Source organism: Rhizobium sp. CNPSo 3670 (assembly GCF_057784555.1).
This window is the reverse complement of record NZ_JBXSOL010000004.1, coordinates 55043-109755: the sequence shown is the minus strand read 5'-3', so window position 1 is coordinate 109755 and position 54713 is coordinate 55043. Positions and strand designations below refer to the sequence as shown.

58 protein-coding genes, 1 tRNA gene, 2 pseudogenes and 2 riboswitches (1 of these 63 cut by a window edge) are annotated in these 54713 nt (G+C 61.0%); of the genes and pseudogenes, 30 read left to right on the top strand and 31 right to left on the bottom strand.

Going from position 1 to position 54713, the window contains the following annotated elements; translation table 11 throughout:
- A protein-coding gene (gene tyrS, locus AC13QO_RS05275; RefSeq protein ID WP_488540072.1) for a tyrosine--tRNA ligase crosses the window boundary here: on the bottom strand, window positions 1-731 show its 5' portion. It extends 526 nt beyond the left edge of the window; 731 of the gene's 1257 nt are visible here — the first part of the coding sequence; it begins with the start codon at window positions 729-731; the stop codon falls past the left edge of the window.
- A 131-nt stretch (window positions 732-862) separates the two neighbouring features.
- Between tyrS and AC13QO_RS05270 the strand changes: the two genes are divergently transcribed.
- Window positions 863-1975: an anhydro-N-acetylmuramic acid kinase gene (locus tag AC13QO_RS05270; protein ID WP_488540071.1), complete on the top strand. Its 1113-nt coding sequence runs from the start codon at window positions 863-865 to the stop codon at window positions 1973-1975.
- 59 nt (window positions 1976-2034) lie between these two features.
- Here AC13QO_RS05270 and AC13QO_RS05265 read toward each other — a convergent pair whose 3' ends face one another.
- On the bottom strand, window positions 2035-2712 hold the full coding sequence (locus AC13QO_RS05265; protein WP_064705075.1) for an alpha/beta hydrolase: 678 nt from the start codon (window positions 2710-2712) through the stop codon (window positions 2035-2037).
- A gap of 217 nt (window positions 2713-2929) precedes the next feature.
- On the opposite strand from AC13QO_RS05265, the gene AC13QO_RS05260 reads away from it, so the two are divergent.
- From AC13QO_RS05260 to sufA, 8 genes are all read left to right on the top strand, one after another.
- Entirely contained in the window at window positions 2930-4096 is a 1167-nt protein-coding gene (locus AC13QO_RS05260) for a cysteine desulfurase family protein (protein WP_488540070.1), read from the top strand.
- Window positions 4097-4256: 160 nt separating this feature from the next.
- Window positions 4257-5726, top strand: coding sequence for a Fe-S cluster assembly protein SufB (sufB, locus tag AC13QO_RS05255; RefSeq protein ID WP_064802824.1), 1470 nt, complete (start codon window positions 4257-4259; stop codon window positions 5724-5726).
- A 60-nt stretch (window positions 5727-5786) separates the two neighbouring features.
- Window positions 5787-6128, top strand: coding sequence for a GIY-YIG nuclease family protein (locus AC13QO_RS05250; RefSeq protein ID WP_488540069.1), 342 nt, complete (start codon window positions 5787-5789; stop codon window positions 6126-6128).
- 317 nt (window positions 6129-6445) lie between these two features.
- On the top strand, window positions 6446-7204 hold the full coding sequence (gene sufC, locus AC13QO_RS05245; protein ID WP_064691723.1) for a Fe-S cluster assembly ATPase SufC: 759 nt from the start codon (window positions 6446-6448) through the stop codon (window positions 7202-7204).
- Window positions 7205-7228: 24 nt separating this feature from the next.
- A complete protein-coding gene (gene sufD, locus AC13QO_RS05240; RefSeq protein WP_488540068.1) occupies window positions 7229-8503 on the top strand; it encodes a Fe-S cluster assembly protein SufD in 1275 nt (424 codons plus the stop codon).
- Window positions 8504-8516: 13 nt separating this feature from the next.
- Window positions 8517-9758 carry a cysteine desulfurase gene (locus AC13QO_RS05235; RefSeq protein WP_488540067.1) on the top strand — a complete coding sequence of 414 codons (1242 nt, stop codon included), beginning with the start codon at window positions 8517-8519 and terminating at the stop codon, window positions 9756-9758.
- A gap of 12 nt (window positions 9759-9770) precedes the next feature.
- Window positions 9771-10151 (top strand): SUF system Fe-S cluster assembly protein, encoded by a 381-nt coding sequence (locus AC13QO_RS05230; protein WP_064705069.1) that lies wholly within the window; start codon window positions 9771-9773, stop codon window positions 10149-10151.
- A 112-nt stretch (window positions 10152-10263) separates the two neighbouring features.
- Window positions 10264-10656, top strand: a complete 393-nt coding sequence (gene sufA, locus AC13QO_RS05225; RefSeq protein ID WP_285193743.1) for a Fe-S cluster assembly scaffold SufA — start codon at window positions 10264-10266, stop codon at window positions 10654-10656.
- A gap of 58 nt (window positions 10657-10714) precedes the next feature.
- On the opposite strand, the gene AC13QO_RS05220 is transcribed toward sufA, so the two are convergent.
- The 5 genes from AC13QO_RS05220 to AC13QO_RS05200 all read right to left on the bottom strand — a co-directional run bounded on the left by AC13QO_RS05220 (window position 10715) and on the right by AC13QO_RS05200 (window position 14232).
- The gene (locus AC13QO_RS05220) at window positions 10715-11020 is read right to left on the bottom strand and encodes a flagellar basal body rod C-terminal domain-containing protein (RefSeq protein ID WP_488540066.1); all 306 of its coding nucleotides are present in this window, start codon (window positions 11018-11020) and stop codon (window positions 10715-10717) included.
- A gap of 193 nt (window positions 11021-11213) precedes the next feature.
- A complete protein-coding gene (locus tag AC13QO_RS05215; protein ID WP_488540065.1) occupies window positions 11214-12005 on the bottom strand; it encodes an amino acid ABC transporter ATP-binding protein in 792 nt (263 codons plus the stop codon).
- Window positions 12002-12670 carry an amino acid ABC transporter permease gene (locus AC13QO_RS05210; RefSeq protein ID WP_488540064.1) on the bottom strand — a complete coding sequence of 223 codons (669 nt, stop codon included), beginning with the start codon at window positions 12668-12670 and terminating at the stop codon, window positions 12002-12004. Before AC13QO_RS05210 ends, AC13QO_RS05215 begins: the two co-directional genes overlap by 4 nt.
- Window positions 12667-13308, bottom strand: coding sequence for an amino acid ABC transporter permease (locus AC13QO_RS05205; protein ID WP_097599286.1), 642 nt, complete (start codon window positions 13306-13308; stop codon window positions 12667-12669). The genes AC13QO_RS05210 and AC13QO_RS05205 overlap by 4 nt, the downstream gene beginning before the upstream one ends.
- Before the next feature lie 96 nt (window positions 13309-13404).
- Window positions 13405-14232 carry a transporter substrate-binding domain-containing protein gene (locus AC13QO_RS05200; RefSeq protein ID WP_488540063.1) on the bottom strand — a complete coding sequence of 276 codons (828 nt, stop codon included), beginning with the start codon at window positions 14230-14232 and terminating at the stop codon, window positions 13405-13407.
- Window positions 14233-14458: 226 nt separating this feature from the next.
- On the opposite strand from AC13QO_RS05200, the gene hutC reads away from it, so the two are divergent.
- The 4 genes and pseudogenes from hutC to AC13QO_RS05180 all read left to right on the top strand — a co-directional run bounded on the left by hutC (window position 14459) and on the right by AC13QO_RS05180 (window position 18128).
- Window positions 14459-15166, top strand: coding sequence for a histidine utilization transcriptional repressor HutC (gene hutC, locus AC13QO_RS05195; protein ID WP_488540062.1), 708 nt, complete (start codon window positions 14459-14461; stop codon window positions 15164-15166).
- A gap of 29 nt (window positions 15167-15195) precedes the next feature.
- A complete protein-coding gene (locus tag AC13QO_RS05190; RefSeq protein ID WP_488540061.1) occupies window positions 15196-16188 on the top strand; it encodes a LysR family transcriptional regulator in 993 nt (330 codons plus the stop codon).
- A gap of 49 nt (window positions 16189-16237) precedes the next feature.
- Window positions 16238-17593 (top strand): LLM class flavin-dependent oxidoreductase, encoded by a 1356-nt coding sequence (locus tag AC13QO_RS05185; RefSeq protein ID WP_488540060.1) that lies wholly within the window; start codon window positions 16238-16240, stop codon window positions 17591-17593.
- Window positions 17590-18128 (top strand): annotated as a pseudogene (locus AC13QO_RS05180) (flavin reductase family protein). The gene AC13QO_RS05185 and the pseudogene AC13QO_RS05180 overlap by 4 nt, the downstream one beginning before the upstream one ends.
- Here the strand turns inward: AC13QO_RS05180 and AC13QO_RS05175 are convergent.
- Entirely contained in the window at window positions 18105-19268 is a 1164-nt protein-coding gene (locus tag AC13QO_RS05175; RefSeq protein ID WP_488540059.1) for an aminotransferase, read from the bottom strand. The pseudogene AC13QO_RS05180 and the gene AC13QO_RS05175 sit on opposite strands and share 24 nt — an antisense overlap.
- Window positions 19269-19363: 95 nt before the next feature.
- Between AC13QO_RS05175 and AC13QO_RS05170 the strand changes: the two are divergent.
- A pseudogene (locus tag AC13QO_RS05170) lies at window positions 19364-19525 on the top strand (agmatinase); the annotation flags it as partial.
- Window positions 19526-19598: 73 nt separating this feature from the next.
- Here AC13QO_RS05170 and AC13QO_RS05165 read toward each other — a convergent pair.
- The 4 genes from AC13QO_RS05165 to gcvT form a co-directional block, all read right to left on the bottom strand.
- Entirely contained in the window at window positions 19599-20639 is a 1041-nt protein-coding gene (locus tag AC13QO_RS05165; protein WP_183700347.1) for a glycoside hydrolase family 25 protein, read from the bottom strand.
- A gap of 211 nt (window positions 20640-20850) precedes the next feature.
- Window positions 20851-23715: an aminomethyl-transferring glycine dehydrogenase gene (gene gcvP, locus AC13QO_RS05160; RefSeq protein ID WP_488540058.1), complete on the bottom strand. Its 2865-nt coding sequence runs from the start codon at window positions 23713-23715 to the stop codon at window positions 20851-20853.
- The gene (gene gcvH / locus AC13QO_RS05155; RefSeq protein WP_488540057.1) at window positions 23715-24077 is read right to left on the bottom strand and encodes a glycine cleavage system protein GcvH; all 363 of its coding nucleotides are present in this window, start codon (window positions 24075-24077) and stop codon (window positions 23715-23717) included. The genes gcvP and gcvH overlap by 1 nt, the downstream gene beginning before the upstream one ends.
- Before the next feature lie 27 nt (window positions 24078-24104).
- On the bottom strand, window positions 24105-25241 hold the full coding sequence (gene gcvT, locus AC13QO_RS05150) for a glycine cleavage system aminomethyltransferase GcvT (RefSeq protein WP_488540056.1): 1137 nt from the start codon (window positions 25239-25241) through the stop codon (window positions 24105-24107).
- A gap of 75 nt (window positions 25242-25316) precedes the next feature.
- A riboswitch (glycine riboswitch) is annotated at window positions 25317-25397 on the bottom strand.
- A riboswitch (glycine riboswitch) is annotated at window positions 25398-25490 on the bottom strand.
- Between the two features lie 158 nt (window positions 25491-25648).
- Here gcvT and AC13QO_RS05145 point away from each other — a divergent pair.
- Both AC13QO_RS05145 and AC13QO_RS05140 read left to right on the top strand, forming a co-directional pair.
- Window positions 25649-26029, top strand: coding sequence for a hypothetical protein (locus AC13QO_RS05145; RefSeq protein WP_488540055.1), 381 nt, complete (start codon window positions 25649-25651; stop codon window positions 26027-26029).
- Between the two features lie 72 nt (window positions 26030-26101).
- Window positions 26102-27106, top strand: a complete 1005-nt coding sequence (locus AC13QO_RS05140) for a DUF1775 domain-containing protein (protein ID WP_488540054.1) — start codon at window positions 26102-26104, stop codon at window positions 27104-27106.
- A gap of 74 nt (window positions 27107-27180) precedes the next feature.
- On the opposite strand, the gene AC13QO_RS05135 is transcribed toward AC13QO_RS05140, so the two are convergent.
- A complete protein-coding gene (locus AC13QO_RS05135; RefSeq protein WP_488540053.1) occupies window positions 27181-27447 on the bottom strand; it encodes a hypothetical protein in 267 nt (88 codons plus the stop codon).
- A 120-nt stretch (window positions 27448-27567) separates the two neighbouring features.
- On the opposite strand from AC13QO_RS05135, the gene crcB reads away from it, so the two are divergent.
- From crcB to AC13QO_RS05100, 7 genes are all read left to right on the top strand, one after another.
- Window positions 27568-27945, top strand: a complete 378-nt coding sequence (gene crcB / locus AC13QO_RS05130) for a fluoride efflux transporter CrcB (RefSeq protein WP_097599297.1) — start codon at window positions 27568-27570, stop codon at window positions 27943-27945.
- An 87-nt stretch (window positions 27946-28032) separates the two neighbouring features.
- The gene (locus AC13QO_RS05125) at window positions 28033-29031 is read left to right on the top strand and encodes an RluA family pseudouridine synthase (protein WP_285193729.1); all 999 of its coding nucleotides are present in this window, start codon (window positions 28033-28035) and stop codon (window positions 29029-29031) included.
- Complete coding sequence (locus tag AC13QO_RS05120; RefSeq protein ID WP_434713216.1) at window positions 29028-29681, top strand: HAD-IA family hydrolase; 654 nt, start codon at window positions 29028-29030, stop codon at window positions 29679-29681. Before AC13QO_RS05125 ends, AC13QO_RS05120 begins: the two co-directional genes overlap by 4 nt.
- Window positions 29682-29690: 9 nt before the next feature.
- Window positions 29691-30476 (top strand): ATP12 family chaperone protein, encoded by a 786-nt coding sequence (locus AC13QO_RS05115; protein ID WP_488540052.1) that lies wholly within the window; start codon window positions 29691-29693, stop codon window positions 30474-30476.
- A 67-nt stretch (window positions 30477-30543) separates the two neighbouring features.
- Window positions 30544-31002, top strand: coding sequence for a hypothetical protein (locus AC13QO_RS05110; protein ID WP_488540051.1), 459 nt, complete (start codon window positions 30544-30546; stop codon window positions 31000-31002).
- 36 nt (window positions 31003-31038) lie between these two features.
- Window positions 31039-32571 carry an acyl-CoA carboxylase subunit beta gene (locus AC13QO_RS05105; protein WP_085778264.1) on the top strand — a complete coding sequence of 511 codons (1533 nt, stop codon included), beginning with the start codon at window positions 31039-31041 and terminating at the stop codon, window positions 32569-32571.
- Between the two features lie 115 nt (window positions 32572-32686).
- Window positions 32687-33079 carry a DoxX family protein gene (locus AC13QO_RS05100; RefSeq protein WP_488540050.1) on the top strand — a complete coding sequence of 131 codons (393 nt, stop codon included), beginning with the start codon at window positions 32687-32689 and terminating at the stop codon, window positions 33077-33079.
- A gap of 41 nt (window positions 33080-33120) precedes the next feature.
- On the opposite strand, the gene AC13QO_RS05095 is transcribed toward AC13QO_RS05100, so the two are convergent.
- The 8 genes from AC13QO_RS05095 to lipB form a co-directional block, all read right to left on the bottom strand.
- Window positions 33121-33435 (bottom strand): DMT family transporter, encoded by a 315-nt coding sequence (locus tag AC13QO_RS05095; protein ID WP_183700365.1) that lies wholly within the window; start codon window positions 33433-33435, stop codon window positions 33121-33123.
- A gap of 165 nt (window positions 33436-33600) precedes the next feature.
- Complete coding sequence (locus AC13QO_RS05090) at window positions 33601-34068, bottom strand: YaiI/YqxD family protein (RefSeq protein WP_285193724.1); 468 nt, start codon at window positions 34066-34068, stop codon at window positions 33601-33603.
- A gap of 10 nt (window positions 34069-34078) precedes the next feature.
- The gene (locus AC13QO_RS05085) at window positions 34079-34552 is read right to left on the bottom strand and encodes a GNAT family N-acetyltransferase (protein WP_488540049.1); all 474 of its coding nucleotides are present in this window, start codon (window positions 34550-34552) and stop codon (window positions 34079-34081) included.
- Window positions 34552-35679 carry an S-(hydroxymethyl)glutathione dehydrogenase/class III alcohol dehydrogenase gene (locus AC13QO_RS05080; RefSeq protein WP_488540048.1) on the bottom strand — a complete coding sequence of 376 codons (1128 nt, stop codon included), beginning with the start codon at window positions 35677-35679 and terminating at the stop codon, window positions 34552-34554. The genes AC13QO_RS05085 and AC13QO_RS05080 overlap by 1 nt, the downstream gene beginning before the upstream one ends.
- A gap of 73 nt (window positions 35680-35752) precedes the next feature.
- On the bottom strand, window positions 35753-37762 hold the full coding sequence (locus AC13QO_RS05075) for an acetyl-CoA carboxylase biotin carboxylase subunit (RefSeq protein ID WP_488540047.1): 2010 nt from the start codon (window positions 37760-37762) through the stop codon (window positions 35753-35755).
- Between the two features lie 108 nt (window positions 37763-37870).
- A complete protein-coding gene (locus AC13QO_RS05070; protein ID WP_488540046.1) occupies window positions 37871-38575 on the bottom strand; it encodes a hypothetical protein in 705 nt (234 codons plus the stop codon).
- Window positions 38576-38672: 97 nt separating this feature from the next.
- Complete coding sequence (locus tag AC13QO_RS05065) at window positions 38673-39593, bottom strand: DMT family transporter (protein ID WP_097599307.1); 921 nt, start codon at window positions 39591-39593, stop codon at window positions 38673-38675.
- An 80-nt stretch (window positions 39594-39673) separates the two neighbouring features.
- Window positions 39674-40393: a lipoyl(octanoyl) transferase LipB gene (gene lipB, locus AC13QO_RS05060; RefSeq protein WP_097599308.1), complete on the bottom strand. Its 720-nt coding sequence runs from the start codon at window positions 40391-40393 to the stop codon at window positions 39674-39676.
- Window positions 40394-40446: 53 nt separating this feature from the next.
- Here lipB and AC13QO_RS05055 point away from each other — a divergent pair, with 53 nt between their 5' ends.
- From AC13QO_RS05055 to AC13QO_RS05045, 3 genes are all read left to right on the top strand, one after another.
- Entirely contained in the window at window positions 40447-40611 is a 165-nt protein-coding gene (locus AC13QO_RS05055; protein WP_488540045.1) for a hypothetical protein, read from the top strand.
- Window positions 40576-40660, top strand: a tRNA-Leu gene (locus AC13QO_RS05050). The genes AC13QO_RS05055 and AC13QO_RS05050 overlap by 36 nt, the downstream gene beginning before the upstream one ends.
- A gap of 249 nt (window positions 40661-40909) precedes the next feature.
- Window positions 40910-41554, top strand: a complete 645-nt coding sequence (locus AC13QO_RS05045) for a methyltransferase family protein (protein ID WP_285193850.1) — start codon at window positions 40910-40912, stop codon at window positions 41552-41554.
- A 60-nt stretch (window positions 41555-41614) separates the two neighbouring features.
- Here AC13QO_RS05045 and AC13QO_RS05040 read toward each other — a convergent pair whose 3' ends face one another.
- From AC13QO_RS05040 to AC13QO_RS05030, 3 genes are all read right to left on the bottom strand, one after another.
- Window positions 41615-41983, bottom strand: coding sequence for a hypothetical protein (locus tag AC13QO_RS05040; protein WP_097599309.1), 369 nt, complete (start codon window positions 41981-41983; stop codon window positions 41615-41617).
- A 316-nt stretch (window positions 41984-42299) separates the two neighbouring features.
- Entirely contained in the window at window positions 42300-42812 is a 513-nt protein-coding gene (locus tag AC13QO_RS05035) for a BON domain-containing protein (protein WP_085778253.1), read from the bottom strand.
- 70 nt (window positions 42813-42882) lie between these two features.
- Complete coding sequence (locus AC13QO_RS05030; protein WP_488540044.1) at window positions 42883-43377, bottom strand: peptide deformylase; 495 nt, start codon at window positions 43375-43377, stop codon at window positions 42883-42885.
- A 240-nt stretch (window positions 43378-43617) separates the two neighbouring features.
- Between AC13QO_RS05030 and mgtE the strand changes: the two genes are divergently transcribed.
- Window positions 43618-45030 carry a magnesium transporter gene (gene mgtE, locus AC13QO_RS05025; RefSeq protein WP_085778252.1) on the top strand — a complete coding sequence of 471 codons (1413 nt, stop codon included), beginning with the start codon at window positions 43618-43620 and terminating at the stop codon, window positions 45028-45030.
- 65 nt (window positions 45031-45095) lie between these two features.
- Window positions 45096-45488: a MerR family transcriptional regulator gene (locus AC13QO_RS05020; protein WP_011425479.1), complete on the top strand. Its 393-nt coding sequence runs from the start codon at window positions 45096-45098 to the stop codon at window positions 45486-45488.
- Window positions 45489-45515: 27 nt separating this feature from the next.
- Here AC13QO_RS05020 and AC13QO_RS05015 read toward each other — a convergent pair whose 3' ends face one another.
- Entirely contained in the window at window positions 45516-46505 is a 990-nt protein-coding gene (locus AC13QO_RS05015) for a heparan-alpha-glucosaminide N-acetyltransferase (protein WP_488540043.1), read from the bottom strand.
- Window positions 46505-47269, bottom strand: coding sequence for a DUF599 domain-containing protein (locus tag AC13QO_RS05010; protein WP_285193716.1), 765 nt, complete (start codon window positions 47267-47269; stop codon window positions 46505-46507). The genes AC13QO_RS05015 and AC13QO_RS05010 overlap by 1 nt, the downstream gene beginning before the upstream one ends.
- A gap of 229 nt (window positions 47270-47498) precedes the next feature.
- Between AC13QO_RS05010 and AC13QO_RS05005 the strand changes: the two genes are divergently transcribed.
- Together AC13QO_RS05005 and AC13QO_RS05000 are read left to right on the top strand one after the other, a co-directional pair.
- On the top strand, window positions 47499-48902 hold the full coding sequence (locus AC13QO_RS05005; protein ID WP_488540042.1) for an L-serine ammonia-lyase: 1404 nt from the start codon (window positions 47499-47501) through the stop codon (window positions 48900-48902).
- A gap of 60 nt (window positions 48903-48962) precedes the next feature.
- Window positions 48963-49400, top strand: a complete 438-nt coding sequence (locus AC13QO_RS05000) for a DUF1489 family protein (protein ID WP_488540041.1) — start codon at window positions 48963-48965, stop codon at window positions 49398-49400.
- 44 nt (window positions 49401-49444) lie between these two features.
- Here AC13QO_RS05000 and AC13QO_RS04995 read toward each other — a convergent pair whose 3' ends face one another.
- The 5 genes from AC13QO_RS04995 to pip form a co-directional block, all read right to left on the bottom strand.
- Complete coding sequence (locus AC13QO_RS04995; protein ID WP_488540040.1) at window positions 49445-49720, bottom strand: hypothetical protein; 276 nt, start codon at window positions 49718-49720, stop codon at window positions 49445-49447.
- Window positions 49721-49833: 113 nt separating this feature from the next.
- The gene (locus AC13QO_RS04990) at window positions 49834-51372 is read right to left on the bottom strand and encodes a serine hydrolase (protein WP_488540039.1); all 1539 of its coding nucleotides are present in this window, start codon (window positions 51370-51372) and stop codon (window positions 49834-49836) included.
- A 140-nt stretch (window positions 51373-51512) separates the two neighbouring features.
- Window positions 51513-52298, bottom strand: a complete 786-nt coding sequence (locus AC13QO_RS04985; RefSeq protein WP_488540038.1) for a hypothetical protein — start codon at window positions 52296-52298, stop codon at window positions 51513-51515.
- Between the two features lie 219 nt (window positions 52299-52517).
- Window positions 52518-53123 carry a transglutaminase-like cysteine peptidase gene (locus AC13QO_RS04980; protein WP_285193710.1) on the bottom strand — a complete coding sequence of 202 codons (606 nt, stop codon included), beginning with the start codon at window positions 53121-53123 and terminating at the stop codon, window positions 52518-52520.
- Between the two features lie 352 nt (window positions 53124-53475).
- Window positions 53476-54447, bottom strand: a complete 972-nt coding sequence (gene pip, locus AC13QO_RS04975; RefSeq protein ID WP_488540037.1) for a prolyl aminopeptidase — start codon at window positions 54445-54447, stop codon at window positions 53476-53478.
- Window positions 54448-54713: the final 266 nt, after the last annotated feature.

Here is a 54713-nt window from a genome sequence, read left to right as displayed (position 1 = left end):
GCGCCGGAGGCGGTCTTGCCCATCTTGGCGCCCGAGCTCGTGGTCAGAAGCGGCGTCGTCAGCGCGTAAAGCTGCGGCGTCCCCATGCGGTGACCGAGATCGACGCCGTTGATGATGTTGCCCCACTGATCCGAACCGCCCATCTGCAGGCGGCAGCCGTAGCGGCGGTTGAGCTCGACGAAGTCGTAGCCCTGCATGATCATGTAGTTGAATTCGAGGAAGGAGAGCGACTGCTCGCGATCGAGGCGCAGCTTGACGCTGTCGAAGGAGAGCATGCGGTTGACCGAGAAATGCCGGCCGACATCGCGCAGGAATTCGATATAGTTGAGCTTCAGCAGCCAGTCGGCATTATTGACCATGAGGGCATCGGTCGGGCCGTCTCCGAAGCGCAGGATGCGCGAGAAGATCTTTTTGATGCCTTCGATGTTGGTCGAGATCGCCTCCGGCGTCAGAAGCTTGCGCTGCTCGTCACGGAAGGAGGGGTCGCCGACCATCGAGGTGCCGCCGCCCATCAGCGCGATCGGCCGGTGGCCGGTCTCCTGCAGCCAGTAAAGCATGGTGGCGGAGATCAAATTGCCGATATGCAGGCTCGTCGCCGTTGCGTCGTAGCCGACATAGGCCGTCACGACCTCCTTCGCGAACAGGTCGTCGAGGCCGCGTTCATCGGAAACCTGATGAATGAAGCCGCGCTCTTTCAGCGTGCGGAGGAAATCGGACTTGAACTCGGACATGGCTTTCGTCTCTTCGTGCCTGCGCTGCGCCCACCGGGCTTCGCGCAACTTCGTTGTTGTTGATCTGTGGCGGCGCGTTTAGCACTGTTTTTGCAAAAGTGCATCCGGGAATCGCATGGGAGGCAAGCCTCATGGATGTGGTCAGAACAGCGATCGGCCTGATGAGCGGCACGTCGATGGACGGAATCGATGTCGCGCTGATCAGAACCGACGGCCGCGGCTTCATCGAGCGCGGGCCGTTCCTGGGCGTGCCGTATGATGCCGAGTTTCGTGCGCGTCTCAAACGGGCGCTGGAACTGGCACGGCCGCTTCGCGACAGGAACGAACGGCCGGGGGAACTTCGCGAGATCGAGGACGAATTCACCCTACGGCATGCAACTGCCGTTACGGCATTCCTCGAGCGTTTCGGGTTCACGCCCAATGGCATCGACGTTGTCGGTTTCCATGGCCAGACGGTGCTTCACCGGCCGGACGAGGGACTGACGATCCAGATCGGTGACGGCGGGGAACTGGCGCGCCGAACGGGCCTGCCGGTGGTTTACGACATGCGTGCCAACGACATGGTGCATGGCGGGCAAGGTGCGCCACTGGTGCCGGTCTATCACGCTGCCCTTGCGGGAAAATTCCAGCAGGCGGGAGAGGCGGTGTGCTTCGTCAATATCGGCGGCATCTCCAACCTCACCTATGTCGGCGCTGACGGCCGGATTGCCGCCTTCGACAGCGGCCCTGGCAATACGCTGATCGACCAATGGATAGAGATGCAGACCGGCAAAACCTATGATCCCGGCGGCCAGATCGGCGGGCGCGGCAAGATCGTCCCGGCTCTGGCGGAGCGGTATCTGGACAGCCCGTTCTTCCGCGGCAATGTCCGCCGTTCGCTCGATCGCGGCGATTTCGCACCACTTCGGCCTGGCGATGCGAGCCTCGAAGACGGCGCCCGGACGCTTGCGCATGTCGCCGCCGCATCGATCGTCAAATCCGCCGGGTTCCTGCCCGAACGTCCCTCCGCCTATATCGTCTGCGGCGGCGGACGGCTGAACGGCACCTTGATGGCCGAACTCTCGGCGATGGCCGAGGGATCGAAAGTGTTGAGCGCCGAGGCCGCGGGCTTCGACGGCGATGCGATGGAGGCCGAGGCCTGGGCCTATCTTGCCGTACGCTCGCTGGACGGGCTGCCGCTGACCTTTCCCGGCACGACGGGAGTTGCGGCTCCCGTCAGCGGCGGCGTGCTGGCAACGCCATGATGAACGAAGAACCCAGCGCGTCGTGAGGATGCCGGTGGGCAGACGGCGGCGCCATGCGGTCAGCGGATCCGCTTGGCAGCCGGCTCGGGCACGAGCTCGCCGTTGAGGCGACGGTCGAGATAATCCTCGCATTCGCTCATCAGCGTCTCCACCTGACCATTGAAGAAATGGTTGGCGTTGGCGACGGTGCGATGGGTGATGAGGATGCCTTTCTGGGTTTTCAGTTTCTCCACAAGGCCGTTGACATCCTTTTCCGGCGCCACCTTGTCGGCCTCGCCGTTGATGATCAGGCCGGACGAGGGGCAGGGCGCCAGGAAGGAGAAGTCGTAAGTATTCGGCTGCGGGGCGATCGACATGAAGCCCTCGATCTCCGGCCGGCGCATCAGAAGCTGCATGCCGATCCAGGCGCCGAAGGAATAACCGGCGACCCAGCAGGTTTTGGAATCAGGGTGCAGGCTCTGAACCCAGTCGAGCGCGGAGGCCGCATCCGAGAGTTCACCGGCGCCGTGATCGAATTCGCCCTGGCTGCGGCCGATGCCCCGGAAATTAAAGCGCAGCGTCGTGAACCCGCGCTTCTGGAACATGTAGAAGAGCTGATAGACGATTTGATTGTTCATCGTGCCGCCGAACTGCGGATGCGGATGCAGGATGAGCGCGATGGGCGCGCTTTTTTCTTTGGAGGGCTGGTAGCGGCCTTCAAGACGGCCGGCTGGGCCGTTGAAAATAACTTCGGGCATTGGTACTCCGGGTTTTATTTCGTGTTCGCGCTGCGTTGGATGACAACATGACTTGACTAATGTTGTCAGCTTTTCTAAAACGCAGTTTAGAACAATTCGAAACTTGCATGGCGATCCACGCGTCGTGGAACGTGTCATAAGGCAAGCCCGGCGGAAATTTCAAGAAAAATGCACCGCGGCCGCTGAAGCAAGCTCGTCAAGCGCAGGACTGAGGATCATGGCGCCGTCACGCCTTTATCTCGACTGGAACGCCACATCGCCGCTGCACCCCGCAGCGCGGGATGCGATCATGCGCGCCATCGACATATTCGGGAATCCGAACAGCGTACATGGAGAGGGCCGTGCCGCCCGCGCCGCCATTGAGGGAGCGCGGCGCAAGGTGGCCGCCCTTGCCGGCACCGATCCGGGCAACGTGATCTTCACCAGCGGCGCGACGGAAGCTGCCAATCTGGTACTGACGCCGGATTTTCGTATGGGCCGCACGCCGCTTCAACTCGGCCACCTCTATTTTTCCGCCGTTGAGCACCTGGCTGTACGAGAGGGAGGTCGGTTCCCGAAGGATCGCACGACCGAGATTCCGGTAACGAATGCCGGTATCGTCGATCTGAACGAGCTGGCCGCGCTTCTCGATGCCCATGACAAATCGACGGGCCTTCCGATAGTGGCGATCATGTTCGTCAACAACGAGACGGGCATCGTCCAGCCGGTCGAAGAGGCGGCCAAGATTGTGCGGGCGCACGGTGGTCTCTTTGTCGTCGACGCCGTGCAGGCGGCCGGCCGTCTGCCGATCGAGATCGAGCGCATCGGCGCGGATTTCATCATCGTCTCCTCTCACAAGATCGGTGGACCGAAGGGGGCGGGTGCACTGATCGCGCGCGGCGAGGCGCTGATGCCGAAGGCGCTTATCCGCGGCGGCGGGCAGGAAAAAGGTCACCGCTCGGGGACACAGAATTCGCTGGCGCTGATCGGCTTCGGAGCTGCGGCGGAAACCGTGCTTCAGGATCTTGAGGAACGGAACGCTGCGATTGCTGCGCTTCGCGACAGGCTGGAAGCCGGCATGCGCGCTGCCGCGCCCGATGTTATCATCCACGGTACCGGTGGTCCGCGGGTTGCCAACACAATTTTCTTCACGCTCCCTTGCCTGAAGGCGGAGACCGGGCAGATCGCTTTCGATCTTGAAGGCGTTGCCCTTTCGGCGGGCTCTGCTTGCTCATCCGGCAAGGTTGGCGAAAGCCATGTGCTGACGGCGATGGGGCGCGACGCCAAGCTCGGTGCGCTGCGCATCTCGCTCGGCTTTTCGACCACTGAAGAGGATATCGACAGGGCGATCGCCGCCTTCGCGAAGATCGCCTGCCGGCGCAAGTCGGCGAGCGAGGCGGCTTGACCGCCTCATAAACTTGCGGAAACACAAATTTCCGCTTGCCAATCGGGCTGAAAAGTTCCTTTTGGCCTCCTACATCAGGGCAAAGAATTTGCCGGGGCAAGTCAATTGCCCATACGCTACAAGCTGCCGGACCTTGTATCCGGCGAGATTGGAGAACGAAATGGCTGCCGTGCAGGAAACGATCGACCAGGTCCGCCTGATCGATGTGGACCAGTACAAATACGGTTTCGAGACCGTCATCGAAATGGATAAGGCGCCGAAGGGCCTGTCCGAGGATATCATCCGCTTCATTTCGGCCAAGAAGCAGGAGCCGGAGTGGATGCTGGAATGGCGTCTCGAGGCCTATCGGCGGTGGCTGACGCTGGAAGAACCGACCTGGGCGCGCGTCAACTATCCGAAGATCGATTTCAACGACATCCACTATTACGCCGCGCCGAAGAGCGCGCCAGGTCCGAAGTCGCTCGACGAGGTCGATCCGGAGCTCTTGAAGGTCTATGAGAAGCTTGGCATCCCGCTGCGCGAGCAGGAGATCCTGGCCGGGGTCGAGAAGCCGAAGATCGCCGTCGACGCCGTTTTCGACAGCGTCTCGGTCGTCACCACCTTCAAGGCGGAGCTGAAGAAGGCCGGCGTGATCTTCATGTCGATCTCCGAAGCCATTCGCGAGCATCCCGATCTGGTTCGCAAATATCTCGGCTCCGTGGTGCCGACCTCGGACAACTATTACGCGACGCTGAATTCGGCTGTTTTCACCGACGGCTCCTTCGTTTTCGTGCCGAAGGGCGTTCGCTGCCCGATGGAGCTTTCCACTTATTTCCGCATCAACGAGAAGGGCACCGGCCAGTTCGAGCGCACGCTGATCATCGCGGAAGAGGGCGCTTACGTCTCCTATCTCGAAGGCTGCACGGCGCCGCAGCGCGATGAAAACCAGCTGCATGCGGCCGTGGTCGAGCTCGTGGCTCTCGACGATGCCGAGATCAAATATTCCACCGTCCAGAACTGGTATCCGGGCGACAAGGAAGGCAAGGGCGGCATCTACAACTTCGTCACCAAGCGCGGCGATTGCCGCGGTCACCGATCGAAAATCTCCTGGACGCAGGTCGAAACCGGCTCGGCGATCACCTGGAAGTACCCGTCCTGCATCCTGCGCGGCGACGACAGCCGCGGTGAATTCTACTCGATCGCCGTCTCCAACGGCCATCAGCAGATCGACAGCGGCACCAAGATGATCCATCTCGGCAAGAACACGTCGAGCCGAATCGTCTCCAAGGGCATCGCCGCCGGCGTTTCCAACAACACCTATCGCGGCCAGGTCTCGGCTCACCGCAAGGCGTCGAACGCGCGCAATTTCACCCAGTGCGATTCGCTGCTGATCGGTGACAAGTGCGGCGCTCACACCGTGCCTTATATCGAGGCGAAGAACTCGACGGCGCAGTTCGAGCACGAAGCGACGACCTCGAAGATTTCCGAGGACCAGCTGTTCTACTGCCTGCAGCGCGGCATCCCCACCGAAGCGGCGATCGCGCTGATCGTCAACGGCTTCGTCAAGGAAGTCCTGCAGGAACTGCCGATGGAATTCGCGGTCGAGGCGCAGAAGCTGATCAGCATTTCGCTTGAAGGGAGTGTTGGCTAAGCGGTTTTCCGTCATCCTCGGGCTTGTCCCGAGGATCTAAGCACAACTGCGGAGGATCAGGTGAGCGGGTTTGTCTACATGATGTCCGACAAACCAAGAGGTGTAATCTATGCCGGCGTCACCAGCGATCTGCAAGGGCGCGTATGGGAACACCGCAACAAAATCCATAAGGGTTTTACGGAGAAATACAGAGCGAAAAACCTCGTCTGGTTTGAAAGCCACCCGAACATTGTGCTGGCGATCCAGCGAGAGAAATCTCTAAAACGCTACCTGCGTGAATGGAAAATCAAGCTCGTCGAGGAGCTCAACCCGACCTGGATGGACCTTTACGAGCGCATCGACGAAATCGAGAATGTCTATCGGCCGCATGAGAATACGCGGCAGTGGAGCGATTACAATTGAAGGCTTAGATCCTCGGGACAAGCCCGAGGATGACGATCGAGACCGGTGAAAACGGTCAATTGGGCGGCCCTTGAAGCCGCTCTATGAATAGGAAGAATGGTATGCTTGAAATCCGAAGCCTGCACACCCTTAGTGACGTCATCCTCGGGCTTGTCCCGAGGATCTACGCACGTAAGCGGAAAGTCTCGTCGGAGCAGTAGAGCGATTACAATTGAAGGCTTAGATCCTCGGGACAAGCCCGAGGATGACGGATCGAGGCCGGTGCGAACGGTCAATCAGGCGGCACTTGAACCCGCTTTATGAACAGGAAGAACGAAATGCTTGAAATCAAGAACCTTCATGCCCGTATCGCCGAAGATGGCACCGAGATCATCCGTGGCCTGAACCTCACGGTGAAGGCCGGCGAGGTGGCGGCGATCATGGGGCCGAACGGCTCCGGCAAGTCGACACTCTCCTACGTGCTGTCGGGCCGCGAAGACTATGAGGTGACCGAGGGCGACATCCTATATAACGGCGAGAGCATTCTCGAGCTCGATCCGTCCGAACGCGCCGCCAAGGGCATCTTCCTCGCCTTCCAGTATCCGGTCGAAATCCCCGGTGTCGCCACCATGCAGTTCCTGAAGGTGGCGATGAACGAACAGCGCAAAGCGCGTGGCGAGGACGAGCTGACGACGCCGGATTTCATGCGCCGTGTCAAGGAAGCAGCGGCCAAGCTGCAGATCAATACCGAAATGCTGAAGCGGCCGCTCAATGTCGGTTTCTCCGGCGGCGAGAAGAAGCGGGCCGAAATTCTGCAGATGGCGCTGCTGGAGCCGAAGCTCTGCGTGCTCGACGAAACCGATTCCGGCCTCGACATCGACGCGCTGAAGATCGTTGCAGACGGCGTCAACGCGCTGCGTTCGCCCGACCGCGCCGTCGTCGTCATCACCCACTACCAGCGCCTGCTCGACTATATCGTGCCTGACACCGTCCACGTCCTTTACAAGGGCCAGGTGGTCAAGTCCGGCGACAAGACCCTGGCGCATGAGCTGGAAGCCAATGGTTACGCCGACATCATCGGCGCAGCAGCGGCCTGAGTTCGGGTGGAAAGGACAACGTCCATGAACATGCAGACGACGAGCCGTCTCACCGCGGCCGAAACGGCGCTGATCGAGGCCTTCAACCATCAGATCGGTGACCTGCCCGGCAATGGTGCAGTGACGGCGCTGCGTGACCGGCTTATCGACGATCTCAAGAAAGCCGGCTTGCCGACGCGCCGAATCGAAGCCTGGCACTATACCGACCTCAAGAATCTGCTGCGCGCCGTACCGGCGCAAGTGGGTGATGCCGGCTCCAACGCACTCGAGCCGGTCGTTGCCGGTTCCTCGGTGCTGGCGGTCATCCAAGGCCATGCCAATCAGAAGGCTACCATCGATGGACTTGGGCTTTCGGCCTATTCCGAACGGCTGATCGACGGTTCGGCTGTCGAAAGGCTCGATGCATTGGGCAGCGACGATGCGGTCGGCCGGATCAATGGCAGCTTCGTGCGCGACGGCTATGTCGTCGATGTGCCCGATGAAAGCGAGCTTGAAAATCCGCTGGAAATCCAGTTCATCCATGCCGGCGGGCAGACGCATACGCGTCTCCCGGTTTCCTTCGGCGCCGGCGTCAAGGGAACGGTCATCGAGCGTCACCGTGCGGTGACGGGCGATGCGGCCTTCGTGTCCCACGTCAGTGACATCGCGGTTGGCGAGGGCACGGAGTTGACCTGGATCATCCTGCAGCAGCAGGGCGTCGACGACACGCATCTCGGCCAGATCCGCGTCGATCTCGGTGCCGATGCCAAACTTCGCCTGTTCGTCATCAATGCCGGCGGCAAGCTGGTGCGCCAGGAACTGAATATCAAGGTGACGGGCGAGGGCGCCGATCTGACGCTGCGCGGCATCAACCTGCTTGGCGCCGAGAGCCATACCGATGTGACGATGGTGCTCGGCCACGATGTGCCACATACCGGTTCGACCGAAGTGATCCGCAACGTGGTCTTCGACCGCGCCAAGGGCGTCTTCCAGGGCATGATCCGGGTTGCGCCCGATGCGCAGAAGACCGATGCAAAGATGGCCTGTAACACGCTGCTGATGTCCGACGACGCCGAGTTTTCGGTCAAGCCCGAACTCGAAATCTTCGCCGACGACGTTCAGTGCGGTCACGGCGCGACGGTGACCGATATCGACGCCAACCACCTCTATTACCTGATGGCGCGCGGCATTCCGGAGAACAAGGCGCGGGCGATGCTCGTCAACGCCTTCGTCGCCGAGATCGTCGAGGAACTGGAAGACGAGGCCCTAGTCGAAGCGCTGGAAGGCGTGATCTCGGCCTGGCTCGAAAAGCACGCCTGATCGGATAAATGCCATGGACAAGATAGTTCCGGCCACTGAGTACGACGTCGAAGTCATCCGCCGGGATTTTCCGATCCTGGCGGAGAAGGTGCACGGCAAGCCGCTGGTCTATCTCGACAACGGCGCGTCGGCGCAGAAGCCGCAGGCGGTGATCGACGCCATCTCGCATGCTTACGCCCACGAATATGCGAATGTGCATCGCGGGCTGCATTACCTGTCCAATGCCGCGACGGATGCCTATGAGGCAGCCCGCGAGAAGGTCCGCCGCTTCCTCAACGCGCCTGATGTCAACGACATCGTCTTCACCAAGAATTCGACCGAAGCGATCAATACTGTCGCCTATGGCTGGGGCATGCCTAAGATCGGCGAAGGCGACGAGATCGTCCTGACGATCATGGAGCACCATTCCAATATCGTGCCCTGGCACTTCATCCGCGAGCGCCAGGGCGCCAAGCTGGTCTGGGTGCCGGTCGATGACGAAGGCGCCTTCCATATCGAGGATTTCGAGAAGAGCCTGACGGAGCGGACCAAGCTTGTCGCCATTACCCATATGTCGAATGCGCTCGGCACGATTGTTCCGGTCAAGGAGGTCTGCCGCATTGCCCATGAACGCGGCATCCCGGTGCTGATCGACGGCAGCCAGGGCGCCGTGCACCTGCCGGTCGACGTGCAGGATATCGACTGCGACTGGTATGTCATGACAGGCCACAAGCTCTACGGCCCGTCGGGAATCGGCATTCTCTACGGCAAGAAGGAGCGGCTCTCGCAGATGCGCCCCTTCCAGGGCGGCGGCGAGATGATCTTCGAAGTCGCCGAGGACTCGGTCACGTACAACGATCCGCCACATCGCTTCGAAGCCGGCACGCCGCCGATCGTGCAGGCGATCGGGCTCGGTTACGCCCTCGACTATATGGAGAAGGTCGGCCGCAAGGCAATCGCCCGGCATGAGGCCGATCTCGCAGCTTACGCGACCGAGCGCCTCCGGTCGGTCAATTCGCTGCGGATGTTCGGGACAGCAGCCGGCAAGGGGAGCATTTTTTCCTTCGAACTGGCAGGCATTCACGCCCATGACGTCTCGATGGTAATCGACCGGCAGGGCATTGCCGTGCGGGCCGGCACCCATTGTGCCATGCCGCTCTTGAAACGCTTCGGCGTCACCTCCACATGCCGTGCATCGTTCGGCATGTACAATACCCGCGCCGAGGTCGATGCCCTGGCCGATGCGCTTGACTATGCGCGCAAGTTCTTTGCCTGAGGAGTGTCCGTGATGAGCCTGGACGAAAGCGAACAGAAGATCGATGTGCGCGAAGGCATCGTGCATTCCAGCATCCCGGCCGATGAACTGGCGCGGCTCAGCGATGACGTCATCGCCGCGCTGAAGACCGTCTACGACCCGGAAATCCCCGCCGACATCTTCGAACTCGGCCTGGTCTACAAGATCGACATCGAGGACGACCGGATGGTGAAGATCATGATGACGCTGACCGCCCCCGGCTGCCCGGTCGCCGGCGAGATGCCGGGCTGGGTGGAGAATGCCGTCGGCGCCGTCGAAGGTGTGTCGGGCGTCGAGGTCGAAATGACCTTCGATCCGCCATGGACGCCGGACCGCATGTCCGAGGAGGCGCAGGTCGCCGTCGGCTGGTACTGAGCTGCGCTAGTACGCAGTACGGCGCGCGGTATTGATCCGTTTACCTCGGGCGACTACATTTGATTCACGAAGCACCGGATCTTGACCCCGGTTGTGGAAGGAGATGAAGCCGATGGGCTTTGCTGTGATGACCATGACGGACGGGGCTGCCGCCCGCGTCAAGGCGATTGTCGAGAATTCCGGGCCGGAGGCCAAGGGTGTCCGCGTGGGCATCAAGAAGGGCGGCTGCGCCGGGATGGAATATACGATTGACCTGGTGACCGAGCCGAATGCCAAGGACGATCTGATCGAGCGCGACGGCGCCAAGGTCTGGATCGAACCCTCGGCCGTGCTTTACCTGCTCGGCACCGAAATGGGCTTCGAACAGACGACGCTGCGCTCCGGCTTCACCTTCACCAATCCCAACCAGACATCGGCCTGCGGCTGCGGTGAATCCGTCGAGCTGAAACCTGCCGATCTCGCGGCCCTTGCCGCACAGCGTCAGAGTGAGCCGGCGCATTCCTGAAATTCACTCAGACTGACGGAATTTCAGCGCCAGCCAATTGTCTACAGTATCGGCGTGCTCAGTCGCGCTTGATGCTCATCAGCATTTCCCACATGTCGGCGCCGGTCTCGAAGACAGCGGCGTTCGCCTTGTAGTTCTGCTCGGCTTCGATCAGGTCCGTGAGTTCCGTGGCAGGATCGACATCGGATGCTGTCGGGCTGACGATGGCCTGAACGCCGCCTGATCTGACAGAGGTGAGGCTGGTGTTCAGCCTGCCATAGTCCGATGTGCTGCTGTTTGCGACGTTGTTGGCAATCGCGCCGATCCGTGTCGTCTGTGCTTGCATTCCCGAGAGAGCAGTGTTTGCGATACCCGATATGCTCATCAGCCGTTTCCCCGGAACTGGATAGTCGTCTTTTACTCGCAAGGCTTTAGGGAATGCTGAAGGCGCTGCGTTAGCAAAAGATCTATCGGCGCGTGGTCATGCCATCAGATTTGCTCCGAAACGGCACGGCGCCATACGCGTGATCGACACTTGCGTGAGACTTTGCCCGCTCCCGGATACGGAAAGAGCAGCATCACAGCAGCATCGAGGCTCCGCGATCTATGTAGGTATCAAGAAACTGTTCGAGGCGGGGATTTCGCGGTCGCTTGAAAACTTCCTGCGGCGGACCGGTGAACAGCACCTTGCCGTGATCGAGAAAGATGATCTGCTGGCCGACCGTTGCGGCAAATCCGATCTCGTGGGAAACGACGACCATTGTCATGCCTTCGGCGGCGAGGTCGCGCATGACGTTCAGCACCTCGCCGGTCAGTTCGGGATCGAGTGATGAGGTTGGTTCGTCAAAGAGCATGATCTTCGGGTTGAGAGCCAGGGCCCGCGCGATAGCAACACGCTGCTGCTGTCCTCCCGAGAGCTGTGACGGATAGTGGTTTGCCCGACCCTCGAGACCGACCTTTGCGAGGTGAGCCATTGCCCGTTCCTCTGCCTCCTTGCGGTTCTTTTTGTGAACCGTCTTCAGCGCCTCGCTGACGTTGCCGAGCGCCGTCATGTGTGGCCAGAGATTGAACTGCTGAAAAACCATGCCGATCTGGGCGCGAATCCGGCAATTGGTGGGAGCCGGCAGCCGCTCCCTTACGCCATTCGCATTTTCCGCAAAGCCGAGCACCTCGCCATTGACGGCAATGGTCCCCTTTGTCGATTCTTCCAGAAACGCCATGCAGCGCAGCAGCGTGCTCTTGCCTGATCCCGACGGACCGATCACGCAGGAAACCTGTCCCTGGGCAATATCAAGATCGATACCGTTCAGCACGGTGGAATCGCCAAACGTCTTGACAAGATTTTTGACTGCAATCGCGGGAACGCTCATATGTGGAAAAACCTGAATCTTGTGAGTTTCGTTTCGGCGAGACGGCCAAGCCAACCGGTGATTTCGACCAGCCCCCAGTAGAAGAGGGCGAGGACGAAAAGCGCTTCGACGAAAGCATATTGCTGCGATCCGATGGCGCTCAGTGTTGCCGTCAGTTCCGGCACGGTGATGATCGACAACACGGCCGTCTCCTTCATGAGGATGATCGTCATGTTGAGCGAAGGTGGCAGCACCAGCATGGTCATCTCAGGCAGTAATATGCGCCTGACGATCTGCGTGTGTGTCAGGCCAACGCATAGACCCGCTTCGATATGCCCCTTCGGGACGGCGGCAAAGCCCGAGCGGAATATCTCGCTGAAATAGGCCGCGCCGTAGATGGACAGGCCGACGACGCCTGCCGGGATCGGATCGAGCGACAATCCGACGAAGGGGCCGCCATAGTAGACGAGGAATATCTGAATGAGGAAGGGCGTGCCGCGCAGCACTGCGATGGCAATGCCGAACGCCCTGTCCAAGAGCACCCCGCCAAAACGCCGCGCGACAGCGACAAGGAAACCCAGAACGGCAGCGGCAAGAGCGGCGACGATCCAGATGACGATTGTCACGAAGGCACCGCTGGCGATCTCCGGCAAATGGCTGAAAATCACATTGATATCGAACGTCATCGCGGCACTCCCGGGAGGGAGCGTTCGATCAGGCCGCCGGCAAGCGCTACGATCCAATTGATGGCGAGGTAGATCAGACCGGCGGAAGCGAAGATTTCGAGCGGCAGAAAGGTGCTGCCGGCAAGGTCCTGGGCCATGCGCGTCAGCTCGACGATCCCGACAACTGAGACCAGCGAAGAAGCCTTCAAAATAAGGATCGCTTCGTTGACGAGCGCCGGAAAGGTCAGCCGCAGAGCGATCGGCGCCTTGATCCGGCGGAAGATCTGCATGGGCGTGAGGCCGACCATCTCGGCAGACTCGACAAGGCCCGACGGAACGCTGGCAAACCCGCCGCGTAGATTTTCAGCCTGATAGGCAGCCGTGCACAGCGAAAGGCCAACGATCGCCGCAACGATACTCGGCACGTTGATGCCGATCACCGGCAGAAGGTTATAGATCAGCAACAGCTGCACCAGCAGCGGCACGCCGCGAAAGAAGCTGATGAAAATCTTCCCCGGCAACACGAAAAGCCTTTGCCGCGAAAGGAGCATGGCGGAAACAATGATCGCGATCGCAAAGCCGATCAGAATCGAAACTACGCTGATCGTAACGGTGTAGATCGAAGCTTGCAGAAGAAGCTCGAAAAGTTTGGTGGACATGGGCGGTGCTTGCCTGCGTGCTGCGGCCGTGACGTCTGTTCCACGGCAAATTGCGCCCCGACCGATGGCGGGGCGCGGGCATTTCACCGGCAATGATCAGAATGCCGGATCTTTGACAGCGTCAGGCGTGTCGAAAGACGCACCGAACCACTTCTTTTGCAGCTCCGCCATACGCCCGTCTGCCTTTATCTTGAGCATCGCGGCATCGATCGCGTCCATCAGCGGGGCGTGATCGGCGTCCTTGAGACCGATGAAGCCGAAATAGGACTTCTTTCCGAAAGGCGGCAGGACGACTTCGAAAGTGCCCTTTCGCTGGCTGGCGACAAAGGCGATGTTCGGGAGCGAATTGGCAACGCCGGCAATACGGCCGGCTGCGAGATCGGCGTAGGTCTCAGTGAAGGCAGGATATTCGCGTACATCGACTTTGGTCGGCAGCGTGTCGGAGAATTCCTTCAGCTGGTCGAGCTGGGCAGTTGCCTTGCCGACACCAATCGTCTTGCCGGCAATGTCTTCCGGCTTGCTGATCGTCGTGTCGCCGGCCTTCTTGAGGATGGCAATCGTCGCTTCGGCGATCGGCGGCGTGAAGCGATAGCGCTCCATGCGCTTCTTAGTGATCGTTGCTGGACCTGCGACGACATCGAACTTGCCGGCCTCAAGCGCGGGGAAGACGCCGTCCCACGGAAGTGCCACCCACTCGATCTTCACGCCAAGTTCCTTGCCGATCTCGGCAAAAAGGTCGACGTTCAGGCCCGTATGTTCACCAGCATCGATATAGTCGAACGGTGCGAAAGCCGTTTCTGTGCCAACCTTGAGCGTGCCGGCTGCCTTGACGGCCGCCAGCGTATCGGCTGCGTGGGAGTAAACGGCTGCTCCTAATAGGAACGCAGCGCCAACCAGACCCTTCAGCAGTGAATTTGCCTTCATGATCATCTCTCCAGTTTTATTCCCCCGGCGGAGGAGTTTTGTTCCCGATCTTGATTTCAATGCGCGGATTTTTATGCTCCGCTTTTGACTATACAAATAGATATAGGCTGGCCTAGAGTGTCAATGTGAAAGTCGAGGAACGCAAAATTTGTGCCGGGTGGCGATCTTTGCCGATGTGACGCGACCGCTCCGGCACTTTGATCGTGGCGCCGAACGAGGTGTGGACTTGTTGTCGACTTATCAGCGTATTTTCAGAGATATCGAGGCGAAGATCATCAGCGGCGATTGGCGGCCTGGCGACCGTATTCCCGTAGAGCATGAACTGGTGGCGGAATATCAATGCTCGCGCATGACTGTCAGCAAGGCACTGTCGGCTCTGGTCGAGCGCGGCATGATCGTCAGAAGGCGCAAGACCGGTTCGTTTGTTGCATCGCCCCAGATCGACCGCACGGTAATGGATATTCAGGATATCAGCACCGAAGCGGAACTGGCCGGGCACGAACACCGCTTCGAGCTTCTCACACGTAAAGTCGAACGCCTTGGAGAAACGGACGCACAACAGCTGTCGGAAGCCCCCGATGCGGAGATACTTAGGCTTCAATGCCTACATATGGTGGACGGCAAACCCTATGCCATCGAACGGCGGATCATCATGCTCGACGCCGTCCCCCGTGCGCGTGACGAGAGCTTCGCCTCGATCCCGCCCGGCAAATGGCTGCTTGCAGAAGTTCCCTGGTCCAAGGCCAAACACGTCATCCGCGCCGTCTCGGCCGATCCGGCGACGGCGCGAATGCTGGAGACAGTAAGAGGCCAGGCGTGCCTTAGCCTAATCCGGCAGACCTGGCAGAACGGCCGGACGGTGACATATGTCGAGATTACCCATCCAGGCGACCGGTTCCAGTTCGCAGGGACGTTTCATCCGATGGCAAATTGAGTTGGCGCACCCGACGGGAGGTTCTGCAAGTGATCGATGAGCGCTTCAAGACGATCCCGCTCAAGGGTCTGCAAGCCTTCGAGGCGGTGGGGCGTTGCGGCGGCGTGACGGCTGCGGCACTGGAGCTCAAGGTCTCGCCGGGGGCAATCAGCCAGCAAATTCACAAGATCGAAAGTTTTCTTGGAGTTTCGCTACTGGAGCGGAGCGGGCGAACCGTTGAGCTGACCGCCTGGGGCCGGCTTTATCATCAGGAGATTTCGAAGGGATTTGAGCAATTTGCATTCGCTCAGCAGTTGTTGGAAAGGGCACGCAACGAAACGCCGCTGGTCCTTAGCGCGCTTTCTTCCGTCGTCAACAGATGGATCGGCAGGCGAATCTTCGACTGGCAGGCGCTTCACCCCGATGTTCAAGTGAGAATTATTGGACGGGACAAGGAGCCCAGGATCGGTTTCGACGATGTCGATTTCCGCGTAAGCTACGGGTCGGACGTCCTGCAGCACGACCATTATACGGAACTGTTTCGCGATTGGGTCGTGCCTGTCTGCTCGCCGTCGCTGATGCAGGATCGCGCGCACGCGGCCCGGCATCTCTTCGAGCAGCCGCTTCTGCATGTCGAGTGGGAAAGGCACTTCACGCCTTACCCAAGCTGGGCGGAGTTTGCGGCCAAGGCCGGTATACCGTTCGACGCGTCGACGCTAGGCCTCTCCTTTACCCTGTCGAGCAGCGCGATCGATGCAGCCGTCAACAAGCGCGGCGTCGTCCTCGCGCAGATGTCGATGATATCAGATGAGCTCGAGGCGCAGACGCTCGTCATTCCTGTCGACATGCGGATGCCGCTGCGCGAAAGCTACTTTCTCGCCTGGGACCGAGCGGCACTGCAAAAGCCGCGCGGCCGCGAATTCCGCGACTGGCTCGTCGCCATTTCCCGCCAGCAGGCTTGGTGTCAGCCCCCAAGTGAACGTTTTAGAAAATCTAAAACGGACCTTAGCGCCGCGATGTTGATGAAAATTTACGCCTGGTGATAATTTGCGTGGCCACCTTCAATCGGCGGCATGCATAAGGGAGAGCTCGATGGCGCGAACTGACAAGATGAAACTTGGGACCTTCGTCTACACTTTCGGCTTTCATCCGGCCTCATGGCTGCATCCGGCCAGCGATGTCGGCGGCGCCAATGACTTCGCCCATCTGCTCGATGTCGCCAAACGATCCGAGGCGGCCAAGTTCGATTTCATGTTCATGGCGGATTCTCCGGCTGCCGCCGTCGGTGATCCTAATGCGCTTGCCCGTATTCCGACCAAGATGAATCGCTTCGAACCCCTCTCACTGCTATCAGCATTGGCGGTCACGACCAGCAATCTCGGTCTCGTTGCGACGGTGTCGACAAGTTATTACGAGCCATACAATGTCGCCCGCCTGTTCGCCTCGATCGACCACCTGAGCAACGGGCGCGTCTGCTGGAACGTCGTCACCTCCGACCATGACGAAACCGGCTACAACTTCAATCGCGAGGGACTTGATCCGCACGCGCTACGCTATGAGCGCGGCAACGAATTCGTCGATGTCGTTTTCGGCCTTTGGGACAGCTTCGAGGAAGGTGCTCTGCTTCTCGACCGCGAAAACGGTGTCTATTATGACAAGGACAAGCACCACACGCTCAATCATAAAGGCAAGCATTTCCAGGTCCGCGGACCCCTTAACATTGCGCGAACGCCCCAGGGCCGTCCCGTCATCGCCCAGGCCGGCGGTTCGGAACCCGGAATGGACATGGCGGCGCGCACTGCCGAGATCGTTTTCAGCCTCGCGTCGAATATCGAGCGGAACAGGGCCTTCTACGAAAACGTCAAAAGCCGCATGCCGGCCTATGGGCGCAATGCCGACGACCTGAAGATCATGCCGGGCATCGTTCTCAACGTCGGTGAAACGGAAGCCGAGGCAAAGGCGAAGGTCGATTATTTGATCGACAAGATGCATCCTGATGTCGGCCGGTTGATGCTTTCCGAATTCCTGGAAGCGGACTTGCGCGACGTGCCGCTCGATAAGCCCTTCCCCATGGATCGACTTCCGGCGGCGCCGAAGGGTTCACGCGCCTTGTTCGACGAATTGGTCGGTTTCGTCAGGAGCGGCCACACCGTCGGCGAGCTCATCCGGCACTATGCCGAGAAGCATACCGGAAATGGCATTACAGGCACGCCCACCCAGATCGCCGACTTTATGGAGGAATGGTTCGAGACGCGGGCCGCCGATGGCTTTATCCTGATGTTCCCGACCCTGCCGTCCAGCCTCGACGATTTCGTGAGGTTCGTCCTGCCCGAGCTTCGCCGCCGCGGTCTGTTCCGCGAGGAATATGAGGGAAGGACCCTGCGCGAAAACCTCGGTCTTTCAATGCCGGCAAATCGTTTTGCCGAAACGCGGACGCCGGCCCGATGAGTGCCGCGGCTTTGATCAGCGAAGCAGATTTCAAGCTTTCGATGCGTAATCTGGCGGGTGCAGTCAGCGTGGTCATGGTCGGCGACGGAAAAAACCACACCGGCTTCACCGCAACGTCGGTCTCTTCATTTTCGGCGGAGGTGCCCTCGGTCATCGTCAGTGTCAACCGCGCATCTTCCTCGTGGCCGGTGTTGCAGCGGTACGGCTGTTTCTGTGTCAACGTGCTCGCGGCCGACCAGCAGCAGGTGGCGCAATCCTTTGCAGGTTTCGACGGACGCAAGGGCATCGAAGGCTTCGGAAATGCCGGATGGTATCGCCTCAGGACTGGCGCGCCCGTTCTCGAAAACGCTCTTACCGTGCTGGACTGCAGGCTCGAAACGGCATTCCACCATCATTCCCATGCGATTCTGATCGGACATATTTGCGCCATCCAAGTCCGACAAGGCATAGGGCCGCTCATCTATTGGCGCGGCGGCTATCGTGAACTCCGGCGGAGGTCGATTGCCGCGTTCTAGCGGAGCCGCTCCGACAATAGCCCTATCGAGGCAACATCCGCATTGGCAAAGGCAAGTCTGAGGTAATGCTCTTGTCTCTCGCCGAAATAGGCGCCCGGCAAACAGACGATGCCCGATTCCCTGGCGAGTCTTTCGGCGACCTCTGAAGATGATCGATCGGCGAAAGGGTGGCGTACGAAGGCGAAATAGGCGCCGATCGCTCCTATTTCCCAATCATGCAAGCTGGAAAAGACCAGCTTTAACGCATCCGCCCGGCGCGCGATTTCCAGCCGGTTGCCGGCCCGCCAATCGGCAAGCGCGGGGATAGCCGATGCAACGGCAATCTGAGCCGAGCGCGGTGCGCAGATCTGCATATTGTCCATCACCTTGGCGATCTCGGCGACGAGCTTGGGTCCTGCCGTGATGGCACCCAGCCTGTGGCCGGGGATGCAAAAGGATTTCGAAAAACTGTAAAGAAGGACGACCGTGTCCTCCCAACCCGGCTCAGACAGGAGTGAGTGCGGCCGGCCGCAATCCTCGCCCAGGAAATCGCGATAGGTTTCATCAAGGATCAGCCAGGTGCCATACTTCCGGCAAAGAACAAAAAGCTCGTGCAGCAGGCTTGGCGGATATACCGCTCCGGTGGGATTGTTGGGTGAGACGACCGCCAGCACCTTGGCGCCGGCCGCAAGTGCTGCTTCGGTCGAACTCGGATTAGGCAGAAAACCGCTGCCAGGATCGCACTCAACCAATCGACGTCCGATCCCCAGCATCGACAGCGTCGTATCGTGATTGAAATAGAAGGGATTGGTGAGAGCCACCGTATCGCCCGCGCCAGCAAGGGCGATCGCCGCGCACATGAACGCCTGATTGCAGCCGGCGGTGATGTGGATATTCCCTTCGGAAAGGTCGGCGCCGTAAAGCGCGGCGAGATGTGCTGCATAGGCCTTGCGTAACAGGGGCTCGCCTTCGATCGGACCGTAGCCTGTCATCGCCTGCTGTCCGGCCGCCTCGGCAAGCAGGCGAAGCATCTCCGGATGGGCGGGATAGCCGGGTACGGCTTGCGATAGATCGATGAGCGGCCCCTTGTTTCCTTTATATTCGCGGCTCCAGGCGATGACGGAAGGAATGGGCGGGGCCGAGAGTCGGGAAACACGTAAATTGGGTTTTGCAGCGATCATGTCGATTTCTCTTTGATGGCAATTGCTACAACGATACCAATTACCTTCTCAACCCCTTTGTCGGCTGACGGAACCGAAGCGGAGACATAATGCGCATGGTGTGGGACAAAAACCGACTCGAACAGTTGCGCGCAGATTTCGCGGACGCCAATGGTGGTGAGATATTCGATGAGAAGTTTCGGAAAGTGGCGGAGAAGATCATCTCCAAGAACGGCACGAGACTGAATCGCAGATTGCCTGGTGGGGGTTCGCCATCGCAATGCCTTGAGGTGCTTGGCACAGTTATAGGTTGTGACGAAGGCAAGGACATGGGCTTTCAGGCTTTCGAGATTAACGCGACGCTACCCAGTCGTGCCAATCGCTTTCGCTGCCGTTGAACACATTGAGGTCGATCTTGCCGTCGACGCCGTCGGAGAGGCCGGAGCCGGAATACTGCCAGAACACCCACTTGCGGCCGGGATAGACCTTGGAGGGGTGAGCGGCTACCGAGCGCAGCCAGAAGGGATAGTCAAGCATCTGGCCCTTCAGATTGTCGCGATAGAAGTCCGGCGCCGTGTAGATGATCGGGCGCTGGCCGTAATGCCGCTCGAGCTTGTCCATGAAGACCTGCATCTTTTCTCGGACCCGAGCCGGGGAGATGCGGCGCTTGCAGCTCGACTCACCGTTCCACTCGACATCGATGACGGGCGGGAGCGCGTTGGCTTCCTTCGGAACGTTGCGGATGAACCAGTCGGCCTGTTCGCCGGCTGTCCGGCACCAGTAGAAGAAGTGATAGGCGCCATGTTTCAGCCCGGCTTCCTTGGCGCGGCGCCAATTCTTCTTGAACATCGGGTCGAGGTGATCGCCGCCGTCCGTCGCCTTGATGTAGACGAAGTTGGCGCCCTGCTGGCGCAAAGTCTCCCAGTCGATCTCGCCCTGCCAGCGCGACACGTCGACGCCATGCACGGCAAGCTTTCTCGGCGAAGTTCTGCCGAAGTTGATCGGTTTGGCATCGCGGAAGCGGTGGCTATAGATTCGCGAGCGTTTGGGGGATTTCGGGCCGGCGTCAGGATCGACATCCGGGGCATCGGGCATCAGCATCGCGACAGGCCTTTCCGTCGGCATCGGCATGCCGACCGGCCTGTCGGCTGGCGCGAGCGCTTGCGGCTCCGGAACGGGCCCTGTCCAGCTCAGCGCCTGCTGCGGGGGGCTTGCCTGTGGCGCAGGGTCGCCGACAGCAGCAGCCGGTATCGGGCCGTTCGGCTTGCTGATGGCATTGGTGGTTTCCACCGACGGCACAGGGGTGAGCACATCTTCGGCGCCGGAGCTTGCGGCGCATCCCGACAGGATCAGGGTGGCGAGGAGAATTGCTGGCACAGCCGATGGACGCATGAGAACCCGCACGCAAAACAGAGGTCGGCGGCAACATCCATCACAGGTGGAAACCGCCCATTTCGAATTGCTAACAGAGACTTGCTAAGAAAGGTTAAATTTGAACCCTGTGCCTCGCAGGGCTGTGTCAGGGATGGCACGAGCGGTGCATGGAAGGCCGAAGTGTCGGCAGCCCCTCCCGAATTCGTCGGGAAGGGCTTACCAAGTCATGTCATTCCGCCGCTTCGGCGTAGCTTTCCACCGGCGGGCAGGTGCAGATGAGGTTGCGGTCGCCATAGACGTTGTCGACGCGGTTGACAGGCGACCAGTATTTGTCGACGCGGAAGGCGCCGGGTGGGAAGCAGGCCTGCTCCCGGCTGTAGGGGCGATCCCATTCGCCAACGAGGTCTTCGACGGTGTGCGGCGCGTTTTTCAGCGGGTTATTGGCCTTGTCCATGCGTCCTTCCTCGATGGCGCGGGCTTCCTCGCGGATCGCCAGCATCGCCTCGCAGAAGCGGTCGAGCTCGGCCTTGGTCTCGCTTTCCGTCGGCTCGATCATCAGCGTGCCTGATACCGGCCAGCTCATGGTCGGTGCGTGGAAGCCGCAGTCGATCAGGCGCTTGGCGACGTCGTCGACGGTCACGCCTGCGCTGTCGACCAGTGGACGCGTGTCGATGATGCATTCATGCGCGACGCGCCCGGTCTTCGACTTATAGAGCACGTCATAAGCGCCCTTCAGCCGGGTGGCGATGTAGTTGGCGTTGAGGATCGCCACCTTGGTCGCCTGGGTCAGGCCTTCGCCGCCCATCATCAGGCAGTAGCTCCAGGAGATCGGCAGGATCGAGGCCGAGCCGAAGGCCGCCGCCGATACGGCACCCGGCCGCCCATCGGTTTCCGGATGACCCGGGAGGTAGGGCGCCAGGTGCGCCTTGACGCCGATCGGGCCCATGCCGGGGCCGCCGCCGCCATGCGGGATGCAGAAGGTCTTGTGCAGGTTGAGGTGCGACACGTCCGAGCCGATGTCGCCGGGGCGGGACAGGCCGACCATGGCGTTCATGTTGGCGCCGTCGAGATAGACCTGGCCACCATGCTGATGCACGAGATCGCAGATTTCCTTGACCGTCTCCTCGAACACGCCGTGCGTCGAGGGATAGGTGATCATGCAGCAGGAGAGGTTTGCTGCGTGCTCTTCAGCCTTGGCGCGGAAGTCGTCCATGTCGATGTCGCCGTTCTCACGGACCTTGACGACGACAACCTTCATGCCGACCATCTGGGCGGAAGCGGGGTTGGTGCCGTGTGCCGATGTCGGAATCAGGCAGACGTCGCGATGACCGTCGCCATTGGCGATATGATAGTTGCGGATCGTCAGCAGGCCGGCATATTCGCCTTGCGCGCCGGAATTCGGCTGCATCGAGAAGGCATCGTAGCCGGTGACGGCGCAGAGCTTTCCCGTGAGGTCATCCAGCATCTCGCGATAGCCGAGCGCCTGGTCCGATGGCACGAAGGGATGGATATCTGAAAATTCCGGCCAGGTGATCGGCAGCATTTCCGCCGTCGCATTGAGCTTCATCGTGCAGGAGCCGAGCGGGATCATCGCGCGGTCGAGTGCGAGGTCACGGTCGGAGAGCCGGCGGATGTACCGCGTCATCTCGCTTTCAGCCCGGTTCATGTGGAAGATCGGGTGGGTGAGATAATCGCTGGTCCTGAGGAGGTCTTTCGGCAGGCGATAGGAAGGCTCGAAATCCGCGACGGCGAAATTGCCGCCGAAGGCGCGCCATACCGCTTCGAGTGTCGCGGGCCGCGTGCGCTCGTCGAGGCTCATGCCGATCTTCGTTTCGCCGACCTTGCGCAGATTGACGCCTTCGGCGACGGCAGCGCGCAGGATCAGGCCCTGCATATGGCCGACATCGACAGTGATCGTATCGAAGAATCTTTCCGGCTCGACCTTGTAGCCGAGTTTCTCCAGGCCCTTGGCCATCAGCACGGCCTTCTGGTGCACCTGCTGGGCGATCGCCTTGATGCCCTTCGGGCCGTGGAAGACCGCATACATCGAGGCCATGACAGCAAGCAGCACCTGGGCGGTGCAGATGTTGGAAGTCGCTTTCTCCCGGCGGATGTGCTGTTCGCGGGTCTGCAGCGACAGTCGATAGGCGCGATTGCCGCGAGCATCGACGGAAACGCCGACGAGGCGGCCAGGCATGGAGCGTTTGATGGCGTCCTTGACCGCCATATAGGCGGCGTGCGGACCGCCGTAGCCGACCGGAACGCCAAAACGCTGGGAAGAGCCGACGGCTATATCGGCGCCCATCTCGCCCGGCGATTTCAGCAGCGTCAGCGCGAGAATATCGGCGGCAACGATTGCGATGGCGCCAGCCTGGTGCAGGCGCGCAATCAGGCCGGTGAAGTCATGCAGGTGACCGTGCGTGCCGGGATATTGGAAGATCGCGCCAAAGACGTCGACGGGATCGAGATCGGTGAAGGGATTGCCGACGATGACCTGCCAGCCAAGCGGCTCGGCACGGGTGCGAATGAGGGCGATGGTCTGCGGATGGCAATCGGCATCGACGAAGAAGGCTTTCGACTTCGACTTCGAAACGCGCTCGGCCATCGCCATGCCTTCGGCGGCGGCGGTCGCCTCGTCAAGCAGCGAGGCGTTGGCGACGTCGAGGCCGGTCAAGTCGCAGATCATCGTCTGATAGTTGAGCAGCGCTTCGAGACGGCCTTGGCTGATCTCAGGCTGATAGGGCGTATAGGCCGTGTACCAGGCGGGGTTTTCCAGAATGTTGCGCTGAATGACCGGCGGCGTGATCGTGCCGTAGTAGCCCTGGCCGATCAACGAGACCAGCACCTTGTTCTTGTTTGCCGTCTCGCGCAGTTTGTCGAGCGCTTCGCGCTCGGTCATCGGCGCGCCCCAGACGAGCGGCGCCTTCTGACGGATGGCGGGCGGCAGCGTCGCGTCGATTAGGCTGTCGAGGCTGTTATAGCCGATCACCTTCAGCATCTCGGTCATCTCGGTCGGCGAGGGGCCGATGTGACGGCGATTGGCGAAATCGTAGGGCTGATAATCGGTGAACTGGAATTCGGTCGGCGTCGTCATTACGCGGTGAGCTCCTTGTAGGCGGCCTCATCGAGCAGACCATCGGCATCGGCGGGGTTCTTGAGCTTCAGCTTAAAGAACCAGCCGGCGCCTTGAGGGTCGGAGTTGATGAGCGAGGGGTCGGTGACGATCGCCTCGTTGACCGCGGTGATCTCGCCATCGAGCGGACAATAGACCTCGGAGGCCGCCTTGACGGATTCAACGGTTGCGGCGTCGTCGTTCTTGGCGAAGCTCTTGCCCACTTCAGGCAGTTCGACGAAGACAAGATCGCCCAACTGTTCGACGGCATAGGTGGTGATGCCGACGGTTGCGACATCGCCGTCAAGTTCGAGCCATTCATGTTCAGCGGTAAATTTCAGCATGGAAATATCCTCTCGGGAAACAGGGGTTCAGCGTTTGTAAGTCGGCGTGACGAAGGGCAGGGCGGAGACGGTGACGGGCAGGAACTTGCCACGCACCTCGGCGTAGACCTGGGTGCCTACCGCCGCATGGGAGATCGGCAGATAACCCATGGCGACGGGACCTTCGACGCTGGGGCCGAAGCCGCCCGATGTGACTTCGCCGATTTCAGTCTTGCCTTCGGCATCGGCGTAAAGCTTGGCATGGCCGCGCACCGGCGCCTTGCCTTCCGGCTTGAGGCCGACACGGCGGCGGGCGGCGCCGTTTTCGAGTTCGGAGAGGATGCGGCCGGAGCCCGGAAAGCCGCCGGCGCGTGCGCCGCCGGTGCGGCGTGCTTTCTGCATCGCCCATTCGAGCGCTGCCTCGACCGGCGAGGTGGTGGTGTCGATATCGTTGCCGTAAAGGCAGAGGCCGGCTTCCAGACGCAGGGAGTCACGGGCGCCGAGGCCGATCGCCTGGACGTCCGGATGTTCGAGCAACCGCATAGCGACATCTTCGGCCTTGTCGGCCGGGACGGAAATTTCGAAGCCGTCCTCGCCACTATAGCCGGAGCGCGAAACCAGGCAGGAAACGTCGTGCAGCCGGCAGTGGCGCAGATCCATGAATTTCATCGCCGCGACGTCGGCCCAGAGCTCGGCGAGAACTTCGACCGCGCGCGGTCCCTGCAGCGCGATCAGGGCGCGGTTCAGAAGCGTGATGTCGCACTGGTCGCCGATGTGGGTCTGCAGATGGGCCAGATCGGCCTCCTTGCAGGCGGCGTTGACGACGACGAAAAGGTGGTCGTCGACATGGGTGATCATCAGATCGTCGAGGATGCCGCCGGTGTCGTCGGTAAAGAAGCCGTAACGCTGGCGGCCGGCCGGGAGCCCGAGAATATCGACCGGCACCAGGCTTTCCAGCGCCAGCGCCGCATCCTCATAGCTGCCCGACTTCGCCTTCACGATGACCTGGCCCATGTGGGAGACATCGAAGAGGCCAGCCTCGGCGCGGGTATGAAGATGTTCCTTCATGACGCCCGCCGGATATTGCACTGGCATGTCGTAACCAGCAAACGGCACCATGCGGGCGCCGAGCGAAAGATGCAGGGCATGCAGCGGGGTTTTCTTGAGGGCAGCAGTATCGTCCAAACGACGCCTCCGGGGTTTGCGCCTCTTATTAGGGCGCGGGCTCAAATCTGAAGGCGCGGCTGCGCGCTTCTCTCCTGAGCCCCCTCTGTCCCTTTGCCTGAGATTGTTATCCCTTCGGCGAGCGTTTCGAAAACGCTTCTCTCCAGAGTTCCGTCTGCCCCCTTGCTGGTCCTTTGGCCTGAGAGTTTCCGGGGCGGTTGCTCCTTCGGCACCGGTGGCAGAAGCACCGGATTCTCCCAACAGGGTTGGCCGCAATTATCCGGCGGGCGCAGCGCTTGGCAAGGCCAAATGTCGTGACCTGACAAATTTTTGTCGCCAAAGTCAGGGAAGGGCGCGATCTGCGGCAAATCTGCTTTTGCATTCGGCTGGGAAAACGGCTATCGCGACATGCTGTTGAAGGGGATCTCATGCGGCAGACAGGACTGAAAGCGACGCTCTTCCTGCGCATGCTTTGCGCCTTTGGCTTGCTTTTGCTCGGATTCGCCCATCAAGCGCCGCAGGCTGTCGCTTCCGATGGTTATGATGCCGCGGCCTACGTGCTGCCCGACGGCAGCTTTGCCTCGCTCTGCGTCACCGTGAAGGAGGCCGAAGGCAAGACTGTCGGCTTCAAGCCGAATTGCGAAGCCTGCCGGCTGTCTGCATCGGTGATCCTGCCGACGCCGGATGCGGGTTGGTGGCTCGAGCGCAAGCTCGCCTCGCTGATCAACCCACCGATCGGGACTGCAGCCGTTGCCGCTGTTAGTACTGTAGACCGGCCGAATTCGCGCGGGCCTCCGGCCCTCATCTGATCTGCCTCCGCAACCTATGACGCAAAATGCCGGTTCGCCCGAAGAGGGCCGCGGCCGGCGAGGAGATATCCGATGAAAACAATCAAGACTATCGCGCTTGCCGCGCTTCTTTCCGCAACTGCCTTCGCAGGCGCCGAGGCGCATGTCACCTTCCTCGACAAGGAGGCGAAGCTCGACAGCACCATTCTTGCGACGCTGCAGGTGCCGCACGGCTGCGATGGCAAGGCGACCACGGAAGTGCGGGTCAAACTGCCGGAAGGCTTCGTCTTCGCCAAGCCGCAGCCGAAGGCCGGCTGGGAACTCGAGGTGATCAAGGGCGACTACCAGAAGAGCTACGACAATCACGGCGACAAGGTGAAGACGGGCGCCATCGAGATCCGCTGGACGAACGGCAATCTTCCCGATGATTTCTACGATACCTTCGTCATCCAGGGCAAGGTGTCGGGCGTCGAAGCCGGCAGCTCGCTTGCCTTTCCGGTGACGCAGCTGTGCGGCGATAAGGTCACGGCCTGGGATCAGGTGGCTGGAGAAGGCGGCGATCCGCACGCGCTTAAAAGCCCGGCGCCGCTCCTGAAGGTCGTTGCCGGTGATGATCATGGCCACGACCATGACGATATGGCCGGGATGAACATGTCCGGAATGTCCCCCATGCCCGGCATGGACATGTCGGCAGCAATGCCAGCCGGCGACACAGTCAAGGCCGGCGACCTCGAAATCTCCGGCGCCTTCGCCAAAGCGATGCTGCCCGGCCAGCCGGTCGGCGGCGGCTTTTTCATGGTGAAGAACAACGGCAAGACGGATGATCGCCTGCTCTCTATCAGCTCGCCCGCGGCGGGCGAGGTTCAGATCCACGAGATGGCTACCAAGGACAATGTCATGCGGATGCGCCAGCTGAAGGATGGCATCGCCATTGCCGCGGGCGAAACGGTCAAGCTCGAGCCCGGCGGCCTGCATCTGATGTTTCAGAAGGTGAAGACGCCATTTAAACAGGGTGACACGGTGCCAGTGACGCTGAGCTTCGAGAAAGCCGGCAAGGTCGATCTGGTGCTGCAGGTGCTGTCGGCCCAGGGCAAGTAGGGCCGGCCGATTCACACAGAGAGCCTGCGGTTGCGATCACAGTCGCGGGCTTTCTATTGGAAGCGGCTTGTCTGTTAGACATCCTCGTAGGATTGCAGCGCCTGCCGCAGGCCTATCTGTGGTTGCTGGTTGCCCTTTGCCATCAGGTCGAGCGCCACCTCCGTCGACTGGATGATGCTGGAGGGCTCCTCGGCCTGATCGGACGCCCCGCCGTTCAATTGCCGGTCAGCGATGCGCTTTGCATCACGCGCCGCCGTGCTCGTAGCGACGCGCTGGGGTATCCTCAGCGATTCGAAGGCAATGGCGGCGGTGTTGGCCGATATGGACAGGAGCTGCGTCATGCCGTCACGATATTCGCATGGTCTTGGTGCTATCGTAACAAAATCATTGGCATTTTACCGAGTGGCAAGAATTCGCGCGGTTCCATTGGAGTCGTCGCCGAACTGAGGTAAATCCGGCTTATGATTCAGGCTCTCCTTGTCGCGCTGGGCGGCGCAATCGGTTCCGTCCTCAGATATTATGTCGGCCAATGGGCGCTAAAGCTCATGGGGCCGGCCTTTCCCTGGGGCACTCTTGCCGTCAATGTCGTCGGCTGCTTCGTCATCGGTGTCTTCGCCGAACTGGTCGCGCGGAAGTTCAACGCATCGATGGAACTGCGCCTGCTGCTGATCACCGGCTTTCTCGGCGGCTTCACCACCTTCTCTGCTTTCTCGCTCGATGCCATCTCGCTCTTCGAGCGCGGCGAGGCTGTCGCCGGCGGCCTCTACATAGCAGCCAGCGTCGGCCTTTCGATGGCGGCCGTGTTCGCGGGCCTAGCCATCATGCGCGCTTTGGTCTGATTCCGGTTTCCGTTTTGCATGAAAATGCTCTAAGGCTGCGGCAAGAACGCCGGCTTGGCCCGCGCTGCAATTTCCGAAAGACTATTCATGGCTGGCATAGAACATATCAAGGTTGAAGCCGACGAGGCGGGCATGCGGCTCGATCGCTGGTTCAAGGTGCATTTTCCCGGGCTGGGCTTCGGGCCGCTGCAGAAGCTGCTGCGCTCCGGCCAAATACGTGTGGACGGCGGACGGGTGAAATCGGATGCACGCGTGCAGCCCGGCCAGACGGTACGCGTGCCGCCGCTCGATGTCGACGCCAAGCTGAAAACCGGGCCGATCGCCGGCAAGGATCTCAAACATTCCACGGATTTCGACCTCCTGTCACGCATGGTGCTGCACGAGGACGAAAAGGTAATTGTCCTCAACAAACCGCCCGGCCTTGCCGTCCAGGGCGGCTCCGGCGTCGCCAGGCATATCGACCAGATGCTGGAGGCCTGGATCAGCCCGAAGGGCGAGAAGCCGCGGCTCGTCCACCGCCTCGACCGCGATACGTCAGGCGTGCTCGTCATCGCCCGCACCCGGGGTGCGGCACAGAAGCTGACCGCCGCCTTCCGCGAGCGCGATACGAAGAAGACCTATTGGTCTCTGGTCAAAGGCGTGCCGCGCAAGCGTGAGGACAAGATTTCGACCTGGCTCGTCAAAGAGCCGACGGCTGATGGCGACCGCATGCGCATCGCCAAGCATGGCGAAGACGGCGCCGATCATGCCGTGTCCTACTACCGCATCATTGAGACGGCGGCGCAGCGTCTCGCCTGGCTCGAGATGGAGCCCTATACGGGGCGCACGCACCAGCTTCGTGTTCACGCTTTGCACATCGGCCATCCCATCATCGGCGATCCCAAATATTTCGACGACGATCCGAACTGGGATTTTCCCGGCGGTATCCAGAAGCGGCTGCACCTGCACGCCCGCCATATCGACATCCCGCATCCCTCAGGGGGGCGCCTGCGCGTCACCGCGCCTCTGCCGCCGCATATGGTGCAGAGTTGGAACCTGCTCGGCTTCGATGAAAATTCGGCTCCCATCCTGGACGACCAAGAATGAAACTTGCGCTTTTTGATTGCGACGGCACCTTGGTCGACAGTGCCGGGCTTATCCATGAAACCATGCGGCGCACCTTCGAGAAGTTCGGCAAGGCTGAGCCGCGATTTGAGGACACCAAGGCCATTATCGGCCTGTCGCTGGATATCGCCATAGCCCGCATGCAGGGCAAGCCGCACGTCGAGCAGGAAGACGTCGAGATGACGGCGCATTACAAATCGCTGTTTACCATCGTGCGTCAGGATCTCGACTACCGGGAGCCGCTGTTTGCCGGAATCCGCGAGATGATCGATGCGATCAGCGGCCGCGAGGATCTGCTGATCGGGGCGGTGACGGGTAAATCCCGCCGCGGTTTGAAGCTCGTAATGGACACGCACGGCTTCGACAGGCATTTCGTCGTTGCGCGCACCGCCGACGACTGCCCCTCCAAGCCGCATCCGGCCATGGTGACGGAATGTTGCGACGAAACCGGGATGAATGCCGCCGATACCATTGTCATTGGCGATGCGGTTTACGATATGCAAATGGCAAAGGCTGCCGGCGCAAAAGCGATCGGTGTTGCCTGGGGCTATGCCAGCGTGGATGAATTGATCGCCAACGGCGCCGATGCGATCGCCTATCATCCGAACGAGATATTGCGCCATTTTTCTTGAGGTGAGCCCATGCGCGATCTGCTGAACGATCTTTCCGAGGGTCTGAGCCATCCCGATCCCATCCGTCGGGCGCAGATCCAGATGAAGATGCCGCTGCCGAAGTGTTTCTATACCGACGTGGCGGTCGCCGAGCACGAGGGCAGCTTCGCGATCACGCTCGACGGCAAGTCGGTGCGCACGCCGGCACGGCAGGTTCTTGCCGTTCCCACAGAGGCGCTCGCACAGCTTGTCGCCGCCGAATGGCGTGGGCAGGGCGAGGAAATCGATCCGGTCACCATGCCGGTGACCCGGCTGGTCAACACCGCGCTCGATGGCGTGGCAACCAATACGCAGGCCATCTTCGAAGACATTCTCCGCTTTTCCTCGAGCGACCTCATCTGCTACCGCGCCGACACGCCGGAGCTGTTGGTCGAGCGCCAGAGGGAGCGTTGGGACCCGGTAATCGACTGGGCGGCCCACGATCTCGGCGCCCGTTTCATCCTCGTCGAAGGGGTGATGCCTCACGAACAGCCGCGAGAGGCCACCGCGGCCTTCGCCGTGACACTGGCGCGGCATCAGAGTCCCATGGCGCTCGCTGCCCTCCATACGGTCACGACGCTGACCGGCTCGGCGATCCTGGCGCTCGCGTTTGCCGAGGGCCGGCTGACGGCGGAGGAGGCGTGGTCGCTTGCTCATCTCGACGAAGACTGGACGATCGAGCATTGGGGGCGGGACGAGGAAGCCGAAGAGCGAAGAGCCAAGCGCTTTGCCGAGTTCAAGGCAGCAGCGGATGTTTTTTTCGCCCTAAGCGCCTGAAACATATTGCCTTCTCAGTCATTATGGCGAAATCTGCGACTCCAATGGGGTGGTGCGGGATTTTGCGATGGATTGGCTGAGGTCGAGTTTTTGCCGGACCGTGCTCGTCTGTATTGCGCTGACGGCCTGCGGCAGCCTCTCGGCCAACAAGCCGAAGGCACCGCTCTATGATGTGCGCAGCGCTGTCGTTCTCTCCGGCCCGAACATCCCTGCCGAGCTGCTTGCCGGGATCAACGACCGCGTCAATGCCGCCATCAATGCAACGATGCGCGACACCGTGCTGCCGCGGGTGGTGCTGACAATTCGCGTGGTTTCGATTGAGAAGGGACTCGGTTTCCAAAAGGACCGCAACGTCGCCAAAATCAGGGTTGACGCGTCTTCGGTCGACGACGGCTCGGTGATTGCCGTCAGCGCTTTCGACGTAACCAGTATGGCCGCCGACCCGAAACTTGCCGACGACATCATGGCCGAGGACGTCGCTGCACGGATCCGCTCGGTTTTCTCGCTCAGCGGACGCAGCCGCTAGCGCATATCGACCGCGAGAGCGGCGAGGGGAGATCGCATGAAGGAAATTCTCGAAGAACTGGAACGCCGCCGCGGCATCGCGCGTCTCGGCGGTGGCAAGGAGCGGATCGATGCTCAGCACAAGCGCGGCAAGCTGACGGCGCGCGAGCGCATCGACCTCTTCCTCGACGAGGGCACTTTCGAAGAGTTCGACATGTTTGTGGAGCACCGCTCCACCGATTTCGGCATGGATAAGAGCCGTATCGCCGGCGACGGCGTCGTCAGCGGGTGGGGCACGGTCAACGGCCGCACGGTCTTCGTCTTCGCCAAGGACTTCACCGTCTTCGGTGGCTCGCTTTCGGAAGCGCATGCCGAGAAGATCATGAAGGTGCAGGACATGGCGCTGAAGAACCGCGCGCCGATCGTCGGCATCTACGATGCCGGCGGCGCCCGCATCCAGGAAGGGGTCGCCGCGCTTGGCGGTTATGCCGAAGTCTTCCAGCGCAATGTGCTTGCCTCGGGCGTCATTCCGCAGATCTCGGTGATCATGGGCCCCTGCGCCGGCGGCGACGTCTATTCGCCTGCGATGACCGATTTCATCTTCATGGTGCGCGACACCTCCTACATGTTCGTCACCGGTCCCGATGTGGTGAAGACCGTGACCAACGAGACGGTGACAGCTGAGGAGCTTGGCGGCGCTACGGTGCACACGACACGCTCATCGATCGCCGACGGCGCCTATGAGAATGATGTCGATACGCTGTTGCAGGTGCGCCGGCTGATCGATTTCCTGCCGCTTTCGAACACGTCGCCGTTGCCGGAGATCGAATGTTACCAATCGGTGACCGAGACCGATGCGTCGCTCGATACGCTGGTGCCGGCGAGCGCCAACAAGCCTTACGATATCAAGGAGCTGATCCGGAAGGTGGCGGATGAGGGGGATTTCTTCGAGATTCAGGAGAGCTTCGCCAAAAACATCGTCTGCGGCTTCGGCCGCGTCGAGGGCTCCACCGTCGGTTTCGTCGCCAACCAGCCGATGGTGCTGGCCGGCGTGCTCGACAGCGACGCCTCGCGCAAGGCGGCGCGCTTCGTGCGCTTCTGCGACTGCTTCAACATTCCGATCGTCACTTTCGTCGACGTGCCAGGCTTTCTGCCGGGCACGGCGCAGGAATATGGGGGCCTGATCAAGCACGGCGCCAAGCTGCTCTTCGCCTATGCCGAGGCGACGGTGCCGAAGCTCACCGTGATTACCCGCAAGGCCTTTGGCGGCGCCTACGACGTGATGGCGTCAAAACATTTGCGGGGTGATTTGAATTATGCGTGGCCGACGGCGCAGATCGCCGTGATGGGCGCCAAGGGTGCCGTCGAGATCATCTTCCGCAAGGATATCGCCGATCCGGAGAAGATCGCAGCCCATACGAAAATGTACGAGGACAGGTTCCTGTCGCCCTTCGTCGCTGCCGAGCGCGGTTATGTCGACGAGGTGATCATGCCGCATTCGACCCGGCGGCGGCTGGCGCGCGGCCTGAAGATGCTGCGCAACAAGGATCTCGCCAATCCCTGGAAAAAACACGACAACATCCCGCTCTGATATCTGGCCGCGTTGCCTGCTGTCGAAAAAGTGAACGGCCGTCAGCGATCCGTGTGTTCAATCGCGGCCGGAGACGGGCTAACGCTCGGCTGCAATTTCTTTAATGGAGAGGTTAATGTCAACTTTCGAGCGTCTTTCCGCTTATCGCCCCTATGGGCTAGCCGCTCTCAGAATCATCACCGCGCTGCTGTTTATCGAGCACGGCACCATGAAGCTTTTCGCCTTCCCGGCTGAGCAGATGCCGGGCTCGCTGCCGCCGTTGATTCTTTTCGCGGCTCTTCTGGAGCTTGTTGGCGGACTTCTTATTCTCGTCGGCCTGCTGACGCGGCCCGTGGCCTTCTTGCTGGCCGGCGAAATGGCGGTCGCCTATTTCATGGCGCATGCGCCGAAAAGCTTCTTCCCGGCCCTCAACCAGGGCGACGCGGCGATTCTGTTCTGCTTTGTCTTCCTCTACCTGTTCTTCTCGGGTGCCGGCGCTTTCTCCGTCGACAACCGTAAGGCAGCGTGAGCGATTGCTGAGGGGCGTCGGTGACGCCCCTCAAGCTTATTTCAGGCTGTCAGCTTGAGACCGGCGATGCCGCCGACGATTAGCATGATGCAGGCAAGGCGGGAGACGCTTGCCTGATCGCCGAGCAGCCAAATGCCGAGGAGCACGGTGCCGACCGTGCCGATGCCGGTCCACACCGCATAAGCGGTGCCGATCGGCAGGTACTTCACCGCCAGGCCGAGCAGGACGACGCTCACCACCATGGAAATGACGGTCAGCGCCGTCGGCAGCGGCCGCGTGAAACCCTCGGTGTATTTAAGGCCGATCGCCCAGCCACATTCGAAAAGGCCAGCGAGAAAAAGCAGAAACCAGGCCATACGCCTTCTCCTTGTTCAAGAGCGAGGCCGTCCCCGCGACGGTTGCATCCTCAGGGCGCCGCAGTCGTCTGCGATTGTGCCTATATCAGTGAGGGAACGGCTGTCTTCAAGGTAGGAATCGGCATGGCTGCCATGCCACCCGTTTCTTGCCGGCCGCCAAAGAGGTCATGACTGGCCGCCGGCCTCGGCGGAAAGGCTCTTGGCACGGCGGCAGAGGCGATCGAAAGTTTCGAGGAATCGCGAGCGGTCTTTCGGGCTGAAGGCGGCGTTGTAACCTTTGCTTTCCCCGGTTTCGCGCAAATGCGCACCGAGATCGCGCATGGCGCTCGCCATGCCGATATTAGTCTCGTCGAAGACACGCCCGGTCGGACCGCTGACGAAGGCGCCGGCGGCGACGCAGCGCACTGCAAGCGGCACGTCGGCGGTAACGACGACGTCGCCGGCGCCGGCGCGCTCGGCGATCCAGTTATCGGCGGCATCGAAGGCATTGGAGACGATGACGTTGTGGACCATCGGGTCGCGGGACGGGCGCAGGCCGGAATTGGCGACGAAGGTGACTTCGAGGCCGTGGCGTTCGGCAACCTTCAGGATCTCCGGCTTCACCGGGCAGGCATCGGCGTCGACATAGATCATGGCGGTGTCCTCATGCCATCTGAATGGCCGGCCGTCTGACCATATCGATATGGGGAATGCCGTCTTCCAGATATTCCTGCGACGTCCCGACAAAGCCGAAGGATTCGTAGAAGCGGCGCAGATGGGCCTGCGCTGACAAGGCAATCGGATTTGCCGGATAACGCCGCTCACAGGCGGTGATCGATTCACGCATCAATGCGTCGCCCAGACGTTTGCCGCGATGGGCAGGCGAGACGACGACGCGGCCGATCTTGGACGGGTCCTGCGGCTCATGCGGTTTGAGGATCCGCGCCGCCGCCAGGAGGTCACCGCCCTCCAGCAGTCTGAGATGCAGGGCATCGATGTCCTTGCCGTCAAGTTCCGGATAGGGACAGTTCTGCTCGACGACGAAGACATCGACCCGCATTCGCAGGAGGTCGTAGAGCTCCCGCGCGGGGAGCTCATCGAGAGTCCTCATATCGACCCGGTAGCTTGCTGCAGGCATCAATAGACCACCACGCCGCGGATGCTTTCACCCTTGTGCATCAGGTCGAAGCCCTTGTTGATGTCTTCGAGCGGCATGGTGTGGGTGATCATCGGATCGATCTGGATCTTGCCCTGCATGTACCAGTCGACGATCTTCGGCACGTCGGTGCGGCCGCGCGCGCCGCCGAAGGCGGTGCCCATCCAGTTGCGGCCGGTCACCAGCTGGAACGGACGTGTCGAGATTTCCTGGCCGGCGCCGGCCACGCCGATGATGACCGATTTGCCCCAGCCGCGATGGCTGGCCTCCAGCGCCTGGCGCATCACCTTCGTGTTGCCGGTGCAGTCGAAGGTGTAGTCGGCGCCGCCGATCAGGTCGCCGCCCCGCTTGGTCATGTTGACCAGATAGGGCACGATGTCGTCGCCGACCTCCTTCGGATTGACGAAATGCGTCATGCCGAACTTCTCGCCCCAGGCCTTGCGATCCGGGTTGATATCGACGCCGATGATCATGTCGGCGCCGGCAAGCCGCAGGCCCTGAATGACGTTCAGGCCGATGCCGCCAAGCCCGAAGACGATCGCCGTCGATCCGACCTCGACCTTGGCGGTGTTGATGACGGCGCCGATGCCGGTGGTGACGCCGCAGCCGATGTAGCAAATCTTGTCGAAGGGCGCGTCGGGATTGATCTTGGCGAGCGCGATCTCCGGCAGCACCGTGTAATTGGCAAAGGTCGAGCAGCCCATATAGTGATGGATCTTGTCCTTGCCGATCGAGAAGCGCGAGGTGCCGTCCGGCATCACGCCCTGGCCTTGGGTGGCGCGGATGGCGGTGCAGAGATTGGTTTTGCGCGATGTGCAGGAATAACACTCGCGGCATTCCGGCGTATAAAGCGGAATGACATGGTCGCCCTTCTTGACCGAGGTCACACCCGGGCCGACATCGACGACGATGCCGGCGCCCTCATGGCCGAGGATGGCGGGGAACAGGCCTTCCGGATCGGCGCCCGACAGGGTGAAATCGTCGGTATGGCAGATGCCCGTCGCCTTGACCTCCACCAGCACTTCGCCAGCCTTCGGCCCCTCCAGCTGCACGGTCATCACTTCAAGCGGTTTTCCAGCCTGAACGGCTACGGCGGCGCGAACGTCCATCTTCCTATCCTGCTAATTTGTCGGTTCCCAACTGCTTGCATCGGCCAAGCTTGACATGGCTGGCGAGCAGGGCTCAAGCGAATTCCATGATGACGGCGTCGACGGCCAGGCTTTCGCCGGCGGCGGCATTGATCTTCGAGACGACGAGATCGCGCTCGGCGCGCAAGACGTTTTCCATCTTCATCGCCTCGACGATCGCAAGCGTCTCACCGGCCTTGACCTCCTGACCCTCGGCGACCGCGATGGACACGACCAGGCCGGGCATCGGGCAGAGCAGGAGCCTAGAGGTATCCGGCGGCAGCTTCACCGGCATCAGCCTGTCGAGTTCCGCATGGCGCGGCGAAAAGACCTTGGCGATCACCGACAGTCCCTGCCAGTCGATGCGCAGGCCGTTGAGGACGGGGCGGATCTGCGCCGCAATATCCTGGTCGCCGACCCTGCCGCTCCAGACCGGATCGCCCGGTCTCCAATCGGTGACAACGCTCCGGCTTTCGCCCTCGATCTCCATCTCCATATCGAAAGGAATAGTGACGAGGCCATCGAGCAATCTGACAGCGACGTAGCTGTCTCCTGTTTTGACCACCCAATGCTCCCGCAGTGTGGCCGATGCGGCGCGCAGGCGATCGGCGAAACGTTCGCGGCGGTTCGCTTCGATGAGCGAGGCAGACAGCGCGATTGCGGAAAGCATGGCTTCCTCCTGCCGGTCCGGCTTCATCGGCGCGAAACCGTCAGGATATTCCTCGGCAATGAAGCCAGTGGAAAGCCGGCCCTCGCGCCAGCGCGGATGTTTCATCAGCGCCGACAGGAAGGGAACATTGTGCTCGATGCCGTCGACGACGAAGCCGTCCAGCGCCCGGCCCATGGCCTCGATCGCTTCGCTACGCGTCGGCGCCCAGGTGCAGAGCTTGGCGATCATCGGATCGTAATACATCGAGATCTCGGCGCCCTCGAAGACGCCGGTATCGTTGCGGACAACAATGTTGCCGGCCCTGCCTTCCGCCGGCGGGCGGTAGCGCGTCAGGCGGCCGATCGAAGGCAGGAAGTTGCGATATGGATCTTCGGCATAGAGCCGGCTTTCGATCGCCCAGCCATCCAGTCTGACATCCTCCTGGCTGAAGCTGAGCGGCTCTCCCGCGGCGATGCGGATCATCTGTTCGACGAGATCGATGCCGGTGATGAGTTCGGTCACCGGATGCTCGACCTGCAGGCGGGTGTTCATTTCGAGGAAATAGAAATTGCGGTCGCGGTCGACGATGAATTCGACGGTGCCGGCGCTCTGGTAGTCGACGGCCTTCGCCAGCGCCACCGATTGTTCGCCCATAGCCTGGCGCGTTTTTTCGTCGAGGAAAGGCGAGGGCGCCTCTTCCGCCACCTTCTGGTTCCGCCGCTGGATCGAGCATTCCCGCTCGCCGAGATAGACGACCTTGCCATGCGCATCAGCCAGCACCTGGATCTCGATATGGCGCGGCTCGACGACGAACTTCTCGATGAAGACGCGGTCGTCCCCGAAGGAGCTCTTCGCCTCGGAGCGGGCGCGCTCGAAGCCGTCGCGCACCTCGGCCTCGTTCCAGGCAATGCGCATGCCCTTGCCGCCGCCGCCGGCAGACGCCTTGATCATGACCGGATAGCCGATGCCGCCAGCGATCTTTTCCGCGCGCGCGGCGTCCTCGATGATGCCGAGATGGCCGGGCACGGTGGAGACGCCGGCCGCATTGGCGAACTTCTTCGATTCGATCTTGTCGCCCATCGCCATGATGGCCTTCGGCTTCGGGCCGATGAAGACGATGCCCTTCTTTTCCAGTTCGGCGCAGAAAGAGGCGCGCTCGGAGAGAAATCCGTAACCGGGATGCACCGCCTCGGCGCCGGTCGCCTTGCAGGCGGCGATGATCTTGTCGGCGACCAGGTAGCTTTCCGACGCTGCGGCGGGGCCGATATGGACGGCTTCATCGGCCATTTCGACATGCAGCGCATCCCGATCCGCGTCCGAATAGACCGCAACGGTCGAAATGCCCATGCGGCGCGCGGTCTTGATCACGCGGCAGGCAATCTCGCCGCGATTCGCGATCAGGATTTTCTTGAACATCGAGACTCCACCCAGAAATGCGTTCCGGAGTTTTACGCATAAAACACCGGAACGCACAATCGGGCTTGGGACCGGCAGGCGGGAGACGTGAGATTAAGCCGCCTAATGTCAGGCGACGGCCGCTTCCGCGACCGATTCCTCGTCGATGATGCGCAGCCAGCGGCTGCGGGGCGGTTCCGGGCGATCGCACAGCGTGACCGCGGCCATGATCCCGGCCCAGTGCGGATGGTTGGCGCCCGGCAGCGTTGCCTGCTCGATCTGTTGGAGGACGCCATATTCGGGCGGCGACACGGCGATCACCCCGTCTGCGGCGATGCTTCTGAAGATGCGCATCGCAAAATCGACGTCCTGGCGTGTGATGTTCTTGTGGTCGACGGCGCGCGACAGCTTATAGCCGCCGATGCCGTCTGTAATCGCCAGGCGAAGCTGGTCGAGGGCAAGCGCTCTCAATTCACCCGGGACATCGGTTGAAATCTCGATGACGTGAAGAATGAGCTCAAGCTCCAGCGCCGAGTTGACGTTGCCGTCGGTCGTGAACATGCGCATGATCCAGGCAACGTTGATTTCATCAAGCGAGCCCTGCGGATAGGTGTAATGGACGATGAAACCGGCGATCTGCTCTACGAAGAAAGCGTTCCACTCGGCACATTTTTCGGGGCAGGAATTATTGAGCGCCAACATTGCAACGACATCCTGGGACGTCCGGATCCCCTCGGGGAAAGCATGTTTGCGCAGCAGCACGATATCTTCGGCCGTCAGCCGATGCTTGCCGGCCACGACACAGGCCGGAAAAGCGAGACGGAATTCGCTCATGTTTTAACTCCAGGCTTCATCATGAAGCCGGAGACAGTTTTAGCGACTGCGCATTGACGATCCCTCAAGAAGGGGAGTTAACCGGCTGCTGCGCGAATCACGAAGATTTTAGCGATCGCGCCTGCAGCCGCTCTCGCCAGATGATGAAGAGGCCGGATGCGACGATGATGAAAATGCCGATCCATTTGGAGAAATTCGGGAAATCATTGAACAGCGCATAGCCGAGCACGGTGGCCGAGATGATCTCGAAATATTGGAACGGGGCAAGCAGCGACAGCGGTGCAAGCCGGAACGCTCGCACCACCAGCATGTGCGCATATCCTGAGATCGAGCCGAGGGCGAGAAGCAGCGCAAGGCCGAGGCCGGAGGAGGGCAGGGATATGGCGAAGTCCCCATTGCCGGCGCTGCTGCCGACGAGAAGGGCGGCCGCCATGAAGATCGTTCCGCCGATGCCGGCCATCGTCTGCATGGTGAGCGGCGAATCAGCCTCGCCGATCGCGCGATTGAGGAAAAGGTAGAGCGAGAAGAGAAAGGCGCAGGCTACCGGCAGCAGCGCCTTCAGGCCGAAAATCTCGTAACTCGGCTGGATGACGATCATGGCGCCGCCGAAACCGACAGCGATCGCCATCCAGCGGCGCCAGCCGACCTTCTCTCCAAGGAACAGGGCCGACATGGCGGTCAGCATGAAAGGCTCGACGAAATAGATGGCAAATACGTCGGCCAGCGGCATGTATTTGACGGCGACAAAAAACAGCAGGCTCGCTGCCCCGTGCAACACGCCGCGCAGCAGATTCATCCACGGCCGCTTTGCGGAAAGCGCCCTGCGTCCAAAAACAGCAAAGAGAATCGGCAGGGTGCAGGCGATCTGGAAGAAGAAGCGATAGAAGGTGACCTGACCCGGCGACATCGCCTCAAAGGTCGCCATATATTTGGCGATGGCATCCATGGTGGGCAGAATGAACATGGCGCCGGACATGATTGCCATGCCCTGCAGGGAATTTTGATGGGGCTTTGACATGGCTGCCGATTCTTATGGGAACAGTGCCCATCAATCACGGGAAAGGCGGGCAAATCAAGCCCGTGAAACCCCGCAAACGGTCAGGCGTCATTGACCGTTTCACCAAAAACCGTCTCGAAAGCGGCGCGCAGCCGGATGTCCACATCCGCCATCATGAGGGGAAGGCCGAGATCGACGAGGCTTGTGACGCCATAGGCAGATATCCCGCAGGGCACGATGCCGCTGAAATGATCGAGATCGGGATCGACGTTGAGCGACAGGCCGTGGAAGGTCACCCATTTGCGCAGCCGGATGCCGAGGGCGGCAATCTTGTCTTCAGCCATCGTGCCGTCTGACAGCAACGGCTTTTCCGGGCGGCGAACCCAGACGCCGACACGATCCTCGCGGCGCTCGCCGCGCACGTTCATCATGTCGAGCGTACGGATGACGACCTCCTCGAGCGCGGCGACAAAGGCGCGTACATCCTGGCGCCTGCGCTTCAGGTCGAGCATGACATAGGCGACGCGCTGACCGGGTCCGTGATAGGTATATTCACCGCCGCGTCCCGTCGCAAAGACCGGAAAGCGATCCGGCTGGACGAGGTCGCCCGCATTGGCGCTGGTGCCGGCAGTATAGAGCGGCGGATGTTCCACGAGCCAGACAAGCTCGTCGCCGCCTTCTCCGATCGCCGCCACCTCGCGCTCCATCGTCTCCACCGCCGCCTCATAGGCAACGAGTCCATCGGCGATGCGCCAGCGCACCGGGCGGGTGCCGAGTTTCGGGAGCATGGAGAATTCGAGATCGGTGCGAAGCATGGCCATTCCTTGCCGCCTGTCCCAAATGCCTGACGAAACAGGGGCGGCAGGAGACCTATATGGACCCGTTTTCGGGCGAATTCAAATGCCGTGAAAGGTTTTCAAAAAAACTGTCATATCGCCCTTGTGCACCCCAAATGCTTTTGCTACATGCTGCCCCGCCGAAGCAAATCGGCACCTACCACGATGCGGTCGTGGCGGAATTGGTAGACGCGCAGCGTTGAGGTCGCTGTGGGGCAACCCGTGGAAGTTCGAGTCTTCTCGACCGCACCATCCCTATCAGGGAAACGTTCGCCGAGCGATAATTTCGGCATCCCTTGATCAGCCCGTGGCTATGATCGCTGCCGTTTCTGCAAAGGATCGGCAAAGCATAAGGGCATTGAGCAAACCATGCGAAAAACGATTCGGCTCTTCGGGCGACTCGCTCGAACTGCGAGATGTTGGGCGGTGGTTTAACCTATTATTAGTTTCGACGAATACATAAGACGCTACAATTTCATATCTGCGGAAGTCTTGGGGATGATGGAAAAGAAAGAGGCGGCAGGCTGGTCATTCCTCGATACATATTTCGTCCTCGACATTATCGAGAAGGTGCTCCTGGGCTATCTCTTCGTTGCGATCGTTATGCGTGTCATGCCCCAGATGCAGGACAATCGGGCGATCATTGACTGTTTGTTGCTGATTTCGGAAGGAGCCGCCGCCTTTCTGATCCTGACGCGCCGGCCGACTCGGAACGCATCTTTGCGCCTCTTCGACTGGTCGGTCACCGCGATCGGGACGCTCTTCCCGCTGCTGGTCAGGCCTTCGGCAGCGGTGCCGTTCGCACCGCTCTGGTTCTGTTTTCTGGCAATGTTGCTGGGTTTCCTGCTGCAGATATCGGCAAAGCTGGTATTGCGGCGAAGCTTCGGCCTGGTGCCGGCAAATCGCGGCGTGAAAATCGGCGGGCCCTACAGGTTGATCCGCCATCCGATGTACGCAGGTTATCTGCTGACGCATGTCGGCTTCTTCCTGGCCCATCCAAGCTTTTGGAATTTTGTCATTTATGCCACGGCACTTGCCGCACAGTGTCTACGCCTTCTTGCGGAAGAGCGCCTGCTCAGGGAGGATCCTGTTTACGCGGCCTTCATGGCTACGACCCGTTACCGGCTCGTTCCATTGGTGTTCTGAAGCCAGCCAGATCCCTGTTTAGAATGAAGGGGCCGATTCTCCGGCCCCTTATTTATCGGATCAATGCGTTGCGCGGCAGGCTTCTGTGCGCGAGGCGCCGCTGTCGGCACCTTTCGTATGGGAGCCGCTCGGGCCGACCATGCTATGGCACGGGGGGAGGGGCTTGATGCTTGCGGTCGCGGTCCTGTCGATCGCCGGTTTCGTCATGGCAACCGGGGCGAAGCCGTCGCTGTCATTGGTGTAATCGCTGGAATAGGCCGGAGCCTTGTGGTTGTTACTATAGTGCACGGGGGCAGGCGGCGCCATCTTGGAGGGCGCAAAGCCATCACTGTCGTTGGTATAATCATCGGAATAAGTCGGCTGAGCGAAGGCAGAGCCTGCAAGGCTGACGGCAAACAGGGATGCGGCGAGGGCAAATTTGATGCGCATGGTTCTTCTCCTCAATCTGTTGTTGCATTGAACAACATAAACCATCCCCGGCGGAGAAGATTTCGCGCGTCAATTGCGGCAATATTGTGAACTGAAGCCGGTCGCTTCATTGCCTTTTGTTCAAATGAAATCACGGTGTTGTTAACGAATTTGACGTTTCCGTTACGGCAGTCGCCGAACAAAATAGACCGCAAGCTACTTGCTCCTGCTACAATCGGAAATTGTTAACTTTTGGTAATGTCCGGAACGAATAGGAGGCGGTGCGCCGCCTCCTGGCGGGTCGCCGCCTCCTGGCGGGTCGTTGATGCGGGTCTTTTCAGTCTTCGTTCGGGATATGCGCGTCAACCCCGGTCAGCTGCAGCTTGTTGCGGACATGGTGAACGCCGTCGACCGAGAGCGCGCCGAGCTCGACCTTGCGGGCAATGCCGATGGTCTCGACCGAGCCTTCGAGGGTGATGACATGACCGTCGGCATGAACCTCGATACTGTTGATATCGACTTCGGGAATGTTTTCGAGAGCGTCGTTCACCCGCGCCTCGAGCTCGTCGCTTTCGTCGCGATCGATCATACCGGCGCGTAACGAATCCTTGAGGCGATTCTCGTTGCCGTCTTGGTCTGTGCCATCGACTCGGAAACCTGTGTTGGGATCGCTGTCGAAATTTGCGGCAGTCTCGCCATACGGACGGTTTGCCGGGTCGCTGCCAGCGGTGCCATCGGCATAGGGCCAGCCGTCATCGAGATTGCGTTCTTCGAGGTCGCGATAATCTTCTTCACGGGAAAGCTCGGGGGCCTCGCGTGAAATCGGGGTCTTGTCACCGATCCTTGCCATTATAGTCGCTCCTAGTTTCTCTCGGGACAACGCCGACAGAGGCGAATGGTTCGGTATGGCGGGCGTTTTGTCAGCCTTGGGTTTTCTCCCATTTTTTGACGAGGCGTTCGCGTTTCAGCCGCGAAAGCCGCTGCAGCCAGAAGATGCCGTCGAGCTGGTCCACCTCGTGCTGGACACAGATGGCGAGGAAACCTTCGGCGGCCTCCTCATGCAAGATGCCGCCGGCATCCTGATAGCGAAAGCGGATCGCCCGTGGGCGTGTGACCTCTTCGATCGCGCCGGGCATGGAGACGCTGCCCTCGGCATGGTTCATCGTCTCCTGCGACCTCCAGGTAATCTGCGGATTGACGTAGAGGCGCACGCCGTCGGCCCGATCGAGCTCTAGCACCGTCACGCGGAGGAAGACGCCGATATGGGCGGCGGTGATGCCGACGCCGGGGGCTGCGCGCATGGTCGCCAGCAGGTCGTCGGCAAGCGCGGGCAGCGACGCATCGAAGGCAGTCACCGGTTTGCAGAGGGTCTGTAGGCCCGGATGCGGATAGCGCAGGATCGGACGGATGGGCATGAAGCGGGCTCCCCTCTCTTTGAGCGGCGGGAAACTATCGCCGGCCGCAGACATTGTCATCACGAAGCACGGTTGGCGCTTTACGACAAGGATGCTTTGAGCTAGCAGGGGCCAAGAATTCCGACCGCGGGAGCCTCGCGCGGGATTCGCTTATCCGCTTGTTGACAATGTGTTTTCGGCCGACATTTGCGAATGCTGTGCGGCAGTCGTTGAAATTCGAACCAGGTGCGAGGGCGGCAGATGACGACGACCGACACGGAAGACCGCATTCGCCGGCGCGATGACGAGGAAGCGGATATCTACGACGAGGACGGCAATGTCCGCGGCGATTTCCTGGCGCTCGTCGGTGCGGCGATCGCCGATCGCGACACGCTGTTCCTGCGCGGGAATGTCGCCCGCCTGCATGAATCCGAGATAGGCGACCTGCTCGAATCGATCCAGCCGGATCAGCGCCTGGCGCTGGTGCGGCTGCTCGGCGAAGATTTCGACATGACGGCGCTGACCGAGGTCGACGAGGCAATTCGCCGCGAAATCGTCGACCAGATGCCGAACGAGCAGATCGCGGCCGCCATCGGCGAGCTCGACTCGGACGATGCTGTTTACATTCTCGAAGACCTCGACAAGGAGGACCGGGAAGAAATCCTCGCCCAGATGCCGTTTACCGAGCGGGTGCGGCTGCGCCGGGCGCTCGACTATCCGGAAAGCTCGGCCGGACGCCGCATGCAGACCGAGTTCGTCGCTGTGCCGCCATTCTGGACGGTGGGCCAGACGATCGACTATATGCGCGACGAGGAGGATCTGCCCTATTCCTTCTCACAGATATTCGTCATCGATCCGACCTTCAAGCTGCTTGGCGCCGTCGATCTCGATCAGATCCTGCGCACCAAGCGGCAGACGAAGATCGAGCAGATCATGCGGGAAACCAATCATCCGGTTCCCGCCGAGATGGACCAGGAGGAGGCCGCCCAGCTCTTCGAACAGTACGACCTTCTGTCTGCTGCCGTCGTTGACGAGAACGGCCGGCTGGTTGGCGTGCTGACCATCGACGACGTCGTCGACGTCATCCACGAAGAGGCGGACGAGGACATCAAGCGCCTCGGCGGCGTCGGCGACGAAGAACTGTCGGACAACGTGATCTCGACGGCGCGCTCGCGTTTCCTCTGGCTTCTGATCAATCTCGGCACGGCGATGCTGTCGGCGAGCGTCATCGGCCTGTTCGACGCCTCGATCGAGAAAATGATCGCGCTTGCGGTGCTGATGCCGATCGTCGCCTCGATGGGCGGCAATGCCGGCACGCAGACGATGACGGTGACGGTGCGCGCGCTCGCCACTCGCGATCTCGACATTTACAATGCCGGCCGCATCATCCGCAGGGAGGCCGGCGTCGGCCTTCTCAACGGCGCTGTCTTTGCGACGATCATGGGCGCGATCGCCGGCATCTGGTTTCATGATTATCAGCTTGGCGGGGTGATCGCGGCGGCGATGATCATCAATTTGATGGCGGCCGCGCTTGCCGGCATCCTGCTGCCGCTACTGCTCGACAAGGTGGGTGCCGACCCGGCGATCGCCTCGTCGGTGTTCGTCACGACGGTGACCGACTGCACCGGATTCTTCGCATTTCTCGGCATTGCCACGTGGTGGTTCGGCATCTGACGGTTCGCCGAAATTGACTATTACGTAAAAGTCAATATTATTGCCGGTTCGACGACGGGGAACACATGCCGGTGAACAAATATTATAGCATAACGGAGCTGACGCGCGAATTTGGAGTATCGACGCGCACGCTCCGCTTCTACGAAGACGAGGGACTGATCCATCCGGAGAGGCGAGGGCGCACGCGTCTTTTCCGGCCGGCGGACCGACGGCTCATTGGAGAAATCCTGCGCGGGCGGCGGATCGGTTTCACCATCGCGGAAATCCGCGAGATCATCCAGGTCTACAAGGAGCCGCCGGGCGAGCTCGGCCAGCTGAAACTTCTGATGAAGCGCGTCGACGAGAAGCGTGAGGACCTGCGCCAGAAGCGCAAGGACATAGACGATACGCTGACGGAACTCGATAATATCGAAGAGGCCTGCCTCGGCCGCCTTGCCGAAATCGGCGTTACCACCTGAGACTTGCCGCAGGGTGGCGCTGAACCTTTATTGCGCCTCGGCGCTGCATTCGCCGGCGATCGTCTGGACTCGCTCATCGCTCTGCAGATCGATCTTGCCCGCCTGAAGCGGTGCCAGCAGCGCCTGAGCCTGCAATCTGTCGAGCGTGCACTGGCAGAAGCTGCGGCAGAGGGCTGCGCCTTGCTGCATGACGCAAGCGGAGTTGCATTGCCTAAGGTAAGCTTCGACCGGATCCGGCTGCGGCGGCGGGACGACAAGGGAAAGACCGTAAGCGATCGCGATCAGCACCGGCTGATGAACGAGGTAGAAGGCAAGGCTGTGGCGGCCAAGCTTCGCCGGCCACCAGGAGCCTGTGCCGATGGCCGCGAGCCGATGCGGCAGCTTGGTTCTGATGGCAATCAAGGCGCTGCTCAAGCCCACGAAAAACGGCGTAGCCCAGGGAAACAGCGGCACATAATCGTTAGAGCGTTGCGGCGTTTCGGCAAGCCCGATCCAGGCGAGATATCTCGGATCGAAGAAGGATGAGCGCAGAAGGCCCGGTGTGCCGAAATTATCGAGAATCCAGGCGGCAAGGAGCGCGACTGTGACGAGGAGCGTGAAGGCGAGCGGCAATCTGACAAAAACGACGCCGATGAGCGTGAGCACCGCGATACAATGCAGGATTCCGAAATAGATCCACGTGTCCGGCATCGCGATGCGGGTGGCGATCGAAATGACCGCAGCCGCCGCGGCAATCATGCCGACACGTTTCCAGAAGGACGGCCAGCGAATTGTTGGCGTGCTGGAGAGCACCAGGCTGATGCCGACGATGAAGAGAAAGGTCGTGGCGATCGCCCGGGCATAGATCTTCAGCCAGCCGGTCTCGGCCGTGCCCGGCGCCAGATAGGCCATGAACTCCATGTCCCAGGTGAAATGGTAGCTCGCCATAGCAATCAATGCGACGCCGCGCGCCGTATCCAATAGGCCGATGCGCGGCGGTCTTGCCACCCCGTCGGCCTGCATTGCCGGCATTGTCATCAAAGTCCCCCGGTCAAATCATTTCCGTCGTTCGACGGCGTGTCGCGGCGAATAGCAGAAAGGTGGAGATTTGATGGCGATCCCGCATCCATGATCGCCAGCCGCGCCTGCGAAAAGAACTGTCGCCGGGTCAGCACGAAGATGACGGTCGCCGTCGTCAGCATGAAGACGTAAGGATTGATGAACCAGCCGAGATAGCCGATCGACAGGAAGATTGCCCTGAGACCCTCGTTGAAATTGCTGCCGGCGATGACATTCATGCGGATGACGCGCTCGGCGGCCCGCTCGGCGGCGATGATGTCGCTCTCGGCTTCGCGCATCATCGGGATGGAGCCGAAGAGGATGGTGCAGTAATTGAACAGCCGATAGGACCAGCCGAACTTGAAGAAGGCATAGCCGAAAAGCGCCGCCAGGCCACCGACCTTCATCTCGAAGGCGGCGTGGCCGCCATGGAGCACGAAGGGCAGGTCGGCAAAGACGGCGTCAACCTTCTCCGTTGCGCCGAGCAGGGCGAAGCAGCTGCCCATCGCGAAAATCGAGGTTGAGGCGAAAAAGGCCGTGCCGTTCTGCAGTCCGGCCATGATCTGCGTGTCGATCATTTTCAGGTCGCGGCGCAGCGAATTGTAGATCCACTCCCGCCGCCGTTCGGTCATCGCGTGGGTCAGGCTGGTGCGGCCGAAGAAGGTGCGGCCCTTCAACAGCCAGGAATAACCCACCCAGACACAGGCAAAGAAGGCCAGAGCGATATAATCCGCCGTCGTCATCAACGATTCAGTCTCCGCATGAATGCGGCCACCTTACATATGCGCCGCGATGCTGCAATGACCGGCAGGGCGTGCCCGGAACGATATAGCGCTATGAAAAGCGATTCCGATTTTCAAAGCGCTGCGTTAGTGTGAAATGTCGCACCGACTCCATGCGATGTCGGTTCGCCGCTGGGATCCGAAACCGGCGGGGTTTAAATTCGCATTCCAGTGTTCAGAAGGCGCATCCATGTTTTTATCGGTATTCGACGTGTTCAAGATCGGTGTCGGACCGTCGAGCTCGCACACGATGGGGCCGATGTCGGCCGCCAATCGTTTTCTCGACCTGATCCTGTCGAATGAATGGCCGCGCCCGTCATCGGGCGCTCAGGTCGTCGCGATCAAGGTCAGCCTGCATGGCTCGCTCGCCCATACCGGGATCGGTCATGGCACGGGCAGGGCTGTCATTCTCGGACTGATGGGCGAAGCGCCCGACGGTGTCGATCCCGACAGGATGGACGGCATCATCGATACCGTGGAGCGCACCGGCCGCATCACGCCTGCGGGCCATCAGGCCTACCAGTTTCAGCCGAAGACCGATCTGATCTTCGACAAGAAACAGCCGCTGCCAGGCCATGCCAACGGCATGATCTATTCCGCATTTGACAAGGACGGCCGGCTGCTCCTCAAGCGCATCTATTATTCGGTCGGCGGCGGCTTCGTCGTTACCGACACCGAGCTGGAGCAGATGCGGGCGAAAAAGAATGCGACGGGCGGCGTGCGCGTGCCATATCCCTTCTCGACCGCCAAGCAGATGCTGGAGATGGCGGAGCGCTCGGGGCTTTCGATCGCGCAGATGAAGCGGGCGAATGAGGAGAGTCAGCGCAGCCGTGAAGAGCTCGATCAGGGGCTCGACCGCATCTGGGAAGCAATGCGTTCCTGCATCGAGCGCGGCCTCAAGGTCGAAGGTGTCATGCCCGGCGGCCTCAACGTCAAGCGCCGTGCCCGCCGCATCCACGATAAGCTGCAGGAGGAATGGCGCAGCAACCGCGTCAATCCGCTGCTCGCCAATGATTGGCTCAGCGTCTATGCAATGGCCGTCAACGAGGAGAATGCGGCGGGCGGGCGCGTCGTCACCGCGCCGACCAATGGCGCGGCCGGCGTCATTCCGGCAACGATCCGCTACTACGAGCATTTCCACGAGGACTGGGACCAGAACGGCATCCGCGATTACCTGCTGACGGCTGCGGCGATCGGCGGGATCATCAAGCACAATGCCTCGATCTCCGGCGCCGAGGTCGGCTGTCAGGGCGAGGTCGGCTCGGCCGCGGCGATGGCGGCTGCGGGCCTTGCGGCCGTAATGGGCGGTACGCCGGAGCAGATCGAGAACGCCGCCGAGATCGCGCTCGAACATCATCTCGGCATGACCTGCGATCCTGTCGCAGGCCTCGTGCAGGTTCCCTGTATCGAGCGCAACGCGCTTGGCGCCGTCAAGGCCGTCACGGCGGCATCGCTTGCCGTCAAGGGAGACGGCCAGCATTTCGTGCCGCTCGACGCCTGTATCGAGACGATGCGCCAGACCGGCCACGACATGAGCGAGAAATACAAGGAAACTTCGACCGGCGGCCTGGCCGTCAACGTCGTCGAATGCTGAGCGTGCGAACTCCATAGCTTCACACTTGACGCCCGCCGCCAAAAGGATTTCAACGGCGGCATGGCATTGCATCTCATCAAACTCTGTGTCGGCGCCGACTCGATCGACGATCTGCGCGAATGGGTGGCGGAGCGCTCGCTGCGCGCCATAGCCGCCGGGCTCGAACCGCATTCGGTTCACACGACGCGCATGGTGCCCAAACGCATGGAGGAGCTTCTCGACGGCGGCTCGCTCTATTGGGTGATCAAGGGACAGGTGCAGGCGAGGCAGAGGCTGCTCGACATCGATACGTTCACCGACGATGAAGGAATTTCACGCTGCCGCCTGATGCTCGGCCCGGAGGTCGTCGAAACCGCGGTGCAGCCGAAGCGGCCCTTCCAGGGCTGGCGCTACTATACGCAGGACGACGCGCCGCCCGATCTGACGAGCTTGGGCGCCGGGATCGCCGAAATGCCCGCGGAGCTGCGCCGCGAGCTGACAGAGCTCGGCCTGCTCTAATTTTATCGCCCTAAATGCCGGTTTCGGACAACGGCGTGTGGATTTCAGCGCAGACGCAGTTGCACCGGGGCGCTGCCGTCCGGCGACGTCACATGCAGATGAATTCGGGCTTCCGGCTGCGAATAGCGCCAGGCGCGCGCGCCATGACAAAGCAGCAGATTGATGAGATCCCGGGTCTTGGCGGACTTCGCTCTCGGCCGTTGCAGACCGATTTCGGCAAGTCGCAGAGCCGCTTCGTGCAGCGGATGCAGGGGTGACCGCCCTTTGGCCCCGCCGCGGCGGTCGCCTGGCATTCCCGGAACATTCTCATTGATCGCCATTGTTTTCCCCGTACGCACTACTGATCGAGTTCAAAACCGGTGGCCGGAAACGCAAACACCGATTCCGGCCGTTAGGGGTGCCGCCGGCCTTGTCGCAGGCAGCACCGAATAGCTCATTGTGCGGCTGCCCAGCACTTGATGCCGGCCTTCTTCAAGGCCTTGCAGGCGTTGACCGCATCGCGCTGATCGTCAAAGCCGCCGAAACGGGCGCGGTAGACTTGGTCATTGCCAGCGCCGTAGGCGACGGCGAAGGGCTTTGCCGAGGCCAGCGCCTTGCCGCCCTTGCTCTTGGCGCTCTCCAGGAGGTCCATGGCCATCTGGCGGCTCGGCGAGACGCCGACCTGCACGACCCAGCCCGCAGGCGCGGCGCTTGCCGGGGTGCTGCTGGTCGAGGCGGTCGTGACGTGGTCGACGGCGGCGTCGTCCTGGGCAGCCGGTCCGGCCACCGGAGCCTGCTGCTTGAAGCTCGTGGTCTTGACCCTGGTCGGCGCGGGCATCGTCTGGGCGACCAGCGGGTTGTCGGACTTCGTCGCCGATGTTTCGGTATAGGCAACCTCGGTCTCGGCCACCTCGCGCGCATCCGGCAGCGGACCCTTATGCGGCAGGCTGAGATCGGCTGCAGCGGCAGAAACCGGCGGCTGCGCCGCGGTGATCGTCTTTGCGACCTGCTGGGGGGCAACCTGCTGTGAAGCGACCTGCTGCCGGGCCTTCTGCGGCTGAACCGGAGCGGGGGTTTCGATCATTTCAGGGGCGGGGGCTGTCTGGGCCACCAGCGCCGAATTTCCGCCGCGGCTCGACGCCTTCGGCAGGTAGGTGGCGATCAGGCTGCGCATCTGGGCGTCGCGAGCCGACCCGGAAGTGCCGCCGAGCACGACGCTGACGATCGACTTGCCGTCCACTTGCACCGAACTCACAAGGTTGAAGCCGGCGGCGCGGGTATAACCGGTCTTGATGCCGTCGACGCCGCGCACGGAGCCGACCAGCCGGTTGTGGCTGCGGATCGTGCGGGTGCCGAACTTGAAAGCGCGGGTGGAGAAATATCCGTAATACTGCGGGAAATGCTGGCGAAGGGCGATGCCGAGGCGGGCCTGGTCGCGCGCCGTCGTCATCTGCGCCGTATTCGGCAGGCCGTTGGCGTTTCGATAGGTGGTGCGCGTCATGCCGAGCGCATGCGCCTTGGCGGTCATCATCTGGGCGAAGCGGTCTTCGCTGCCGCCGAGCATCTCGCCAAGCGCGGTTGCCGCATCATTGGCCGACAGAGTGACGAGACCGAGGATGCCCTGCTCGACGGTGATTGTGCCGCCGGCGCGCACGCCAAGCTTGGTCGGCGCCTGGGCGGCCGCATGAGCGGAGAAGGGAACCGGTGTATCGAGGCGGATGCGACCCTGTTCCAAGGCCTCGAAGGTCATATAAAGGGTCATCATCTTGGTCAAAGAAGCTGGGTATTGCAGCCGATCGGCATTCTCGCTGTAGAGAACGTTGCCGGTCTTGGCGTCGACCACAATGCCCGCATATTTCGGATTGGCTGCCTCCGCGTCGGCATTGACCGAATCAACCAGGACGACCGTGAGAGCCATCGAAAGGATCGCCAGGAGCTTTGCGAAAAAGCTGCCGGACCGGGACGATGATACGGAGGAGACTGACCTTGACACTATTCCACTCTTCGCTTTGCATTTCAGATATTGGGCAGGAACCGCACACCCCCCGCCGCACAGCTCGTCTTTTGAAATTACCGATTCAGCGTTACCAATCCGTTTATGATGAATCGTTTCATGCCTTCTCCGCCGGCATTTTAGGGACCTGTCACAGATCGGTTCACAAGACGCGGCTCCACAAAGAGGCGGATCGCGGCATCAATATGTTCCCAGTCGGCGAGATGGCTGCTGGAGAAGCGGTAGAGGACGCTGAGATCCTTGCCGACCTTGATGTCGCGCTGACAATCTCCGCTTGCAGCCTTGTCCGGAGTAGAAGGCAAGATGCAGCGCACGACGTAGTCCGGCCCGCCTGTGACCGGTGCCGTGAGCAGCACTTCTCCGCCGTAACCGGCGTCGGCGCGAAGTCGATGGAGTGTCAATCCGTCCCGGAAAGGCTCGGCTGCTCCTTCGATCAGATGCGAATAGATCGGCTCCAGCCGGCCGGACATATCGCGCGACATGGTGCTCTGGGCGATCTGTAGGAAGATGAGGCCGGAGGATTGGCCGATATCGTCGAATCGCAGATGATTGTCCTTGCCGTAACCCTGCATGGAGGGCCAGGCGAGGTAAAGATCGACGCGCTCGGCGACGCCGTCATGCCTCTGGCTCGGGAAGCGGATGGTATTTTCGGGGAATTTCACTGTGTCGCGGCCAATGGTCAGCGTGATTTCAGCCGTGCTGTCGGTGTTGCCGGCAAGGGAGATGTGCCGGCCGAACCAACGGCCGGCGATGCTGATGGCGACGGTCAGGACCGCCAGAAGGGCGATCGCGGTCATCGTGCGCAGGAGAAACCTCATCGAAAGAAGCGGCTGCTCGTCGGGTGCGCTTGGGGCGGCTTGGCTCATGGCGGTTCTTCGCGTTTCGGTCCGCCGCAGGAAGAACATGAGCCGCCGGTGCCGATGATGAATCTTATCGCGATGATCGAACCGGCAGGGTTAACACTTCGCTAAGATTTCGGGTCGCGGTTGTGCCGGGATGGACCCTGTCCCAAAAAGGAGTGAGCCGTTCCCGGGACAGCGGGAACGGCTCTTGGGCACCGGTCGGGGACGGGATGCGGGGACTGACCGGGCCGAAACCTGTGCCGGCTTTGCCGGCGGGCCGGCTTACCTGACGCTGCCGACCGCGACAGCGCGGCCGTCCTGAAGCTTCGACCAGCGGGCCGGATCGCTTGCGGACTGGCGCTTCAGATAGGTGTATTCGGTGTCCGACCACAGCAGCACCTTGTTGCGCATGTTGTCGAGAATGAAGTCGCCGTGATCGGTGCGGACCGTCAGCACGGCGTGGCCTTCGCCGTTCGGCTGCAGCACGACGGTGATCAGCGTGTCGGATGGCGAGAAGCCGTCCTCGATCAACATCTTGCGCTTCAGCAGGGCATAGTCTTCGCAATCGCCCACGGTTGTGGGATAGGCCCAGCGTTCCTCGACACCGTAGATCTGTTCGTCCGTCTCCGGCTGAATCGACGAATTGACGGTGTAGTTGACCTTGAGAATTTCCTTCCAGCGGTCCTCCGTGAGGACGGCCGGCCCGGCATCGCCGCCGGCATAGGCGCATTCCGTCGGATTGGCCTTGCAGAATTCATAATGTCCGATCGGCGGGCTGGCATTGCCTGCCAGTGCCATGCTGGCGGGCGTTGCCTGTCCCGAGCTCGCCATTGCCATCATGATCGCACCGGCCAGCAGGCCGCCTTTCAGGATGTTCGCAGTTGTCATTGCCGTCTCCCCTAAGTTGAGGCGACAATGACACGGACGTTTTTACCTCGCGCAAAATTACGCAATAGAATTAAATGCTTAGTTGAATCAAATGCCACTAAAACTTGGCTCGAATGCGAATAAAATTCAGTGCGTATTTGTGGCGAAATCGATTAAAATTGTAATGGACGCGACAAGGACTTCGTCCACGGACAGCCTGCGCCGCCGTCGCGGCGTTAAGAGTTTTCGCTGGGCCGGATAAGTGCCGGCGGCGCTGCGACGGGATGTTTGCGGCGGCGATACCGGTGGAATCGGTCGGTTGGAATGGGCCGAAAGCATAATATCGCTCGGATTCCGGCGTCCGGCACTAAGATTATTTTTTAGAAAGATCGCGAAATCGATCGGTGGCGGCGACGATTGCTGCGCTCATATCGGGGCCTGCGGTGGAATGGGAAGCGTGCGGAAGGATTACGAGTTCGCTTTGTGGCCAGGCGCGGGCCAGTTCCCAGGCGGTGACGAGCGGCGCCTCGATGTCGAACCGCCCCTGCAGCAGGATGCCGGGAATGTAGGCAAGCCGCGCGGCGTTCTTCAGGAGCATACCATCCTCCAGCCAGGCACTGTTGACGAAGTAGTGGGTGATGATGCGGGCGCGTGTCAGCACATAAGCCGGATCGGCCCAGCGGCGCGGCAGTCCTTCCCCGGCGAGCAGGATCGAGGCTGCTTCCCAATCATGCCAGTCTCGCGCCGCCTTGAGACGCGTCTCAGAGTCCGGATCGTTGAGGAGGTGGTGATAGGCGCTGGCCATGTCGTCGTCCAGCCCTAGCGTGCTGGACGGGATTCCCTGACGGAAGCGGTGCCATTCTTCCGGAAAAAGCGGCGCCATGCCGCGGCAAAGCCAGTGGATTTCCGATCGCCGCGTGGTGGTCACGCCCGATATGACAATCGCCCTGACGCACTGTGGATGCGATTCGGCATAAGCGAGCGCCAGCGTCGAGCCCCAGGAGTTACCGAACAGCAGCCAGCTCTCGATGCCTAGGAAGAGCCGCAGCCTTTCGACATCGGCGACGAGATGCCAGGTCGTATTGCAGGAGAGATCGGTTTCGAGATCGGCTGCACTCGGCAGGCTTCGGCCGCAATTGCGCTGGTCGAAAAGGATGATCCGGTAGGCGTGCGGATCGAACTGCCGGCGCGCCGCGGTCGAACAGCCTGAACCCGGCTCGCCGTGCAGGACGAGCGCCGGCCGCCCCATCGGGTTGCCGCAGGCTTCCCAATAGATCAGGTTTCCATCGCCCGTATCGAGTAGGCCGTGATCGTATGGTTCGATTTCCGGATAGAGGGCTGGCATCGGTGCACCTGCGGTCGAGATAGGCTTATCCATCATATCCGTGGCGAAGGGAGGACGGATGACAGGACGGGAATTGCCGCCAAAACAATCCTGCCCGATTTCACGCGACCTGCTCCGGGCGAACAATGTCGCAGGTTGTTCCATTCATAACTTTATGTGCTTACTGGTTGGAAGGACTTGCGACAGGATTCGCGCCAATCTTCCAAAGCCGGATTTGCTGCCCGCTTGTAGATCGCTTGCGGGGAGGCTTGTGCGTTTCAACACAA

Excerpts from the sequence above, each read along its gene's own strand:
- AC13QO_RS05270 (WP_488540071.1), top strand. The coding sequence starts at position 863 with ATGGATGTGGTCAGAACAGCGATCGGCCTGATGAGCGGCACGTCGATG.
- AC13QO_RS05265 (WP_064705075.1), bottom strand. The coding sequence starts at position 2,712 with ATGCCCGAAGTTATTTTCAACGGCCCAGCCGGCCGTCTTGAAGGCCGC.
- AC13QO_RS05260 (WP_488540070.1), top strand. The coding sequence starts at position 2,930 with ATGGCGCCGTCACGCCTTTATCTCGACTGGAACGCCACATCGCCGCTG.
- sufB (WP_064802824.1), top strand. The coding sequence starts at position 4,257 with ATGGCTGCCGTGCAGGAAACGATCGACCAGGTCCGCCTGATCGATGTG.
- sufC (WP_064691723.1), top strand. The coding sequence starts at position 6,446 with ATGCTTGAAATCAAGAACCTTCATGCCCGTATCGCCGAAGATGGCACC.
- sufD (WP_488540068.1), top strand. The coding sequence starts at position 7,229 with ATGAACATGCAGACGACGAGCCGTCTCACCGCGGCCGAAACGGCGCTG.
- AC13QO_RS05235 (WP_488540067.1), top strand. The coding sequence starts at position 8,517 with ATGGACAAGATAGTTCCGGCCACTGAGTACGACGTCGAAGTCATCCGC.
- AC13QO_RS05230 (WP_064705069.1), top strand. The coding sequence starts at position 9,771 with ATGAGCCTGGACGAAAGCGAACAGAAGATCGATGTGCGCGAAGGCATC.
- sufA (WP_285193743.1), top strand. The coding sequence starts at position 10,264 with ATGGGCTTTGCTGTGATGACCATGACGGACGGGGCTGCCGCCCGCGTC.
- AC13QO_RS05220 (WP_488540066.1), bottom strand. The coding sequence starts at position 11,020 with ATGAGCATATCGGGTATCGCAAACACTGCTCTCTCGGGAATGCAAGCA.
- AC13QO_RS05215 (WP_488540065.1), bottom strand. The coding sequence starts at position 12,005 with ATGAGCGTTCCCGCGATTGCAGTCAAAAATCTTGTCAAGACGTTTGGC.
- AC13QO_RS05210 (WP_488540064.1), bottom strand. The coding sequence starts at position 12,670 with ATGACGTTCGATATCAATGTGATTTTCAGCCATTTGCCGGAGATCGCC.
- AC13QO_RS05205 (WP_097599286.1), bottom strand. The coding sequence starts at position 13,308 with ATGTCCACCAAACTTTTCGAGCTTCTTCTGCAAGCTTCGATCTACACC.
- AC13QO_RS05200 (WP_488540063.1), bottom strand. The coding sequence starts at position 14,232 with ATGAAGGCAAATTCACTGCTGAAGGGTCTGGTTGGCGCTGCGTTCCTA.
- AC13QO_RS05185 (WP_488540060.1), top strand. The coding sequence starts at position 16,238 with ATGGCGCGAACTGACAAGATGAAACTTGGGACCTTCGTCTACACTTTC.
- AC13QO_RS05175 (WP_488540059.1), bottom strand. The coding sequence starts at position 19,268 with ATGATCGCTGCAAAACCCAATTTACGTGTTTCCCGACTCTCGGCCCCG.
- AC13QO_RS05165 (WP_183700347.1), bottom strand. The coding sequence starts at position 20,639 with ATGCGTCCATCGGCTGTGCCAGCAATTCTCCTCGCCACCCTGATCCTG.
- gcvP (WP_488540058.1), bottom strand. The coding sequence starts at position 23,715 with ATGACGACGCCGACCGAATTCCAGTTCACCGATTATCAGCCCTACGAT.
- gcvH (WP_488540057.1), bottom strand. The coding sequence starts at position 24,077 with ATGCTGAAATTTACCGCTGAACATGAATGGCTCGAACTTGACGGCGAT.
- AC13QO_RS05145 (WP_488540055.1), top strand. The coding sequence starts at position 25,649 with ATGCGGCAGACAGGACTGAAAGCGACGCTCTTCCTGCGCATGCTTTGC.
- AC13QO_RS05140 (WP_488540054.1), top strand. The coding sequence starts at position 26,102 with ATGAAAACAATCAAGACTATCGCGCTTGCCGCGCTTCTTTCCGCAACT.
- AC13QO_RS05135 (WP_488540053.1), bottom strand. The coding sequence starts at position 27,447 with ATGACGCAGCTCCTGTCCATATCGGCCAACACCGCCGCCATTGCCTTC.
- crcB (WP_097599297.1), top strand. The coding sequence starts at position 27,568 with ATGATTCAGGCTCTCCTTGTCGCGCTGGGCGGCGCAATCGGTTCCGTC.
- AC13QO_RS05125 (WP_285193729.1), top strand. The coding sequence starts at position 28,033 with ATGGCTGGCATAGAACATATCAAGGTTGAAGCCGACGAGGCGGGCATG.
- AC13QO_RS05120 (WP_434713216.1), top strand. The coding sequence starts at position 29,028 with ATGAAACTTGCGCTTTTTGATTGCGACGGCACCTTGGTCGACAGTGCC.
- AC13QO_RS05115 (WP_488540052.1), top strand. The coding sequence starts at position 29,691 with ATGCGCGATCTGCTGAACGATCTTTCCGAGGGTCTGAGCCATCCCGAT.
- AC13QO_RS05110 (WP_488540051.1), top strand. The coding sequence starts at position 30,544 with ATGGATTGGCTGAGGTCGAGTTTTTGCCGGACCGTGCTCGTCTGTATT.
- AC13QO_RS05105 (WP_085778264.1), top strand. The coding sequence starts at position 31,039 with ATGAAGGAAATTCTCGAAGAACTGGAACGCCGCCGCGGCATCGCGCGT.
- AC13QO_RS05100 (WP_488540050.1), top strand. The coding sequence starts at position 32,687 with ATGTCAACTTTCGAGCGTCTTTCCGCTTATCGCCCCTATGGGCTAGCC.
- AC13QO_RS05095 (WP_183700365.1), bottom strand. The coding sequence starts at position 33,435 with ATGGCCTGGTTTCTGCTTTTTCTCGCTGGCCTTTTCGAATGTGGCTGG.
- AC13QO_RS05090 (WP_285193724.1), bottom strand. The coding sequence starts at position 34,068 with ATGATCTATGTCGACGCCGATGCCTGCCCGGTGAAGCCGGAGATCCTG.
- AC13QO_RS05085 (WP_488540049.1), bottom strand. The coding sequence starts at position 34,552 with ATGCCTGCAGCAAGCTACCGGGTCGATATGAGGACTCTCGATGAGCTC.
- AC13QO_RS05080 (WP_488540048.1), bottom strand. The coding sequence starts at position 35,679 with ATGGACGTTCGCGCCGCCGTAGCCGTTCAGGCTGGAAAACCGCTTGAA.
- AC13QO_RS05075 (WP_488540047.1), bottom strand. The coding sequence starts at position 37,762 with ATGTTCAAGAAAATCCTGATCGCGAATCGCGGCGAGATTGCCTGCCGC.
- AC13QO_RS05070 (WP_488540046.1), bottom strand. The coding sequence starts at position 38,575 with ATGAGCGAATTCCGTCTCGCTTTTCCGGCCTGTGTCGTGGCCGGCAAG.
- AC13QO_RS05065 (WP_097599307.1), bottom strand. The coding sequence starts at position 39,593 with ATGTCAAAGCCCCATCAAAATTCCCTGCAGGGCATGGCAATCATGTCC.
- lipB (WP_097599308.1), bottom strand. The coding sequence starts at position 40,393 with ATGGCCATGCTTCGCACCGATCTCGAATTCTCCATGCTCCCGAAACTC.
- AC13QO_RS05055 (WP_488540045.1), top strand. The coding sequence starts at position 40,447 with ATGGACCCGTTTTCGGGCGAATTCAAATGCCGTGAAAGGTTTTCAAAA.
- AC13QO_RS05045 (WP_285193850.1), top strand. The coding sequence starts at position 40,910 with ATGGAAAAGAAAGAGGCGGCAGGCTGGTCATTCCTCGATACATATTTC.
- AC13QO_RS05040 (WP_097599309.1), bottom strand. The coding sequence starts at position 41,983 with ATGCGCATCAAATTTGCCCTCGCCGCATCCCTGTTTGCCGTCAGCCTT.
- AC13QO_RS05035 (WP_085778253.1), bottom strand. The coding sequence starts at position 42,812 with ATGGCAAGGATCGGTGACAAGACCCCGATTTCACGCGAGGCCCCCGAG.
- AC13QO_RS05030 (WP_488540044.1), bottom strand. The coding sequence starts at position 43,377 with ATGCCCATCCGTCCGATCCTGCGCTATCCGCATCCGGGCCTACAGACC.
- mgtE (WP_085778252.1), top strand. The coding sequence starts at position 43,618 with ATGACGACGACCGACACGGAAGACCGCATTCGCCGGCGCGATGACGAG.
- AC13QO_RS05020 (WP_011425479.1), top strand. The coding sequence starts at position 45,096 with ATGCCGGTGAACAAATATTATAGCATAACGGAGCTGACGCGCGAATTT.
- AC13QO_RS05015 (WP_488540043.1), bottom strand. The coding sequence starts at position 46,505 with ATGACAATGCCGGCAATGCAGGCCGACGGGGTGGCAAGACCGCCGCGC.
- AC13QO_RS05010 (WP_285193716.1), bottom strand. The coding sequence starts at position 47,269 with ATGACGACGGCGGATTATATCGCTCTGGCCTTCTTTGCCTGTGTCTGG.
- AC13QO_RS05005 (WP_488540042.1), top strand. The coding sequence starts at position 47,499 with ATGTTTTTATCGGTATTCGACGTGTTCAAGATCGGTGTCGGACCGTCG.
- AC13QO_RS05000 (WP_488540041.1), top strand. The coding sequence starts at position 48,963 with ATGGCATTGCATCTCATCAAACTCTGTGTCGGCGCCGACTCGATCGAC.
- AC13QO_RS04995 (WP_488540040.1), bottom strand. The coding sequence starts at position 49,720 with ATGGCGATCAATGAGAATGTTCCGGGAATGCCAGGCGACCGCCGCGGC.
- AC13QO_RS04985 (WP_488540038.1), bottom strand. The coding sequence starts at position 52,298 with ATGTTCTTCCTGCGGCGGACCGAAACGCGAAGAACCGCCATGAGCCAA.
- AC13QO_RS04980 (WP_285193710.1), bottom strand. The coding sequence starts at position 53,123 with ATGACAACTGCGAACATCCTGAAAGGCGGCCTGCTGGCCGGTGCGATC.
- pip (WP_488540037.1), bottom strand. The coding sequence starts at position 54,447 with ATGCCAGCCCTCTATCCGGAAATCGAACCATACGATCACGGCCTACTC.